The organism is Amycolatopsis sp. NBC_00438, assembly GCF_036026695.1.
Taxonomy (GTDB): domain Bacteria; phylum Actinomycetota; class Actinomycetes; order Mycobacteriales; family Pseudonocardiaceae; genus Amycolatopsis.
Map to the genome: position 1 here is coordinate 8,599,562 of NZ_CP107923.1, position 55,615 is coordinate 8,655,176.

Genomic DNA, 55,615 nt, shown 5'->3' on the forward strand with positions numbered 1-55,615 from the left:
CGGTCTTCCTGGGCGGCCGGGTCGTGGTGCTCGCCTCCGACCCGGGGCGGATCGCCGCCGACGTCGAGGTGGCGCTGCCGGCGGAACGGGACCTGGCGGTGAAGCGGGAGCCGCAGTTCCTCGCGCTGCGCGCCCGGATCGAGGACCTGGTCCGGGAGCAGCACCGCGGCCACGTCAGCCGGGTGGCCGCGGCCGAGTGAGAACGTGTTACGGGAAGGTGGCGGGATGAGGCACGGCAGGTCGACCGCGGAACGGGCGAGCGGCGGGGGTTTCCTCGCGCGGCTCGGCATTCGCGGCAAGCTGAACCTGCTGCTCCTGCCGCCGTTGGCCGCGGTGGTCCTGGTTTCGGTGCCGTTCGCGCTGACGCAGGCGAACAGCGCGACGGCGGCGTCCCAGTCGGCGACCGTGGCGCGGCACACCCAGCAGCTGGGTGGCCTGGTCTGGCAGCTGCAGCGGGAACGGCTGCTGACCGGCGCGTTCGTCGCGACGCCGTCGATGTCGCCGGACGAGATGACGACGCAGCACCGGGTGGTCGACACCGCCGTCGAGGACGTGCGGTCCTCGCTCGGCACCGACGCACCCGACGAGCTGTCGGCGGCGCTGACCCGGATCGGCTCGCTGAACGAGCTGCGGCAGAACGCCGAACGGCGCGGGGTCGCGCTCGACAGCGTGGCCCGCACCTACCACGCCGTGATCGGCGCGGTCATCGACTCGCTGCGGCTGGTGCCGCAGCTGACCAGTGACGCCGAGGGCACCCGAGAGCTGACCGCCCTCGAAGCGCTGCTGCGCGCGAACGAGGAGAACTCGTTGCGCGGCATGGCGTTGATCGTGACGGCGGTCGCGCCCGACGCCGGCAAGTCCATCCTGGACGACGCCACCCAGCAGGCGCCGATCTTCACCGACCGGTTCGTCCAGCAGGCCGACGACGCGTCCGACAGCGAGCAGGCCGCGCTGGTCGTCAACGTCGAGCAGAGCGAGGCCGGCCGCCGCATCGAGGACCTCGCCGCCCAGATCGACAACCCGCGTGACGCGGCCGCCACCGGCAAGTACGTCACCGATGTCCTCAGTGCGGCGGAAACCCAGGCGGGACAACGCAAGCTCGTACAGGAGAAGGTCACCGGCGAGATCGCCGACGCGGCGACCGGGCGTGCCGACTCGGCGACGCGGCTGGCCTGGACGGTCGGCCTCGGCGCGGGCGGGCTGTTCCTGCTGGTCGCGTTCCTCGCCGTCGCGGTGTCCCGCTCGATCGCCCGGCCGCTGCGGCGGCTGACCACCGCGGCGACGTCGGTCGCCGACCTGGCCGGCACCGAGCTCGTCCGCGTGACCGACACCGAGGAGGCCGAGGAGCAGGTCCCGCGGCTGGCCACGATCGACGTCACCTCCGACGACGAGCTGGGCAAGCTCGCCGCCGCGTTCAACCGGGTCCAGACGACCGCCGCCGAGCTGGTCGAACGGCAGGCCCTCACCCGGCGCAACACCAGCCTGATGTTCGCGAACGTCGCGAAGCGCACGCAGAACCTCGTCGGCCGCCAGCTCGCGCTGATCGACGAGGTCGAGCGCAACGAGCAGGACACCCGCCTGCTGGCCAGCCTCTACCGGCTCGACCACCTCTCCACCCGCCTGCGCCGCAACGCCGACAACCTGCTCGTGGTGTCCGGCACCCGCGACGAGACCCGCATCGCCGGCCCGATCGAGCTGTCGACGGCCCTGCGCTCGGCGCTCGCCGAGATCGAGGACTACCAGCGCGTCAAGCTCGGTGTCGTCGCGGAGATCCTGCTGTCCTCGGCCCTCGGTGCCGACCTGGTGCTGGTGTTCGCCGAGCTGCTGGAGAACGCGACGTCGTTCTCGCCGCCGGGCTCGACGGTCGAGGTGGACACGATGTTCCTCGCCGACGGCTCGTGCCTGGTGAGCATCGTCGACCACGGCATCGGCATGACCGAGGAGAAGATCTCCGCGGAGAACAACCGGCTCGTCGAGCGCGAACGCCTGGAGCTCGCGCCGACCAGCGTGCTCGGCCTGTTCGTGGTCGGCCGCCTCGCGCGGCGCCACGAACTGGGCGTCGAACTGCTCGCGACGCCGACGACCGGCGGCGTGACCGCGCGGCTGACGATCCCGCCGCCGCTGTTCAGCTACCGCACCGGACTGCTCCCGAAGGCCGAACCCGCGCCGGCGATCCCGGCGCCGGCGGCACCCCCGGTGGCCAAGCCGAAACCGCGGCACGCCGCCCCGGCGCCGGCCCGGCGCAAGTCGTCCACTTTGGACATGTTCCGGCCCGTCGAGCCGGAGCGCCAGAAGGAACTGCCGTCGCCGGCGATCCCGGCGCTGCTCGGCGCCGGGCACGCCAACGGGTTCGGCTGGTTCAACCAGCCGGCCCCGGTGTGGCCGGACGGCGAACCCGCCGTCGCCGCCCCCGCCATCGCCACGCCGGCCGCCGAAGAAGAACCCGGGGCCGAGTCCCGTGGCGGCCTGCGCCGGCGCGTCCGCGGCGCGCAACTGCCCAGCCCGGGCACGACCGCCGCGGTGGCCGGCGACACCAAGCCGCGGCACGACCCGGAGGCGACCAAGGCCGCGATGGACGGCTTCCAGGAGGCGTTCGCCAAAGCCGCCGAGTTCGCCAAAGCCGCCGAGTTCGCCAAGGGCGTCGAGGGCGGCGCCGCGGTCACCGCGCCGCCGACGGTCGTCACCGCGCCTGTGTCGGCGAACCCGGCGCCGCCGACCGTGGTCACCGCGCCGGTGCCGGCGACCCCGGCGCTTCCGGTGCGCGTCCCCGGTCCCGACCGGATCGCGCTCTCGGCCGCTGTCGCCCCGCCGCCGGTCACCGCCCCGATCTCGCGGGACGGCCTGACCCGGCGGGTGCCCGGCGCCCAGCTCGCCCCGGGCCTGCGCAAGCAGGAAGCCGCGGGCCGGCCGGCCGCCCGGCCCGTCGTCAACCGCACCAAGCGGGACCCGGCGGCCGAGCGCGCGGCGTTCGACTCGTTCGCCGCCGGCCTGGCCAAGGCGGACGTGCTTACGGCAGACACCCCGCCGCCAGGTGTGGTCGCCGGTCGTGTGATGGAACGAGAAGAAGAGAGCAGGAAATGAGCATCCCCGCAGCAGGTGTCAGCGTCGAAGCCCAGAACTTCAACTGGCTGGTGAGCCGCTTCGCGCAGCACACCGCGGGCGCGATCGCCGCCATCGCGGTCTCGGCCGACGGCTTGCTGATCGCGGTGTCCTCGGAGCTCGAGCGCTCCAACGCCGACCGCCTGGCCGCGATCTCGTCCGCCATGCTCGGCCTCGCCCACGGCGTCTCCGACAGCCACCCGCTCGGCGCGCCCGACAAGGTGATCATCGAGCTGGAGCACGGTTACCTGCTGGTCTGCACCATCAGCATCGGCTGCTCGCTCGGCGTCCTCGCCAACAAGCAGGCCAGCCTCGGCACGATCGCCTACGAGATGGCGATGTTCGCCAACCGCGCCACCGAGGTCCTCACGCCCGGGCTCATCGAGGAGCTGAAGAACAGCGTCGGTTCGTGATGGCCGAAGACCCCGACACCTCGCTGCTGCGGCCGTACCTGATGACCTCGGGGCGGGCGCAGCCGGTCGACCAGAGCCTCGAGATCGAGGCGCAGGTCATGACGTCCCGTCTCGGTGCGGCGTCGCACCCGAAGCTCACCTTCGAACGCCAGGAAATCGTCTCCCTCTGCCGCAGCACCATGTCGGTCGCCGAAGTGGCCGCCATGCTCGGCCTGCACATCGGCGTCGCGCGCGTGCTGGTGGCCGACCTCGCCGAGCTGGGCTACGTCGTCGTCCGCCGGCCGGGGAACCACAACTCGCACGACCTCGGCATGATCGAAAGGGTCATTCGTGGACTCGAAGCCATTCACTGAACCGGCCGCCCGCCCACCCGCCCCGGTCAAGATCGTCATCGCGGGCGGCTTCGGCGTCGGCAAGACGACGGCCGTGTCGTCGATCTCCGAGATCAAGCCCCTGACGACCGAAGCGGCGATCACGTCGGTGGCCGCGAACGTCGACCGCACGGGCCACGTCCCGGCCAAGACCACGACGACGGTCGCCCTCGACTTCGGCTGCATCACGATCGACGACGAGGTGAAGCTCTACCTGTTCGGCACACCCGGCCAGGACCGCTTCGGCTTCATGTGGCAGGACCTGGTCCAAGGCGCGCTGGGCGCGCTGGTGATCGTGGACACCCGCCGCATGGACGACTGCTACCCGGCAGTCGACTACTTCGAGAACGCCGGCCTCCCGTTCGTGGTCGCGGTCAACATGTTCGACGGCGCGCTCGGCCACAACCTGGAAGACATCCGCTGGGCGCTCGCCGTCAGCGAGGACGTCCCCCTGATCACGTTCGACGCCCGGCAGAAGCTCTCGGTGCGCGACGCCCTGCTGGCGGTCCTGCACAACACGTTCAAACGAGCCCGAGCCCAGGCTGGTGCGGGAGCCTGAGCACCTACCGCTACACTGATCCACGGACCCCGCGCGGCGTCCACCCTGTGAACTTCCCCAGGGCCGGAAGGCAGCAAGGATAAGCAGGCTCTGACGGGTGCGCGGGGTCCCCTTCTTTTCGGCCTCCTTGCTTCGGGGCTTCGCCCCTTCGCCGGGGCCTTCACTTCGTTCTTTCTCCCGGGGGCCGAGCCCCCGGACCCCCACGGTGCCTCACTCATGGCCTGACAGCGCTGCCGTGGCCGTGGCCGTGGCCGTCCTCGCGGCCTGATTGCGCTGCCGTGGCCTTCGTCGCGGCCTGCGTGCGCTGCCGTGGCCGGTCCTCGTGGCTGAGCGTGTTGCCGGGCCGTCCTCATGGCTTCCGGCGCTGCCGTGGTCTTCCTCAGAACACGCCCAGGATGTCTTTGGGGGGTTTTGGGGGTGGGGGTTTGTCCTCGTCTGTGATCGGCTTGGCTTTTCCGGCCAGTTTGGCCAGCTCGGGGCCCTCTACGCACCTTGCCGGGAAGGCCGCTGACGCTGTTCGGGAGGCCAGTGCTGCTGTGGGGACGCCTGTTGCCGATGCTGCGAACACCAGGTTTCCGAACCGGCGTCCTCGGAGTACTCCCGGGTCGGCCAGCAGTGCTATCTGCGGGAACACCTCTCGCAGCGTGGCCAGGAAGCGGCGGGCGAACGGGAGGCCCGCGCCGTCCGTGATGTTCGCCAGGTAGGTGCCCGTGGGGCGGAGGATTTCCGCTATCGCCCGCACCGACTCCAGGGTGGCCAGGCCGCCGGCCAGGGTCGCTTGCTCGAACGCGTCCACCACCACCAGGTCCGCGGTGTTCTCGCGGCGGGTCGCCAGGCCCTCGCGGCCGTCCGTGATGCGGACTCGCAGGCCTGGAACCTTCAGGCCCAGCTGGCTGCGGACCAGGTCCACCAGCTCGGCGTCCGCGTCGAAGACCAGCTGGCGGGAGCCCGGGCGCTTGGCCGCCACGTAGCGCGGGAGGGTGCAGGCCGCGCCGCCGATGTGGAGCGCTTCCACCGGGCCTGGTGGGAGGAGGTCGACGACGTCGCCGAAGCGGCGGACGTAGTCGAACTCCAGGTGGCTCGGGTCGTCGAGGTCGACGTACGACTGGGCGACCCCGCCCACCGACAGCAGCCACGCGTTGCCGCGGTCGGCGAAGCGCTGGAGTTCCGCCGTCCCGAACCGCACCGGGTACTGGCCCGGAATCGGTGCCGGCTTGCCTGTTCGACTCACGAAACCGAAGCGTAGTCGCGGTCGGAAACATTCTTGCCGGGCCGGCGATAAGGGAGCGGAAGATCAACGATCCGAGGGGGATCACCTTGCGTGTGAACGCAGTTCTCGTCGCCGCGGCCCTGGCCGTCGGCGTACTCGCGACGCCTGCTTCGGCGGACGTCCTGCCCGACCGGGTCCAGGCCGTCTCGCTGCTGGAGACCGGCGGCCCCGGCGTGGCCCGGGCCGCCGAAACGGCGTTGCTCGGCTCGCCGGCCGACCTGCAGGCCTTCCTGGCCACCGGCCGGTACCAGGCGAAGGACGACGACGACCGGGTCCTGGTCACCCAGGTCCTGTCGACCGGCGGCCCGGTCGCCAAGCGCGCCGCCCAGCAGGCGCTCAGCGGCACCATCGAAGACATCCGCGCGTTCCTGGCCACCGGCCTGCCCCGGGCCCGGGTGGCCGACGACCGGATCGCCGTCGGCCAGGCCATGAGCACCGGCGGCCCGACCGTGAACGCGCGTGCCCAGCAGGCGCTCGACGGCACGGCCGAGGACGTCCGGGCGTTCCTCGACCACGGTCTCCAGGCGGCGAAGGACGTCGACGACCGCGTCCTGACCGCCCAGGCCATGGCCGCGGGCGGGCCCGAGGTGAAGGCCGCCGCGCAGACGGCCCTCGACGGCGACCCGGCCGACGTCCGGTACTTCCTGGCCCTCTGGAAGCAGGTCGCCGCGGCCGGCGACGCCGAGCTCACCGCGGTCCAGGGCCAGGTCGACGGCGCGAAGGCGGCCAAGGCGCGGCACAACGGCGTCGCGGTCCAGATCGCGGCGAACCAGGCCGCGAAGCTCGCGTCGGACGCGCGGAAGGCGAACGCCGACCGGCTCGCCGCCCAGCAGGCGAAGAACCAGCAGGACGGTCAGGCCGCGGCGGGCGCCGAGGCCACCGCGCAGCAGCAGGCCAAGGAGGCCGCGGCCCGCGCCGCGCGGGCCAAGGCCGACAACGACAAGCTGCTGGCCGACGCCGCCGACCCGGCGCTGACGGTGCCCAACGGCCGTCGCGCGTCGGTCTACCTGCTGCGCAACGGCGGTGCCGCGGTCAAGGACGCCGCCCGCGCCGCGCTCAGCGGTACGGACGACGACGTCGTCACCTTCGTGCACAGCGGGCTCGCCGCTGCGCAGGAGATCGACGACCGTGCCGCCGTCGCGGCGATCGCGGCGGACCCGAAGGCCCGTCCGGGCCTGCGCCAGGCCGCTCGGGACGCGCTCGCGGGCCCGTACGCCGGCGTCGCCGCGCTGCTGCGCACCGGCGACTACCCGGGCCGCGACACCGACGACCGCGTCGAGGTCAACCAGATCCTGGCGGCCGGTGGCCCGTCGACGAAGCCGGCCGCCCAGAAGGCCCTCGACGGCACCGTCGCCGACGTCCGCGAGTTCCTGGCGCACGGCCAGTACGTCACGCACCTGATCGACCTGTCGGTGTACGCCACCCGGACGCTGTCGGAAGGGCCCGAGGTCGTCGCCGTCGCGCAGGGTGTGCTCGACGGTCCCGACTCGGCCCTGCAGGCGTACCTGGACGGCGAACTGCTCAAGGCACGGGCGCGTGACGCGTTCACGGCGCAGCACGTCGCCAAGGTGAACGCCCTGGTCGCCGAGGCCGCTGCCCTGGCCTGACCCGCACGGCGAAGGTTGTCGGACGGTCCCGGTAGTCTCGCGGCGTGGCTCTCGCGCTGTACCGCAAGTACCGTCCGGCAACCTTCGCCGAGGTCGTCGGGCAGGAGCATGTGACCGAACCCCTCCGCACGGCGTTGTCCGCCGGGCGGATCAACCACGCCTACCTCTTCTCCGGCCCGCGCGGCTGCGGGAAGACGTCGAGCGCGCGGATCATGGCGCGCTCGCTGAACTGCGTGAAGGGGCCGACACCGGACCCGTGCGGCGAGTGCAACTCCTGCAAGGCGCTCGCGCCGGAGGGTTCGGGCAGCGTCGACGTCACGGAGCTCGACGCCGCCAGCCACGGTGGTGTCGACGACGCCCGTGAGCTGCGGGACAAGGCGTTCTACGCCCCCGCCGAGTCGCGCTACCGCGTGTTCATCATCGACGAGGCGCACATGGTCACCACGCAGGGCTTCAACGCCCTGCTGAAGATCGTGGAAGAGCCGCCCGAGCACGTCATCTTCATCTTCGCGACCACCGAGCCGGACAAGGTGCTCACCACCATCCGCTCGCGGACGCACCACTACCCGTTCCGGCTGATCCCGCCCGGCGCGATGCGCACGCTGCTGGAAAGCAACGTCGCCGCCGAAGGCGTCGAGGTCGAGCCCGCGGTGTACCCGCTGGTCATCCGGGCCGGCGGCGGTTCGGCGCGCGACACGCAGTCGGTGCTCGACCAGCTGCTCGCCGGCGCTGGGCCCGACGGCGTGAGCTACAGCCGCGCGGTGTCGCTGCTGGGCGTCACCGACGTGGCGCTGATCGACGACATGGTCGACGCGCTCTCGACCGACGACGCCGGCACAGTGTTCGGCACCGTCGAGAAGGTCGCCGAAGCCGGGCACGACCCGCGCCGGTTCGCGACCGACCTGCTCGACCGGCTGCGCGACCTGGTGCTGCTGCGCGCGGTCCCGGAGTCCGCGGGTGGCCTGGTGTCGGCGCCCGAAGAGGAACTGGCGCGGATGGTCGGCCAGTCCGAACGTCTTGGCCTCGGCACGCTTTCGCGGTACGCCGACATCGTCCACAATGGACTCTTGGAGATGCGGGGCGCGACGTCCGCCCGGCTCGTGCTCGAGCTGCTGTGCGCGCGGATGCTGCTGCCGTCGGTCACCGAGGCGGAAAAGGCGCTGCTGGCGCGGATCGAGCGGCTGGAACGCCGCGCGACCGTCGCCGCCGGCGGTGGCGCGCCCGCCGAAGGTGGCGTCGAGCCGCCGATGCGGGCCGCGCCGGAGAAGGAGTTCTCGAGGCCGTCGCAGCGCCCGGCGTCGGCCGGCCCGGCACCGGTGGCGATCCCGGAGCCGCCCGCGGACGGACCGAATCCGCCGGCCCGGCCCGCTCCCGTGACGGCCGCTCCGGCTCAGCCCGCTGCCGCCCCGCCGGCTCATCCCGCGCAGCCTGCTGCCGCCCCGGCACCGGCCGCCGAACCGGCGTCCGCGAACGGCGGCTGGAGCACACCGCGCACGCCGGGTGGCGGGATCCCCGCGCAGCCGGCCGCGGCACCCGCCGCCGCGCCGAGCGACGCCAGCGGCTGGGGCGCGACCCGGACGCCGGGTGGGGACGCCCCCGCCCCGGCGGCCGAGCCCGAACCGGCGGCCGCCGCCGCACCCGCGGCGTCCGGTGCGCTGGACGCGGCCGGGCTCCGGAACATCTGGCCGCAGCTGATGACGGCGCTGCGCAAGTTCACCGGCGGCCGCAGCCTCGAGGCGATGCTCACGCAGGCCACAGTGGCGACCGTCGAGGGCAACGCCGTCACGCTGACCCACAAGTCCGAGCCGCTGGCCCGCAGGCTGTCCGACCAGGACAACGCCCGCAAGATCGCCGGCGCGCTGACCGACGTCCTCGGCGGCGACTGGCAGGTCCGCTGCGTCCACGGCAACGCCCCGGCCGCCGCGCCCGCGGCCCGCGCCCAGCAGGCGGCGCCCGCGCCGAAGCAGTCGTTCACCCGCCAGTCGGCGGCCGCCCCCGCGGCGCCCCCGGCCGAGCAGCCCGCCCGCCCGGCGGCCCCGGCCACCCCGCCCCCGCCGGCGCGGCCCAAGGTCACGACGGCCGAGCCGGACATCCCGCTGCCCCCGGAACCCTCCGACGAGGACGACGAGGACCTCTACAACGAGGACGCCAGCCCGGCCCCGCCGCCACCCCCGCCCCCGCCGGACCAGGACCCGGACGAGCTGGCCCGCCAGCTGATCTCGGATCACCTCGGCGCCCGCCCCCTGGACTGACCAAGGTCCGTGAAGGCCTCCTTACCGGCCGTAAGAGCCGGTAAGGAGGCCTTCACGGCTTTTCGGCCTGCGCCCCGCCCGCAGAGCCTGCCGACTCTCTGGGTCGGGGTCAGGAGGCCCAGGGGCCGATGCCGGTGACCCGGTCCGCCCTGACGCGGACGATCACCGCGGTCGGCGAGCCCTGGTTGCCCAGCAGGTACTTCTCGACGCCGAGGTAGCGCTGCGCCTGGCGGTCCATCAGCGCCGTGAACTCGTCGGCGATGTCCGGGCCGACGATCGACGCCGTGCCGCGGACCAGCAGGTACTGCGGCAACCCGCGGGCGTCGTGGCCGTCGTGGTCCTCGATCAGGACCGTCACGCGCGGGTCGTTGCGGATGTTGCGCACCTTGGGCCGGCGGCCCTCCATGCCCATCACGATCTCGTCGCCCTCGCGGCTGGCCCAGACCATCGACGTCTGCGGGGAGCCGTCCGGGTTGATCGTGGTCAGCACCGCGTTGAAAGGCCGTTCGAACAGCCGGTGGCTGCTTTCGGGGAGTTCCATGTCCCCGAGACTAGGAAGCCGGCAGGTACTCCTCGGTACCTTGGTGCCCATGGGTGACTTCCCGGGTGACGTCTTCCTCGTGGACTGCCCGGCCCGGCCGGCGATCGAGATCATCGCCGACAAGTGGGCTGTCGTCGTGGTGTTCGCGCTCAGCGGCGGCACGGCGAGCTCGTCGACTACAGCCTGACCGACCTCGGGCAGACGCTCGTCGAGCCGATCGGCGTCCTCACGAAGTGGGCGACCCGGCACGGCGAGGCCGTCGTCGAGGCTCAGGAGGCCAGGTAGGCCTCGATCGCCGCGGCGATGGCGGACGCGAACTGCTGCCGCCCTTCGGCGCTCGACATCCGGGCCGCCTCGGCCGCGTTGCGCATGTTCCCGCACTCGACGAGCGCGATCGGCCGCGTCGAGAGGTTCAGGCCGCCGAGGTCCGAGCGCGCCGAAAGGCCGTTGCCGCCGATGTAGTTCGACGCGCTGAAGCCGCTGGTGCGCATCGTGTCGCGCAACGTCTGGGCCAGCCGCGTCGACGGCGGGCCTTGCGCCGCGTTCAGCGGCGGCGACGAGTAGGCGACGTGGAAGCCGTTCGCCCCGGGCGAGTTCGAGCCGTCGGCGTGGATCGAGACGACGGCGTCGGCGTTCGCGTCGTTGCCGGCCGCCGCCCGCTTGTCGACGCACGGGCCGACGCCGGTGTCGTTCTGTCGCGTGTAGACGACGCGGATCCCCTTGGCCGACAACGCTTCTCCGACCCGCTGGGAGACGTCCCAGGTGAACGCGTGCTCGGGGTAACCGGCGTTGGTCGACGTCCCGGTGGTGTTGCACGGCTTGGTCTGCCCGCGTCCCGCGGGCACGAGCCGGTTGATCTCGGAGGGGTGCGAGCCGTTGCCGCCGTTGTGCCCGGGATCGAGCACGACGACCTTCCCGGAAACCACCGGCGGCGCGCTGGAAGGCGGCGCGGGTGGTGCGACCGACGACGGCGAAGGCGTGACGGTCGCCGGCGTGGGTGTGACGGTCCGGGTGACGACGGGAGCGGGCGCGGGAGCCGCCGGGGTGTCTTCTTCGCAGCCGGTGAGCAGCAGGGCACCGGCCAGCAGGAGGGGAGCAATCGCGCGTCGCACGGCGACCACGGTGCCACAACCCGGGCCCGCCCGTGGCGCGACTACCCTGGTGGTGACACAGGCGTGCAGAGAGGACCGAGTGCGATCATGGTGCAACCCGGCGGCGGCTTCGACATTTCCCAGCTGATGCAGCAGGCCCAGCAGATGCAGCAGAAGCTCGTCGAGGCGCAGGAGGAACTCGCCAACACCGAGGTCACCGGCACGGCCGGCGGCGGGCTGGTCACCGCGACCGTCTCCGGTGACAGCCAGCTCAAAAACCTCCAGATCGACCCGAAGGTCGTCGACCCGGACGACGTCGAGACCCTGTCCGACCTGATCGTGGCGGCGGTCCGCGACGCGTCGGCGAGCGCCCAGAAGCTCACCGAGCAGAAGCTCGGCCCGCTGGCCGGCGGCCTCGGCGGCGGTGGCGGCATGCCGGACCTCGGCGCCCTCGGCTTCGGCGGCTGACGAACTTGTACGAAGGTGTCGTCCAGGACCTGATCGACGAGCTCGGGCGGTTGCCCGGGGTCGGGCCGAAGAGCGCCCAGCGGATCGCGTTCCACCTGCTGGCCGCGGACCCGGTGGACATCTCCCGGCTGCAGGACGTCCTCGGCAAGGTCAAGGAGGGCGTGCAGTTCTGCGAGGTCTGCGGCAACGTCTCCGAGCAGCAGCGGTGCCGCATCTGTCGCGACGAGCGCCGCGACCTCACGGTCATCTGCGTGGTCGAGGAGCCGAAGGACGTCCTGGCGGTCGAGCGCACCCGCGAGTTCAAGGGCCGCTACCACGTTCTGGGCGGCGCCCTGGACCCGTTGTCGGGCATCGGCCCGGAGCAGCTGCGGATGCGCGAACTGCTCAAGCGCATCGGCGAGGCGGACATCACCGAGATCATCATCGCGACGGACCCCAACACCGAAGGCGAAGCGACGGCGACGTACCTGGTGCGCATGCTGCGCGACTTCCCGGGGTTGAGCGTGACGAGGCTGGCATCGGGGCTGCCGATGGGCGGTGACCTGGAGTTCGCGGACGAGCTGACCCTGGGCCGCGCGCTCTCGGGCCGCCGTGTCCTTTGACGGCCGCCCGGTCGAACCGATCCGGACGTTCATGGTCACCGTGCGGGGCCGGGAAGCGGGTTACGTCGACATCAGCGACTGCGCCGAGCTGCCCCGGTCGCGGCGGGTCGACCCCATGACCGGTGTGATCGAGCTGACCATCGGTGAGGTCGCGGTCTTGGACCGGAACTTCCACGCGGACGTCGAGCGACTGTGGCGCACCATCGCCGACCTCGTGGCGCAGTACCGCCGGGAGGGGCGGGCGGAGACCGGGCTGTGGGACGAGTTCGGTGTGCTCCGGCTCGAACCGGTCCCGGGCGGGCTGGTGCGGTTCACCCTGGCGTTCGACAGCGGCCTGAGCCGGACCGCCGTCGCCGTCGAGGAAGATCTGCTCGCTGCCCTCGCCTTCGGCGGTGTCGAGTTCTTCGAAAAGCTGGGGCAGCTGGCCGGCGGCTTCCACGACCAGGACATCGAGAAGCTCACTGGTCGAAGCGGCGCAGGCCGTAGAGGTCCATCAGCCTGATCACCTTGTTCGCGTACTCCGGGTCGGTGGCGTACTTCCGCGCCACCGCCCGGATGAACGCGTCCGGGTCTTCGCGCGCCGGCAGCGCCGCCGCGTAGTTCGAGGAAGTCGTCAGCAAGCGCCCGTAATCACGGAATGAGTCGTCCACCGACGCGTACGAGCGGAAAAACGCGTCGACGGGATGGCACGGCGCCGGAACGCATTCGGACGTCTGGTAGCGCGCGCACCGCAACGCGATGGGGCCCGGGCTCGTCGGCCGGACGCACTTGAAGCCGAAGTAGTTCAGCTCGGCCGTCGAGAGTTTGCTGCGGCCCCAGTTCGACTCCAGGATCGACTGCGCCACCGTGACCGACGCCGGGATGTCGTACGCGGCGCGGATCCGCAGGGCGATCGGGGCCGCCGTGCCGACGTACGCCTGTTGGTAGCCCGCGTCCAGCGCGGCCGCGCGAACCGAGCCCTGGTCGATCGGCGGGACGACCAGGAGGACGGCCGCCAGCCCGAAGTGGATCATGGGGGCAAAACTGCCCGATCCGCGCCCGGCCGGCGACCGGCGTCACTCCAAAGAGGCGTCAGCAGTAGCCGAGCTGCGCCAGCGTGTCCACGATGATCTCGGACGGGTGGTACTTGTCCATCCAGGACTCACCGCGGCGGTTCTGGTAGGTGTCGAGGAAGTTCTGCAGCTTGTCGCCGCGCATTTCGGTGAGCACGACGGTCTCGCCGAGGTGCTGCGGCGTCTCGGTGCGCTCGCGGTGCACCGCGCACGGCAGGCCGAGGTAGTAGCACTCCGCCGAGAGACCACCCGAGTCGGTGACGACGTACTCGGCGCGCGCGACCAGCGGCAGGAACTTCAGGTACCGCATCTTCGGCTGCGCGATGAACTTGTCGTCGAACAGGTTGTCCAGGCCCAGCGAGCGGATCTTCTCGCGCTCGGGCGCGCCGGCCATGTACAGGATCGGCATCTGGCGGCTCTGCTCGCGCAGGATCTCCAGCACCTCGCGGTACTTGTCCGCGCGCGAGACCAGCTCGAAGCGGTGCAGCGTGGCCAGGCCGAACTTCTCCGGCAGGTTCGGCACGTCCAGCGGCTGGTTGATGGCCAGGCGCATCGCGTCGATCGCGGTGTTCGCCTCGGTGTCGACGACGACGCCGCGGGCGTTGCGCAGGTTGTTCACCTCGCGGATGCTCGGTGCGAAGTGCATGTCGACGATCTTCGCCGCGATCTTGCGGTTGAGCTCCTCGGGTAGCGGCGACAGGATGCTGCCCGAGCGCGCGCCGGCCTCGACGTGCCCGACGCGGGACTTCAGGATGCGCTTCCCGATCAGCGAGCCGTACGGCGTGGTGAACGTGTCGCCGTGCACCAGCACCAGCGGCGGCCGGCCGTCTTCGGTCAGGGCGGCGCGCAGCTCGTGGCGGCGGCTCCAGGCGGTGCGCATGACCTGCGCGGCCCAGCCCGGGACCTGCGACGGCGACTCGAGGTTGTGCGCCTTCTCCTCCGGCACCAGCCAGACGTCGGGTGCCGGCATGTCCAGGTCGGCCAGGACGTCGGCCACCTCGTCGACGTGCTGCGCGGTGAACCAGATCTTCGGCCGCATCCCTCGCTCGCGGATCCCGTGGTAGACGGGCGCGATCTTGATCAGTTCCGCGGTGGTGCCGAGAATGAAGGAAATCACCGTGAAGGCCCATTTCTGGTCGGGTGCGGTGGCGCAAGGATACTGGCCGACCCGCCGCGGAGGCCGCCGGGTAGCCTCGGCCCGGTGAGTGCGAACCCGCTCCTCCCCTCGCTCAGCGTCGTGATCCCGGTCTACAACGAGCAGGACTGGATCGAACGCAGTGTCGGCGCGCTGCTCGCCTCGGCCGAGGCGGCGAACTGGCCGATCGAGGTCGTCGTGGTCGACGACGGCAGCACCGACGCCACGCCGTCCCGGCTCGACGAGCTGCGCGAACGCCACGGCATCACGGTGCTCGGCCAGGCCAACAGCGGCCGGTTCGAGGCCCGGCGGGCGGGGATCGCCAAGGCGTCCGGGGAGCGGATCCTGCTGCTCGACAGCCGTGTGGTCGTCGACGAAGGCGCGCTGACGTTCCTGCGTGACCAGGTGGTCGACCACCCGGAGCGCGCGGTCTGGAACGGCCACGTCAACGTGGCGTCGGAAACCAACCCGTACGCCGGGTTCATGGCCGGGCTGGTGAAGATTCCCTGGCGCCGCTACTGCGCGGATCCGCGCCTGATGTCCTTCGGCATCGACGAGTTCGACCTGTTCCCCAAGGGCACCGGTTTCTTTTCCGCACCGCGCGAGGTCCTTGAGGCCGCTTCGGACGCGTTCGTCTCGCTCTTCGACGACGTGCGCTTCGCCAGTGACGACACCGGTGTGCTGCGCTGGATCGCCGAGCGCCACCGCATCTTCCTCGCACCGGAGTTCTCGGCCACCTACCACGGGCGCGACAGCTTCAAGAAGTTCGTCGCCCAGTCGTACTTCCGCGGGACGACCTTCGTGGACTCCTACCTCGGCTCGCCCGGGCCCGCGCGCAACGGCCTGTTCGCCGCGTTCGGCGTCGGCCTGCTCGGCCTCGGCGTGGCGCTGCGGCGCCCGAAGACGGCCGTCGCGCTGGCCGCCGCCGGGTCGGCCGCGGCCGGGGTGGCCGTGACCCGCTTCGGGGCGACGACCGCCGAGGCCAAGGCCGTGGCCCGGCTCGCGCCGGTGTTCGGCGCCGGGTTCGGCGCGGGCGCCGTCCGCGGCCTCGTGATGGCGTTGCGGGCCCGCCGCAACCGGCGATGAGCAGCCCGGTGACCGGCGATCGCGAGCTCGCCAAGGAGACCGGCCGCTCGGCCGGGAAGATCGGCGTCTCGCTGCTCGTCGCGATCGGGCTCGGGTACGTCCTGACGCTGCTCGCGACCCGCTGGCTCGGGCCGGAGAACAGCAAGGTCTTCCTCTCGTTCTGGGGCATCCTGATGGGCCTCGGCAGCGCGCTGTCGCCGCTCGAGCAGGAGCTGTCCCGCCAGTCCGCGGTGGCCGCGCTCGACGGCGGCCGCGCCGGCCGCCCCGCGCTGCGGGCGCTGACCATCGGCGCGGTGACGGTCGCCGTCGTCGCCGTCGTGACGCTCGTCGTGCCCGTGCTTTCGGACCGTCTCTACGCCGGCAACACCGCCCTCGGCGTCATCGTGCTGTGCGGGGCGATCTCCTTCGCCTGCCAGTTCGCCGCCCGCGGCCTGCTCGTCGGGCAGCAGCGGATCCGCCCGTACTCCTGGCTGGTCATCGCCGAGGCCGCGGTCCGCGTCGTCGTGCTGTTCGGGATCGTCGCCGCCGGGCTCACCGGCCTGACGTCGTTCGCGATCGCCGCGGCGGCCGGGTCGTTCGCCTGGCTGCTGTTCGTCCGGCCGGTGACCGGGCTCGTCGACCCGCACGCCGAGGGTGAGGGCTGGGGGCCGGTCACCGCGCGGATCCTGATCCTGATGGCCGGCGCGGGCCTGACCGCCAGCGTCATCACCGGCTACCCGGCGATGGTGAGCCTGCTCGCGCCGGGCGGGTCCGACGCCGACGTCGGCGTGCTCTTCGCGACGCTCACCGTGTCCCGGGTGCCGCTCCTGCTGCTCTCGCCGCTGCAGGCGCTCGCCGTCCCGACGGTCGTCCGGCTGTCCGGCACGGCCGAGGGCATGCACCGCCTCCGCCGCCTGCTGGCGCTGGGCGCGGTCGGCACGGTCGTCCTCGGCGTCGTCGGCGCCCTGGTCGGCTTGCTCATCGGGCCGTGGCTGGTCGAGCTGCTCTACGGCGCCAAGTTCGTCGCGCAGGGCTGGTGGGTCGCCTGGATGGTCTGGGGTGCGGTGGTGCTCACGGCGCTGCAGCTGATGACGGCCGTGCTCGTGGCCCGCAAGCAGGCGAACAAGGTGCTGGTCACCTGGGCGGTGGTCGCGGTCGCGACCGCCGTGACGCTGCTGGTGGTGCCGGGTGACCCGATTCTCAAGGCCGTCGCCGGCCTGGCCGCCGGTCCCACGCTGGGATTGGCCGTCGTTCTGGTGTTCGTCTTGCGGCGCCCGGGCAACTTGCCGGCCGGTTCGAACGTCACAGTAGGGTGACCCGGGGCCGGACCACCGGGACTGGATCGGCGTGAAGCGCCGGTGAGGTTGGACAGCGTAAAACCATGAACGTATTACTGGTCGTGCTCGCCTTCTGGCTGCCGGGCCTCGTCCTGGGTGCGGCCATCCGGCTGCGCGGGTGGCTGCTGGCCGCGGCCGCGCCGCTGCTGACCTTCGGCGTCGTCAGCCTGGGGGTGCCGGTCCTCGGTGGCCTCGGCATCCGCTGGAACATGCTCGACGTCGCGCTGTGGACGCTGCTGCTGTCCGCGGCCGGCTTCGGCCTCGCTTTCGCCGTGCAGCGCCTCACCGCGCGCCGGCACCCGGACTGGGCCGGGCTGGACGCCGACACGGCGCGCCCGCGCCGGACCCCGCGTGAGCACCTGCTGATGGGCGCCGGCGTCTTCGTCGGCTCCGCGGTCGGCATCGTGACGTTCCTGCGCGGCGCCCGCGGCCTGAACCAGGTCCAGCAGGGCTGGGACGCGCCGTTCCACGCGAATCTGGTGCGCTGGATCGCCGAGCACGGCGACGCCCGGCCGTCGACGGTCGGCACCATCGCGAACCTGCCGAACCAGACCGACTACTTCTACCCGGACACCTACCACGCCCTGCTCGCGCTGGTCTTCGACAAGGCCGGGCTGGCGATGATGCCGACGCTGAACATGGCGGCGCTCACGGTGATCCTGTGCGTGCCGATCGGCGTCGCCGCGATGTGCCACGTGTGGCGGATGCCGCCGCTGGGTGTCGCCGCGGCCGCCGCCGTTTCGGTGTCGTTCACGAACTTCCCCTACGACTCGCTGTGGCGCGGTCCGCTGTGGCCCTACGTCGCGGGCGTGGCCTTGATCCCGGCGGCCCTCGCACTGGGCCGGCTGCTGCTGGAGCCGCGGGGGATCGCCGGTCCGGTCGCGATCGGCATCGGCGTCGCCGGGCTGATCGGGCTGCACACCAGCGTCGCGTTCGTGGTCGTCGTGTACTTCCTGCTGGTCCTGCTCGCCGTGCTGTTCCGGTTCGAGCGGATCGACTGGCGCCGCTCGGCGCCCTCGCTGATCGCCACCGTCGGCCTCGCCGTCGTCTGCGGCCTGCCACTGGCGTTGCCTTCGCTGTACAACGCGGGTGGCGTGACGAGCGCGTTCTGGGCGTCGGAGGCGACCGTCAGCGGCGGTCTCGGCGAGACCATCACGTTCTCGCCGATGGCCCCGTTCCCGCAGTGGTGGATCGGCGTGCCCGCGTTCATCGGGATCTGCCTGATGGTCAAGCACCGCCGGATGCTGTGGATGGTCGCGGCCTACGTCGTGTTCGGCGGGCTCTTCGCGGCCACGGTGTCGATGGAGACGCCGCTCATCCACACCCTCACCGGGGTCTTCTACAACGACCACTGGCGGATCGGGGCCCTGGTCCCGCTGGCCGGCGCGGTCGCCTTCGGCGAGTTCGCCGAGACCGCGGCCCGCTGGATCGCGCGCAAGGCCGGCGGCCGGCTGCCCAACCTCGGCCCGGCGACGCTCACCACGCTCGGCGTGGTGCTGCTGGCCCTGGTCATCGGCGGGCTCAGCCGCGGCGGCTACATCGGCCGCAACGCGGCCCGGCTGCAGCTCAACTACAGCGGCGGGCCGACCGTGAGCAACGACGAGCGCGAGGCCTTCACGTGGCTCGCCGCGCGCGTCGCCCCCGGCGAGCACGTGATGAACGACAAGTCCGACGGCTCGGTGTGGATGTACGCGCTCAACGGCATCCAGCCGGTCGAGTGGACCTTCTACGGTGCCGAGCCGCTCACCCCGGCGGGGTACCTCAGCGTCTACCTGAACGACATCGACAAGTACCCGGCGGTGCGCAAGACCCTCACCGACCTCAAGGTCCGCTACGTCTTCGTCGGCAAGGGCAAGGTCTCGGCGACGACCCCGAGCGCGGTCGGCCTCGAGCACCTGGACGCCGGTACCGGTTTCAAGCTGGTCTTCCACAATCCCGGCGCTTCGGTGTACGAGATCGAGGGCCAGCAAGGCGTCGTCGCGGCCGGGGCCACCCCCGGGTCCGCCGCCGGCAACGGGAACTGAAGGGCTAAAGTGATCGCGTGTCCGCGTCTCCGTTGACCTCCGTGACCAGCCGCCGGGTGCTGATCGTGATGCCCGCGCTGAACGAGCAGGCGAGCGTCGCGTCGGTTATCGAGCACGTGAAACGGGCTCGGCCGGACGCCGACCTGCTGGTCGTCGACGACGGCTCGGTCGACGACACCGCCCGCCTGGCCCGCGCGGCCGGGGCCGAGGTGGCCCGCCTCGCGGTGAACCTCGGTGTCGGCGGCGCCATGCGCACCGGCTTCCGCTACGCCGCCGCCCGCGGGTACGACGTCGTCGTGCAGGTGGACGCGGACGGCCAGCACGACCCGGACGAGCTCGAGGCGTTGCTGCGCGGCCTGGACGACGCGGACATCGTGATCGGCTCGCGGTTCGCCGGCAAGGGCTCCTACAAGGCCAGCGGGCCGCGCAAGTACGCCATGGTGGCGCTCTCGCTGGTGTTCTCGCGGCTCGCGAAGAGCAAGCTCACCGACGTCACGTCCGGGTTCAAGGCGATGGGGCCGCGCGCGATCCGGCTGTTCGCCGGCTACTACCCGGCCGAATACCTCGGCGATACCGTCGAGTCCCTGGTCATGGCCATCCGGGCGAACCTGACCATCAAGGAGATCCCGGTCATCATGCGCGAGCGCGCGGGCGGCACGCCCAGCCACTCGCCCGTCAAGTCGGCCGTCTACCTGGGCCGCGCGGGTCTCGCGCTGCTGCTGGCCCTGGTGCGCCGCCGGCCCGCGGTCGACTCCTCGGATTCGGCGTAAGGGGAACTGGAAATGGCCGGTTGGCGCATCCTCAGCATCATCGTCGCCTGCGTCGTGCTGTTCGTGGTCATCGAAATGATGCGGCGGCGCAAGCTGCGGGAGAAGTACGCGGGCGTGTGGCTGGTCGTCGCCGTCGGCGTCGTCGTCCTCGCGGTGCTGCCGCAGGCGGCCGAGTTCCTCGCCAAGCACACCGGCGTCCAGACGCCGTCGAACTTCGTCTTCCTGCTCGCCGGGGTCGTGCTGGCGCTAGTGTCGCTGCACCTGTCGACCGAGGTCGGGCACCTGGAGGAAGAAGTGCGCACGTCGGTCGAGGAGACCGCGTTGCTGCGCTGCGAGCTCGAAGACACCAAGCGCGAGCTCGAACGCCGGATCGGCGAGCTGGAAGCCCGGATGTCGGCGCCGGACGACGTCAAAGGACTTCCCGAGGTCGAGCGCGTCAGCAAGTGACGCCCTGATCGAGGCGCTGCTTTCCGCGCCCGCGCGGCTCGGCGGGGTTCGGGTGCTGGCCGTCGACGGGCCGTCGGGTGCCGGGAAGTCCACGCTGGCAGGCGAAGTCGTCGATGGGCTGCGAGCCCTGGGTTGCCGCACGGCCCTCGTGAGCACCGACGCCTTCGCGACGTGGGACGACCCGGTCGGGTGGTGGCCGCGGCTCGTCGAAGGTGTGCTGAAGCCCCTTGCGGACGGCGTGGACGGCGCTTACCGGCGGACGGACTGGTCGTCCGGGGTCCCACGGCCGGGGGATCTCGTCCGGGTGACAGTTCCGGACGTCCTGGTGGTGGAAGGCGTTTCGAGCGGCCGGGCTTCGGTAAGACCCCTGCTTTCCCACCTCTGCTGGATCTCCGGCGGCACGGAGGCCGAGCGGCTGACCCGGTCCGTGGCGCGCGACGGCGAGGCGTCGAGGGCGGAACTGGGCCGCTGGCAACGGTTCGAGCGCGGCTGGTTCGCCGTCGACGGCACCCCCGAGGCGGCCGGAACCCGACTTTCGTAGGGAACGGATTGCTCACGCTCCGTGCCCGCGCCGCTCCGGATCGATCAAGCGAGACCGGACCGTGAACACTGCTGGTCTAACGGCGGTACCGCCATCTGAGTCAGGGTTCGGGCACTCGGCGCAGCCGTGGACCACAAATGGTCACATTCTGTCGTGATTTACGGACACATTGCGGTCAAATCGACGCCCACGTAGCGCGATCGTAACCTCACGTGCTTAAGTGCGAGCCGAGTTCCCGCTAGTGTCGGCGAGCACACCGATCGTCCGGGGTGTTCCTGACCGACCGGACGGTGACTTAAAAACCCGAACATCTCCCAAGGGGTGCCAGATGCAGCAATTGCGGCTGACCCGAACACGCCGCGTGGCCCTGATCGGGCTCACCGGCGCGCTCGCGGTTTCGCTGTCCGCCTGTGCGGATTCGAAGCGTGACGAGGGCGCCGGAGGTGGTACCGGAGGCACGATGATCTTCGGCGCCGCCGGAAACCCGAAGATGTTCGACCCGGCGTTCAACGACGAGGGCGAGACCTTCCGGATCACCCGTCAGATCTACGACACGCTGATCCAGAACAAGCCGGGCACCGCCGACCTCGAGCCGTCTCTCGCCGAGAAGTGGGAGCCGAGCAACGACGGCAAGACCTGGACGTTCACCCTGAAGTCGGGCGTCAAGTTCTCCGACGGCACCCCGATGGACGCCGCCTCGGTCTGCTTCAACTTCGACCGCTGGTTCAACATGAAGGGCGCTGCCGCCCAGAGCCAGATGATCTACTACGGCGACGTCTTCGAGGGCTTCGCCAAGAACGAGGGCGACGCGACGGGTGACCCCGTCTACAAGAGCTGCGAGGCGAAGGACCCGGCGACCGCGGTCCTGAACCTGAACAAGCCCAAGGGCGCGTTCCCGTCGGCGTTCACGCTGCCGTCGTTCGCGATCCAGAGCCCGACCGCGCTCAAGGCGCACAACGCCGACACGGTCACCCAGAGCGGCGACTCGTTCACCTACAGCGAGTACGCGAACAAGTTCCCGGTCGGCACCGGCCCGTTCAAGTTCGAGAGCTGGGACCAGGCCAAGGGTGAGATCACGCTGGTCAAGAACGACAGCAGCCCGACGCCGCCGAAGCTCGACAAGCTGATCTTCAAGGTGATCCCGGACGAGAACGCCCGCAAGCAGGCGCTCAAGGCCGGCGACATCAACGGCTACGACTACCCGAACCCGGCGGACTACGGCCTGCTGCGCAACGACGGTGAGCAGGTCCTCATCCGCCCGTCGTTCAACGTGCTGTACCTGGGCATCAACCAGGCCAACAACCCGAAGCTCAAGGACGTCAAGGTCCGCCAGGCGTTGGCCTACGGCGTCAACCGCGAGCAGTTCGTGAAGTCGAAGCTGGCCGAGGGTTCCGAGGTCGCGACCGAGTTCGTCCCGAAGGTCATCTCGGGTTACACCGACGACGTCACCAAGTACCCGTACGACCCGGAGAAGGCCAAGCAGCTGCTGCAGGAGGCCGGGGCGACGGATCTGACGCTGAAGTTCTACTACCCGACCGAGGTCACCCGGCCGTACATGCCGAACCCGGCGGACACCTTCACGGCGATCTCCGAGGACCTGAAGAAGATCGGCATCAAGATCGAGACCCACGCCGAGCCGTGGAACGGTGGTTACAAGGACGACGTCCAGAAGGCCGGTAAGCAGGACCTCCACCTGCTCGGCTGGACCGGTGACTACAACGACGCCGGCAACTTCGTGGGCACGTTCTTCGGCCGCGAGAAGAAGGAGTTCGGGTTCAACAACCCGCAGCTCTTCTCGGCTCTGAGCGCGGCGGACGCTTCGGCGGCCGGTGACGCCCACGCCAAGGCGTACCAGGAAGTCAACAAGCAGATCATGGACTTCCTGCCGGCGATCCCGATCGCGTACCCGACTCCGGCCATCGTGGTCGGCCCGAAGGTCAAGGGTCTGGTGGCGAGCCCGCTCACCGACGAGCGCTTCAACACCGTGACTGTCAGCTGATCTGAATTTCGGCCAGGCAAGGGGTGGGCGCTACCGCGCCCACCCCTTGCGCCTAATCCCGGGCTGGCTACGAAGGACTGCACGTGCTCCGTTTTCTCGTGCGTCGGTTGCTACAAGCGATTCCGACGCTCTTCATCCTGTCCATCCTGATCTTCGCCTGGCTCCGGTCCCTGCCCGGCGGCCCCGCCGCCGCGCTGCTGGGTGACAAGGCGACGCCGGAGAAGATCGCCAACCTCAACCACGTACTCGGGCTCGATCAGCCGATCATCCTGCAGTACTTCGGGTTCCTCGGCCGGGCGTTCACCGGCGACTTCGGCAACTCCCTGGTGTCGACCCAGCCCGTGATGGGCGAGATCGTCACCTTCCTGCCGGCGACCATCGAGCTCGGTCTCTCCGCGATGATCATCGCGATCGTCGTCGGCATCCCCGCCGGTTACCTGTCGGCGCGGTTCCGCGGCGGGCCGGTCGACAACCTGGTCATCGTGCTCAGCCTCATCGGCGTCGCGGTGCCGGTGTTCTTCCTCGGCTACATGATGCAGGACCTGCTGGCCTCCCCGCTCGGCTTGCCGTCGCAGGGTCGCCAGGCCGCGGGTCTCGACGCCACCGCCATCACGAACTTCGCCATCCTCGACGGCATCATGACCGGCGAGTGGGACGCCGTGTGGGACGCGATCAAGCACCTGATCCTGCCCGCGTTCGCGCTCGCCACCATCCCGCTCGCGGTGATCACCCGGATCACCCGCGCGTCGGTGCTGGACGTCCTCAACGAGGACTTCGTCCGCACGGCCAACTCCAAGGGCCTGACGCAGCAGGTGGTGCGCACCCGGCACGTCCTGCGCAACGGCCTGCTGCCGGTGGTCACGACGATCGGCCTCCAGACCGGCGCCCTGCTGGGCGGCGCGGTGCTGACCGAGCGGGTGTTCAACTTCCGCGGCCTCGGGTTCCTGCTGGCCGAGGGCATCGAACGGCGTGACTACCCCCGGCTGCAGGCGCTCCTGCTGTTCGGAGCGGTGGTGTACGTGCTGGTGAACATGCTGGTCGACGTCTCTTACGGGATCATCGACCCGAGGGTGCGTGTGCGATGAACACTCTGCTGAACAAGAAGAAGGAACCGATCGACAAGCTCGCCGCGGCGAGCGGGCGCAGCCTCGGCGGCGAAGCCCTCCGCCGGATGCTGCGCAGCCCGGTCGCGATCACCGGCGGTGCCATCACCGGTCTGTTCCTGCTCCTGGCGATCTTCGCGCCGCTGCTGGCCCCCAAGGACCCGCTCGACCGCTCGTTGCAGGACCAGGTCCAGCTGGGCCGGGGCATCATCCCCGGTTCGATGCCGGGTTACCCGCTCGGCGTGGACGACTTCGGCCGCGACTTCCTGTCCCGGCTCATCGTCGGCGCCCAGCAGACGCTGCTCGTCGGCGTGCTGGCCACCGTGATCGGCGTCCTCATCGGCGTGATCATCGGCGGGATCGCGGGCGCGTTCGGCGGCTGGGTCGACACCGTCCTCATGCGGCTCGTCGACGTCATGCTGTCGTTCCCCTCGCTGCTGCTGGCCATCTCGATCGCGGCGCTGTTCGCGAACCCGAGCCAGTGGACGGTCATCCTGGCCGTGTCGATGGTCGGCGTGCCGATCTTCGCCCGGCTGCTGCGCGGTTCCATGCTGGTGCAGCGCGACGCCGACCACGTGCTGGCGGCGACGTCCCTGGGCGTGAAGCGCGGGGCGATCGTGTTCCGGCACATGCTGCCGAACTCGCTCGGCCCGGTCATCGTGCAGGCGACGCTCACGTTGGCCACTTCGATCCTCGAGGCCGCGGCGCTGTCGTTCCTCGGCCTGGGCGATCCGGACCCGTCGCGCGCGGAGTGGGGGCTGATGCTGGGCAAGGCCTCGCGCCAGTTCCTCGACATCCGCCCGGAGCTCGCGTACTACCCGGCGATCGCGATCATCATCGTCGCGCTCGGGTTCACGCTGCTCGGCGAGTCCCTCCGCGAAGCCCTCGACCCGAAGAACAGGCGGTGAGAACCCATGGCACTCCTTGAAGTCCGTGACCTGACGGTCGACTTCGTCCGCCGTGGCGAGCGGCCGTTCACCGCGGTGGACAGCGTCAGTTTCGACGTCGAGCCGGGCCAGACCGTCGGCCTGGTCGGCGAATCCGGCTGCGGCAAGTCCGTGACGTCGCTGGCGATCATGCGGCTGCTGGCCCGGCGCGGCAACAAGGTCAGCGGTTCGGTGCGCTACGAGGGCACCGATCTGCTGAAGCTGTCGGACCGCGAAATGCGCGACCGGCGCGGCCGTGACCTCGGCATGGTGTTCCAGGACCCGCTGTCCTCGCTGAACCCGGTCATCCCGATCGGGCTGCAGATCACCGAAGTCCTGGAGCGCCACCGCGGGATGTCGCGCAAGGCGGCGTCCGTCGAAGCGACGGACCTGCTCGACAAGGTCGGCATCCCGGACCCGGCGCGCCGGCTTTCCGAGTACCCGCACCAGCTTTCCGGCGGGATGCGGCAGCGCGCGCTGATCGCGATCGCGCTGGCGTGCCGGCCGCGGCTGCTCATCGCCGACGAGCCGACCACCGCCCTGGACGTCACCATCCAGGCGCAGATCCTGGCGCTGCTGCGGGAACTGGTGCAGGACACCGGAACCGCGCTGATCATGATCACGCACGACCTCGGCGTCGTCGCCGGGCTCTGCGACGAGGTCAACGTGCTCTACGGCGGCCGGATCGTCGAGCGGGCGAAGCGGCACCAGCTGTTCGCCGAGCCGCGCCACCCGTACACCCACGGCCTGCTGGCCTCGATCCCGCGCCTGGACGCGGGACGCGGCGAGAAACTGGTCCCCATCAAGGGATCCGTGGCCGACAACATCCCGTGGGAGGGCGGCTGCGCGTTCGCGCCCCGCTGTCCGAACGCGCTGCCGGTCTGCCGCGAGGTTTCGCCGCAGCTGGTGCCCGACCACGGCGGGCTGCTGCGCTGTCACAACCCCGTGCGGCCGGCGGTCGTGGCGGGAGGAGGGGCCCGATGAACCAGCCTGCTGGTGACGTGCTGCTCGAGGTCGACGACCTCAAGGTGCACTTCCCGATCAAGAGCGGCGTCGTGTTCGACCGGACGGTCGGCCACGTCTACGCGGTCGACGGCGTCGACCTGGCCATCCGCCGCGGCGAGACCTACGGCCTGGTGGGCGAGTCCGGCTGCGGCAAGTCCACGCTGGGCCGGGCGATCCTGCGGCTCAACGAGCCGACGTCGGGTTCGGTGAAGTTCGACGGCACCGACGTCGCCAAGCTCAAGGGAGAGGAACTGCGGAAGGCCCGGCGCCGGATGCAGATGATCTTCCAGGACCCGATGTCCAGCCTGGACCCGCGGCAGTCGGTCGAATCGATCCTCGTCGAGGGCATGCACGCGCACGGCCTCGACAAGGACAAGGAAGCCACCCAGCGGCGGCTGCGTCAGCTGCTGTCGGCCGTCGGTCTCCCGGAGTCGTCGCTGCGGAAGTACCCGCACGAGTTCTCGGGCGGGCAGCGCCAGCGCATCGGCATCGCGCGGGCGCTGGCGGTGGAGCCGGACCTGATCGTCGCGGACGAGCCGGTCTCGGCGCTGGACGTCTCGGTGCAGGCCCAGGTGGTGAACCTGCTGGAGGACCTGCAGGACCAGCTCGGCCTGACGTACGTGGTGATCGCGCACGACCTCGCGGTGGTGCGCCACATCTCCGACCGCATCGGCGTGATGTACCTGGGCGCGCTGGTGGAGGAGACGGACGCGGACTCGCTCTACCGCGACCCGCTGCACCCGTACACCCGGGCGCTGCTGTCGGCGATCCCGGTGCCGGACCCGCAGGTGGAGGACACGCGCGAGCAGATCCTGCTCGCGGGCGACCTCCCGTCACCGGCCAACCCGCCGTCGGGCTGCCGCTTCCACACGCGTTGCCCGTGGAAGCAGGCGAGCCTGTGCGACACGGACCGCCCGCAGCTGCGGGAGATCGGCGTCGGTCACCGGGTGGCGTGCCACTACGCGGAGGACATCCGCGACGGTCGCATCCAGCCGCACGAGGTGGAGCCGGAACTGGTGGAACTGACCGGGGCGTTGAACCCGGACCTGGGCCCGCCGGACGTGGGGACCTCAGCGGAGATCCTGTGAACCGATGATCTCGTGAGCTTGTGATCCGAAGACCGGCCGGGCAGTCGCTGCCCGGCCGGTCTTGTGTCCGGGGTCCGGTTTCCCTTTGCCCGAGGGAAGTTCCGGAACGTCCGCCGTCCACCCGGCCTCGGTAGGAGATAGCGGTCTTGTCGAACCGAGTGGCGGTGGCACGGAACTGTTTGAGGCGGTTGCAACTGCGTTCGACGATGTTGCGGCGTCGGTAGGCGGTGCGGTGGTCGGCCGCCGACCTGAGCTCGGCGCGGCCGGTTGGCTTGCTGATCACGGGGTTCGGGAATGGTCGCTGGGATGTGGTCGGCGTAGGTAGGAGCGGATGGCCCGGCTGGAATGGCCCTTGTCCGCCGGTACTCGGCTTGGCCGGGTCGGCGGACGGTCTGGACCCTGCCGGCGGAACTTGATCCCGGCCGTGGCCTGGGTGAACATTGTGCAGTCGTTGACGTTGCTGCCGGTCGACACGATCGACAAGGGCCGTCTGTGACCGTCGCAGGCGGGGTGGATCTTGGTGGTGGGTCGTCTCGGCGACCACCCGTACCTGTGTCACCAGGACGGATGGGGTGCTGGTGCGTGATCAGCGCCAGAACCGAGGGCGGGGGGCGCTGTCACTGGATCCCGCGGCATACGCTGCCGAGCGGGGGCGACGACGTGGAAGCCCGTTCGGGAGGCGCTCGTGAAATATGTGGTCCTGATCTACGGCAACCCCGAATCCCGCCAGGCGTGGGAGGGGATGAGCGACGAGCAGCGGGCCGCCGGGCTCGCCTACTACCAGCAGCTCAACGACGATCTCGACGCGTCCGGTGAACGGCTCGTCTCCGAGCGGCTCGCCTTTCCCGAACTGACCAAGCGGGTCAGCGTCGGCGACAGCGGGCCGCAGACGACCGACGGGCCGTTCGCCGAGGCCAAGGAGTTCCTCGCCGGCTTCTACCTGCTCGACTGCGAAAGTGAAGAACGCGCGCTCGAGATCGCCGGGCGGATTCCGGAGGCGGCGTTCGGGGTGGTGGAAGTGCGGCCGGTGATGGGGCTGCACGGGACCGAGCTGTGATCGAAGGTCTCCTTCGCGAACTCGCTCCGCAGGTCCTCGCCGCGCTGGTCCGGCGGTACGGCGGGTTCGACACCTGCGAGGACGCCGTCCAGGAGGCGCTGCTCGCGGCGTCGCTGCAGTGGCCTGTCGAGGGCTTACCCGATCACCCGAAGGGGTGGCTGATCACGACGGCGTCCCGGCGCCGGATCGAGCAGTGGCGCAGTGAGACGGCGCGGCAGCGGCGCGAGGAGACCGTCGTGCTCGCCGAGCCGCCGGAGCCGGAGCCGGCCGTCGGCGTCGACGACACGCTGACGTTGCTGCTGCTCTGCTGTCACCCGTCGCTCACCCGGCCGTCGCAGGTGGCGTTGACGCTCCGGGCGGTCGGCGGCCTGACGACGGCGGAGATCGCGCGCGCGTTCCTCGTCCCGGAGGCGACGATCGGCCAGCGCATCAGCCGCGCGAAGCAGAAACTGCGCGGTGAGCGGCTCACGCGGTCCGAGAACCCCGAGCGTCTGGCCGCCGTGCTGCAGGTGCTGTACCTGATCTTCACCGAGGGCCACACGGCCAGCTCGGGGGACGCGCTCAACCGCGTCGAGCTGACGACCGAAGCGATCCGCCTGACCCGGCAGCTCCCGCCCGGCGGCGAGGTCACGGGCCTGCTGGCCCTGATGCTCCTGACCGAAGCCCGCCGCCCGGCCCGGGTCGACGCGACCGGCGCGCTGGTCCCGCTGGCGTCGCAGGACCGGACGCGCTGGAACGCGGAGTTCATCACCGAGGGCGTCGCGCTGATCACGAGCGCGTTGTCGACGTCCCCGGTCGGCCCGTACCAGCTCCAGGCGGCGATCGCGGCGGTCCACGACGAGGCCCCGACCGCGGCTGACACGGACTGGGCCGAGATCCTCACGCTCTACGACCTGCTGCGCGTGGTCGCGCCGGGGCCGATGGTGACGCTCAACCGCGTCGTGGCGTTCACTCAGGTCCACGGGCCGGAGGCGGGCTTGGCGGAGCTGGCCGGCGCCGACCCGGAGGCCCACCACCGGGTGGACGCGGTCCGGGCGCACCTGCTGGAGCTCGCGGGAGACGTCACCGGGGCGCGGGAGGCGTACCTGGCGGCGTCGCGGCGGACGTTGAGCCTGCCGGAGCAGGCCTACCTGCAGTCCCGGGCGTCCCGGCTGGCGTGAGTTGTCCACATGGGGGCACGCCTGTGGACAACCTGGGGAAGGATGAGCGCGGACGCCGTTCGTGCGGGAGGATCGGGTCATGCAGGTCACCGTGCTGGGCGCGTCGGGGCGGACCGGGTTCCACATCGCACGGCTTCTCGCGGCCAGAGGGCACACCGTCCGGGCCGGGTTGCGCAGCCGCCGCCGGGCCGAAGTCCTCCGGGAACTCGACGTCGAACCCGTCGTCGCCGACGTCACCGCGGATCCCGACGACCTCGTCGAGGCCTTCCGCGGCTCGGACGTCGTCATCACCGCCATCGGGGCGCCGGATCCGGAACCGGCGTCGGTGAACCTCGTGGACCGGGACGGCTCCGTCACGGCCATCCACGCGGCCGAGAAGGCCGGTGTCGCGCGGTACATCCAGGTCTCCGCGCAGTTCGCCGACTCCCCGGACCAGGGTGATCGGCTCGTGCGGTCGATCCTGCTCGCCAAGCAGCTGTCCGACCTCGCCCTGCAGAAGTCCGCGCTGACCTGGACCATCGTCCGGCCCGGCACGCTCACCGACGGGCCCGCTACCGGGCGCGTCAAGGTCGCCGGGCACCTCGAACCCGGACGGGTGACGCGGCTGGACGTCGCCGCCGTGGTCGTCGGGGTGCTCGGGGAGCCGCTCACCGAAAACCGCGGGTTCGACGTCGTTTCCGGCGAGTTCCCGGTCGGGCCGGCGCTCGCCGCTCTCGGGTGAAAAACGCTACCTAAGGTGTACCCGGAGGGATACCTGAGTGGGGCTCCCGGCGCGGACCGGCCCCGGTACCCTGCGGTGACGGACAAGGCGATATCCAGGGGGTACGGGCAGTGCACATCGACCAATGGCTGGAGGCGATCCCGCCGCTTTCGGTGTACCTGATCGTCGGCGCGGTGATCATGATCGAGAGCCTCGGCATCCCGTTGCCGGGCGAGATCGTGCTGGTCAGCGCCGCGTTGCTGGCGTCGTCGCACAGCAACCTGAGTCCCCTGTGGATCGGGATCCTGGCCAGCGCGGGCGCCATCATCGGCGACAGCATCGGTTATCTGATCGGGAAAACCGGTGGCCAACGGCTGTTCGCCTGGGCGGGCCGGAAATTCCCGAAGCATTTCGGGCCGACGCACATCGCCAACGCCGAACGCATCTTCAACAAACGCGGCATGTGGGCCGTGTTCCTCGGCCGGTTCATCGCGTTCCTGCGGATCCTGGCCGGCCCGCTCGCCGGGTCGCTGAGGATGCACTACCCGAAGTTCCTGATCGCCAACGCGCTCGGCGGCATCGTCTGGGCGGGCGGCACCACCGCGCTCGTCTACTACCTCGGCGTGGTCGCCGAGAAGTGGCTCGGCAACTTCTCCAAGTACGGCCTGATCGCCGCGATCGTCATCGGCGTCGTCGTCTTCTTCGTCATGAAGAAGCGTCTCGGCCAGAAGCACGAGGGTGGAGAAGAGACGCCGCAGGAGAAGCAGGAAGCGGCCTCCTAAACCGGCACTTCCTCCGGCAGCAGCTCGGGATCGGGCTTGCGCGCGGACTTGAGCGAGCCGAGGAGAACGCCGCCGATCACCACCACGGCGGCGGCGATCTCCAGGCCGCTCGGCCGCTCGCCCAGGATCAGGAACGACGCCGTCAGCCCGACCACCGGCACCAGCAGCGAGAACGGCGAGACGACGCTCGCCGGGTTGCGGCGCATCAGGGTCGTCCAGATCCCGGACCCGACGATCGTGCCGAACAGCACGACGTAGGCCAGCCCGCCGAGCGCGGTCAGGCCGGCCGGTGTGCCCAGCGTCGCCAGCGAGTGCCACTGCGCCGCCGGGCCCTCCATGACCAGGGACAACGCGAACATCGGCAGCGGCGGCACCACGGACATCCACAGCGTGAAGTGCAGCGGGTTGTCCGGCTCCGCCCGCCGCGTGCTCAGGTTGCCGAACGCCCAGCTCAGCGCGGCCAGCACGGTGAGGATCATCGGCAGCAGCGCCGCGTGCCCGGACTGCTGCCACGCGATCGCGGTCATCCCCGCGACGGCCAGCAGGATCCCGGCCAGCTGCCGGCCCGTGACGCGTTCCCGCAGGAAAACGGCCCCGAGCAGCACCGTGAACGGCGCCGACGCCTGCAGCACCAGTGACGCGAGCCCGGTCGGCATCCCGGTGTCCATCGCGATGAACAGGAACGCGAACTGGCCGGTGCCGAAGCCGAGCCCGTACCCGAGCAGGTACCGCACCTTCACCTTCGGCCACGGCACGAACAGGATCGTCGGCACGGCGATCACGGCGAACCGCAGCGCGCCCGCGAACACCGGCGGGAACTGCCCGAGCGTGGCGTGGATGGCCAGGAAGTTCAGGCCCCACAGGACGGCGACGAACATGGCCAGCAGACGGTCACGGGTGGGCATGCCTCCACTCTGACAACCTCGACCGTGAAGGACCAGCGAGAATATCTGCAGGAATCGTGTAGCTGTCCTTCACGTACGCTGACGTCGTGGATCTGGGTCGCCTGCGCACGCTGCGGGAGTTCGCCGACCGCGGGAGCGTGACGGCCGCCGCGCGGGCGCTGCACTGCACGCCGTCCGCGGTGTCGCAGCAACTGCGTGCCCTGCAAGGCGAAGTCGGCCTGCCGCTCACCGAACCGGCGGGCCGCGGCCTGCGGCTGACCGACGCCGGTCGCGCGCTGGTCGCCCGGGCCGACGAGGTGCTGGCCGCGCTGGAGCGCGCCGAGTCCGAACTGGACACCTACCGCAGCGCGCCGCGCGGACGGGTGCGGGTCGCGATCTTCCAGTCGGCCGGGCTGATGCTGCTGCCGGGCCTGCTGACCCGCATCGCCGGTCACGACGGCCTGGAGATCGACGTCCGGGACGTCGACATGACGCCACCGGAGGTGCCGGGCCTGGTCGCGGACTACGACGTCGTCGTGGCGCACCGCGACGAGCACGCGCCGGAGTTCGACTCCGGCCGGCTCGACGTCGTGCCGCTGCTGCGCGAACCCCTCGACGTCGCGCTCCCGGCCGGGCACCGGCTGGCGAACCGGCGCCGCGTCGAGCTGCCGGAGCTGGCGGACGAACGCTGGATCAGCGTCGACTTCGGCTTCCCGGTGGACGACGTGCTGCGCTCGCTGACCGTCCGCACCGGCGTCCGGCCGGTGGTGGTGCAGCGGATCAACGACTTCCGGATCACCGAACGGCTGGTCGCGGCCGGCCACGGCATCGCGCTGCTGCCGCGGTACACGATGGACACCCGCCGCGGCAGCGGTCTGGTCGGCCGCCCGCTGGCCGGCATCCGCGCGGCCCGCCTGGTGGAGGCGGTCTGCCGCACCGGCGCCCTGCAGCGCCCGGCCGTGGCCCAGGTGATCGAAGAGCTGCGCGCGGAGGTCGCCCAGCTCACCGGCTCGTGAGTGGTCAGGGCGGTTAGAACCGCCCTAACCACTCACGACGTGCGGTGGGTGCGGAGGTGGGCGACGGCGATGTGCAGCGCGTCTTCCAGAGCCGTCAGGTCGCCGCGGATGTGGGCCAGCAGCAGGCCGCCCTGGACACACGCCATCGCGGCCTGGGCCAGCCGCGCCGGGTCGGCGTCGGCCGCGAGTTCGCCCTGGTCACGTAGCTGTTCGAGGCCGCGCGTCAGGTGGGACTCCCAGGTCCGGTAGGCCTGGTCGAGCAGCGGCCTCACCTTCGGGTCGTCGCCGAGTTCGCCGGCGAGGTTGCCGAGCGGGCACGGGATCGGCGCCGCGGCGCGGCGCTGGACGTCGAGGAGCTGCTCGGTCCACGTGTCGAAATCGGCCCACGACGCCAGCGTGAAGATCGCCGGCTGGTTGTCGAGGATCTCCGTCAGATAGCGGTCGATCACGGCCTCGACCAGCTGATCCTTGTTCTTGAAGTAGTGGTACATCTGCGATTTCCCGGCCCCGCTCGCGGCGAGCACCTTGTCGAGGCTCGTGCCCGCGACGCCGTGGACGTACATCAGCTGCGCCGCGGCGTCGACGATCGCGTCGCGGGTCCGCTTGCCCCGTGCGGTCGTGGCCGCCGCTTGCGTCTCCATGTACCGGATAGTACAGTCCGTTGTACTGTACCGATCAGTACAACGAATGGGGATCAAGGTGGGGAACGATCTGAAGAGCGGGCTGGAAGCCGCCAAGGACCACGGCCGGAGTGTGCTGCCGCCCGAGGTGTTCACGGTTTTCGAGGCTGACATGGCGCGCGCGGCCGACGAGACGAAGTTCGCCGAAGCCGGGGTCACGGTCGAGGACTTCGCGCTGCCGGGGGCGGACGGTGAGACCGTCAGCCTAGGGCAGCTGGTCGCGGACGGGCCCGTGGTGCTCGTGTTCTACCGCGGCCAGTGGTGCCCGTTCTGCAACCTGACGCTGCGGACGTACCAGCAGGAAGTCGTCCCCGAGCTGGCGAAGCTCGGCGCGACGCTGGCCGCGATCAGCCCGCAGACCGCGGACGGCTCGCTGACCACACAGGAGAAGAACGAGCTCGACTTCACCGTGCTGTCGGACGTCGGGAACGTCGTCTCGCGGCAGCTCGGGCTGACGTTCCGGGTGTCGGACGTCGTGCGGGAGGCGATGAGCTCGATCGGCACAGACCTGGGTCAGGTCAACGGCACCGGCGAATGGGAGCTGGTGTACCCGGCGGTCGTCGTGGTCGACCGGGACCGGACGATCCGGTACGTCGACGTCCACTCGGACTACACGACGCGCACGGAGCCCGCGGCGATCATCGAAGCCGTCAAATCGCTCTAGCGCCGCGCTTCACGCTGTAAGTGATCACCGAACCCAGGACCAGGGCGACGCCGAGGGAGAGCAGCATGCTGATCCCGGGTTCGGTGATGAGCTGGCCGCCCGCGTAGCCGAGGAAGGCCACGTAGGACGTCCAGAGCGTGACGCCGATAGCGGAGGCCGTGAAGAACTCCGCCATCGGCCAGCGGAGCGAGCCGGCGAGGAGGGCGCCGACCGTTCCGCCCGACGGCAGCCAGCGGGCCACCACCAGCACCGGGCGCGGGTGGCGTTGCAGCCGCCCGTCGAGCCAGCCGATGCCGGCGGCGATCTTCTTCCGCCGGCTCAGCCGGTCCAGCGCCGCCCGGCCACCGAACCGGCCGAGGGCGTAGAGCGCCTGGTCGGAGACCAGGCACCCGGCCGTGGCCACGGCGATCACCAGCGCCAGCGACGTCCCGCCCTGGGCCGCGGCGATGCCCATGCCGAGGAGCGTCACCTCGGTGGGCAGCAAGGGCACCAGCGAGACGACGAACAGCACCAGCAGTCCGGCCGTAGTCGCGTCCACACCTCCATTAACCGCCCGCGGGCTCCGGATGAATCCCGATCAAGGGGGACTCACAGGAAGCCGACAGCTCTTCCACAGATCGGGTGACTGTGGCGGCCGGGATCCGGGGTAACCGTGCGGGTATGGACACTTTGTCGGGAAAGGTCGCCCTGGTCGCGGGCGGGACCCGCGGCGCGAGCCGCGCGATCGCGGTCGAGCTGGGCCGCGCGGGCGCCTTCGTGTACGTGACCGGCCGCAGCAGCGGCACCAAGAAGTCCGAAGTGGACCGTCCGGAGACCATCGACGAGACCGCCGAGCTGATCGAGCAGGCGGGCGGGCGCGCCGAGGCCGTCCGCGTCGACCACCTGGAGCCGGCCGAGGTCGCCGAGCTGGCGAAGCGAGTCGACGCGGCGCACGACGGCCTCGACATCCTGGTCGACGGCATCTGGGGCGGTGACCAGCACCTCGGCTGGGGCAAGCCGGTGTGGGAGCACGACCTCGACGCCGGCCTGCGGATGATCCGCCTCGGCATCGACGCGCACCTGATCACCGGCCACCACCTGCTGCCCCTGCTGATCCGCCGCCCGGGCGGCCTGGTCGTCGAGCTGACCGACGGCACGGCGGAGTACAACGCGAACTACCGCGAGGGGACGTCGCTGCCGTTCTACGTCGCGAAGGCGTCGGCGCACCTGCTGGCGAAGGGTGAGGCCGCGGAGCTGAAGGAGCACGGCTGCACGGCCGTCGCCTACACCGCCGGCTACCTGCGCTCGGAGATGATGCTGGACCTCCACGGCGTCACGGAGGAGAACTGGCGCGACGCGCTGGAGGAGAACCCTCACTTCGCGATCTCGGAGACGCCGACGTTCGGCGCCCGCACGATCGTCGCGCTGGCGAGCGACCCGGACCGGCGGCGGTGGTCGGGGCAGACGGTCAGCAGCGGGCAGCTGGCGAAGGAGTACGCGATCGATGACGTCGACGGCAGCCGCCCGGACGCCTGGCGCTACATGACCGAGGTGATCGCCCCGGGCAAACCGGCGGACACGACCGGCTACCGCTGACCCCAGAATGCCGTGAAGGGCACCTTCAGGGCTTAGAAGTCCCAGAAGGTGCCCTTCACGGCAGTTCGCTACCGGTTGGCGCGGTTCACCGCCGAGACGACGGCGCGCAGTGACGCCGTGACGATCGACGGGTCGATCCCGATGCCCCAGAACACCCGGTCCGAGATCGCGCACTCGATGTACGACGCGGCGCGCGCGTCGTCGCCCGGCGAGAGCGTGTGCTCGGAGTAGTCCAGCAGGCGCAGGTCGAAGCCCACGGTCGAGAGCGCGTCGAAGAACGCCGCGATCGGCCCGTTGCCGCGGCCGGTGACCTCGTGCTCGTCGCCTTCCACGCGCACCGTCGCGGTGATGTCGTACTCGCCGTCCCCGTTGTCGCGGACGTGCTGGCGGACCAGCTCCAGGGGCGTCTTCAGCTCCAGGTACTCGGTCGCGAAGGCGTGGTACATCGTGGCCGGGTCGACCTCGCCGCCCTCGGTGTCGGTGTAGCGCTGGATGACCTTGGAGAACTCGATCTGCAGGCGCCGCGGCAGGTCGAGCTGGTGCTCGGCCTTCATGATGTAGGCGACGCCGCCCTTGCCGGACTGCGAGTTCACCCGGATCACGGCCTCGTACGTGCGGCCGACGTCCTTCGGGTCGATCGGCAGGTACGGGACCTCCCACGGGTACTCGTCGAGCGGTACGCCCTGCTTGCCGGCGGCGTCCTTCAGCGCGTCCAGACCCTTGTTGATCGCGTCCTGGTGCGAGCCCGAGAAGGCCGTGAAGACCAGGTCGCCGCCCCACGGCGAGCGCTCGGGCACCGGCAGCTGGTTGCAGTACTCGACCGTCCGCTTGATCTCGTCCATGTCCGAGAAGTCGATCTGCGGGTCGATGCCCTGGCTGTAGAGGTTCATGCCCAGCGCGACCAGGTCGACGTTGCCGGTGCGCTCGCCGTTGCCGAACAGGCAGCCCTCGATCCGGTCCGCGCCGGCCTGGTAACCCAGCTCGGCGGCGGCGATGCCGGTACCGCGGTCGTTGTGCGGGTGCAGCGACAGGATCACCGAGTCGCGGCGCGCCAGATTGCGGCTCATCCACTCGATCGAGTCGGCGTAGACGTTCGGCGTGGCCATCTCGACGGTCGCCGGCAGGTTCAGGATCACCGGCTTCTCCGGCGTCGGCTGCCAGATTTCGGTGACGGCGTTGCAGACCTCGAGCGCGTACGACAGCTCGGTGCCGGTGTAGGACTCCGGCGAGTACTGGAACCGGAAGTCGGTGTCGGGCTGCTTCGCGGCCAGCTCGACGACCAGTTCCGCGGCCTGCGTCGCGATCTTCTTGATGCCTTCGCGCTCCTCGCGGAAGACCACGCGGCGCTGCAGGATCGACGTCGAGTTGTAGATGTGGACGATCGCGCGCGGCGCGCCTTCGAGGGCCTGGAAGGTCCGCTCGATCAGCTCGTGGCGGCACTGGGTCAGCACCTGGATGCTGACGTCGTCCGGGATGGCGCCCTCTTCGATGATCTCGCGGACGAAGTCGAAGTCGGTCTGCGACGCGGCCGGGAAGCCGACCTCGATCTCCTTGTAGCCCATGCGGACGAGCAGGTCGAAGAACTTGCGCTTGCGCGCGGGCGACATCGGGTCGATCAGGGCCTGGTTGCCGTCCCGCAGGTCGACGGCGCACCACAGCGGCGCGCGGTCGATGCGCTTGTCCGGCCAGGTGCGGTCGGGGACGTCGATGTTCTCGATCAGGTCGTACCAGGGGCGGTAGCGGTGCACCGGCATGGACGTGCCGCGCTGGGTGTTCCAGGCGGGCTGATCAGCGGGCGCGGTGCGAGAGGGTTTGCGGATGCGCGAACTCATGAAAGGGGTGTCTCCAGCTCGACGGGTGCGACCGGCACCACGAAGCCCCGCGACGGGGAGCCGGTCCGGTCAGGCCCCGTCGCGGCAGCGAAGCAGGAGAGCACGCGCCACGTGCCCACCATAACCATCGGGCGAGGCCGGGGGGAAGTGAGGGCGCGATCCAACCGTTACGTGGGACGGCCCATCCGAGTTACCAGCGGGTAGCAATCGGCCCAGTGCCGTGCGAAACTGCGGGCATGGCTGAACACGCAGAGTCGTCGGCGTCTTCGGAGGACACGGAGACGCGCGTCGCCCGCCGAGCACCCGTCGACTGGCGCGGTGCCGGGGGCAAGGTGGCCAACGCGGTGGCGTCGATCGTCCGCTGGGTGGGCTTGGTCTTCGCCGCGATCCTGGTGATCCACGTGATCTTCACGGTCGGCTCGGCCAACCCGGACAACGGCATCGTCTCGTTCGTCCACTCCTGGGCGGACGGCTTGGCGCTGGGCTTCAGCGATCTGTTCACGCCGAGCGACGCGAAGCTGCGGGTCCTGGTGAACTTCGGCATCGCGGCGATCTTCTGGCTCGTGGTGTCGGGCATCCTCGCCAAGGTGATCCGCCGCGTCGGCGGGGCTTCCTGAGCCGGCCTAGCTTTCGGCGAGTTCGTCGTACACGCGGTCGCAGATGTACCGGCGTCCGTAATTCCCTCCGGTGACTTCGCGCAGGAAGCCAGCTTCTTCCAGTTTCCTGATCGCACCGGCGGCGGTCGGATAGGACACGCCGAGGTCGGCCTGCACTTTGGGAATGGTCATCATCGGGTAGCCGATGATGTTCACCGCCAAGTCGTGGACGCTGCCGCGTGCGCCCGCGTTCTTCATCGTTTCGATGACTTCCCGGGAGAACGCCATCAGGCTCCGGATCGTTTCCGCTGCCGCCAGAGCGCGTGCCTTGACCGCTTCGGCGAAGAACCGGACCCAGGGGTCGAAGTTCCCGGTCCTGCTCACGGTGAGCAAGTGGTCGATGTAGTCGTCACGACGGGGTTCCAGCCAAGGGGACAGGTTCAGCACGGCGTGCTTCAGCACGTGCTCTTCGATGAGCTGAAGAGTGATGATCAGCCGGCCGATCCGGCCGTTCCCGTCGCTGAACGGGTGCAGCGTCTCGAACTGGTAATGACCAAGCGCCACCTTCACCAGCGCCGGCATCTCCTGCTCGGCGTTTATCCACTTTTCCCAGTCGCTCACACCGTCGCGCAGCACGTCGCCATCGGGTGGCGGGACGAACCTGGACTGTTCGATTCCTCTGCCGCGGTCCCCGATGCAGACGAGCCGTTCCCGGAGCCGGCCCGCGTCGTAGGCGTCGCCGCGTGTTCCCGTGACGAGAATCTGTTGAAGCCGTGATACCACCTGCAGGCAGATCGGCAGTTTCTTGATGAGGTCGAGACCGGCGAAAGCCGCTTGGACGTAGTTCTGCACTTCGTGCACTTCTGCCGTCGGCCGCTGGCTTTCCGTGTACTGGGCTTCCAGCACGTCGGCGTAGGGGGCAAAGGTTCCTTCGAGCGCCGAGGTGCTGACGGCTTCCCGGGTCAGCGAGGGTCGTACCAGCAGGTCGGGGTTGGGTAGCCGGTCGGTCAGAGCGTCCAGTGAGCCGAGGGCGCGGTCGGCTTCACTGATGAGCTTGTACGTGCCGGGTAGCAGGTCGACTACGCTGGGGAGTGGAGCAGGTACGAAGGCGAAGTGGTTGTAGGCCTGCTTGGTCCGGCCATCTACGCCGCTGATCGGCACCAGTTGACCGACGGGTGACTTGCCAAACGTCTCTACCTGCACTTTTAAAGCTTAGCGCACAAAGCTTTAGTTCTAGCGGCGGCATCTAAGGGTTCTTGCAGTCTCGGCTCGAAATTTCAGGGTTGGGGTCCAAACCTTGAAATCTCTCGTCAGCCGGAGGTCACCGGCCATCGAACGCCGGGGTGCCCCACTTGCCGGTGAACGCGAACTCCTCCAGCGGGATCCGCGCCCGGTCCGCCTTCTCCTTCTCGATCCGCCAGTCCTCCTCCAGAACGGAAGGATCACCCGGCGACCCGACCGCGATGGCGACCCGCGGCTCCGCGTTGTCCGGGAGACCGAACGACGAGCGGACGTCGGCAGGGGAGAAGCCCGCCATCTGGTGGGCGATCAGCCCCAGTTCCACCGCCTGCAGGACCAGGTTCTCCGAAGCCAGCCCGAGCCCGTATTCCGCGTACGGGACGTCTCCCTTCGCGTTCGAAGTCACCATCACCCCGATCAGCAACAGGCCCGCCCGGCGGGCCCACGCCTGGTTGCCCGAGTTGAGGGTCGCCAGGATCGCGTCGAACGCCGAGGTTCCGCGGACGCCCACCAGGTACCGGGCCGGCTGGGTGTTGCCGAACGACGGTGCCCAGCGGGCCGCTTCGAGGAGGGCCCGCACCTGGTCCGGGGTGACGACGGCGGACGCGTCGTAGGCCCGGGGACTCCAGCGCTCGGCCATCAGAGGGGCGATCGGGATGCTCGTCACAGCTGGTTTGCGCACGTTCACCACGGTACCCAGGAGTGCGCTGCATCACTCGAAAGGAAGTGCTCCGCGCATTTCCTTGGTGTTACGGAAGATTTACTTCCGTAACTGCCCCGGACCGGTGGCCGCCGCCACTCAATAGTGTGGCGGGCTGCTGAAGCCCCGGTAGGCTCCTTCTCAACTATGGGACGCGGGGGCTCTCCGGTGCCCACCAGGGAGCAGACCCGGCCCGTCGAGGAGGTTCGGGCGTGGCCCTCGTGGTCCAGAAGTACGGCGGATCGTCGCTGGAAAGTGCCGACCGGATCAAGCGCGTCGCGGAACGGATCGTCGCCACCAAGAAGGCCGGCAACGACGTCGTCGTGGTCTGCTCGGCGATGGGTGACACCACCGACGAGCTGCTCGACCTGGCGCAGCAGGTCAATCCGGCGCCGCCGGAGCGGGAGATGGACATGCTGCTCACCGCCGGTGAGCGCATCTCGAACTCGCTGGTCGCCATGGCCATCGCGGCCCAGGGCGCCGAGGCGTGGTCGTTCACCGGCTCACAGGCCGGCGTCGTCACGACGTCCGTGCACGGCAACGCGCGCATCATCGACGTCACCCCGAGCCGGGTCACGGAGGCCCTCGAGCAGGGCTACGTCGCGCTGGTGGCGGGCTTCCAGGGCGTCGCGCAGGACACCAAGGACATCACCACGCTGGGCCGCGGCGGTTCGGACACCACCGCCGTCGCGCTGGCCGCCGCGCTCAACGCCGACGTCTGCGAGATCTACTCCGATGTGGACGGTGTGTACTCCGCCGACCCGCGGATCGTGCCGGACGCGAAGAAGCTCGACGTCATCCCCTACGAGGAGATGCTGGAGCTGGCCGCGAGCGGGTCGAAGATCCTGCACCTGCGGTCGGTTGAGTACGCGCGCCGCTACGGCGTCCCGATCCGAGTCCGTTCTTCCTACAGTGACAAGCCGGGCACCACGGTGACCGGTTCTATCGAGGAGATCCCCGTGGAACAAGCGCTGATCACCGGTGTCGCGCACGACCGCTCCGAAGCCAAGATCACGGTCACCGGCGTACCGGACCACGCCGGTGCCGCGGCCCGGATCTTCCGCGTGATCGCCGACGCCGAGATCGACATCGACATGGTGCTGCAGAACGTGTCGAGCACCGTCTCCGGCCGCACCGACATCACGTTCACGCTCTCGAAGGCCAACGGCGCCAAGGCCGTCAAGGAGCTGGAGAAGGTCAAGGCCGAAATCGGCTTCGAGTCCGTGCTCTACGACGACCACGTCGGCAAGGTCTCCCTGGTCGGCGCCGGGATGCGCTCGCACCCGGGTGTCACGGCGACGTTCTGCGAGGCGCTGGCCTCCTCCGGCGTCAACATCGAAATCATCAACACCTCCGAGATCCGCATTTCGGTGCTGATCCGGGACGCCCAGCTCGACGACGCCGTGCGCGCGATCCACGCCGCGTTCGAGCTCGGCGGCGACGAAGAAGCTGTGGTCTACGCGGGGAGTGGTCGCTGATGGCGGACGGGCTGCGGGTCGGGGTGGTCGGCGCGACCGGCCAGGTCGGCGCGGTGATGCGCAAGCTGCTGGCGGAGCGGGAGTTCCCGATCGCCGAGCTCCGGTACTTCGCCTCGTCGCGTTCGGCGGGGTCGAAGCTTCCTTGGCGTGACACGGAAATCACGATCGAAAACGCGTCGACGGCGGATCCGTCCGGTTTGGACATCGCGCTGTTCTCCGCGGGCGGCACGACGTCCAAGGCGCAGGCGCCGCGGTTCGCCGACGCCGGCGTCACGGTGATCGACAACTCCTCGGCGTTCCGGATGGACCCGGACGTGCCGCTGGTCGTCAGCGAGGTCAACCCGGAAGCCATCAAGGAAGCGCGGAAGGGGATCATCGCGAACCCCAACTGCACGACGATGGCCGCGATGCCGGTGCTCAAGCCGCTGCACGACGAAGCGGGCTTGGTCCGGCTGGTCGCGTCGACCTACCAGGCGGTGTCCGGCAGCGGGCTGGCCGGCGTCGACGAGCTGGCCGGTCAGGTTCGCGCAGGAGCGGAGCACGCCTCGCTGCTGACGCACGACGGCGCGGCGATCGACTTCCCCGCGCCGAACAAGTACGTCCGCCCGATCGCGTTCAACGTCCTGCCGATGGCGGGGTCCATTGTGGACGACGGCGAGCTCGAAACGGACGAAGAGAAGAAGTTCCGCAACGAGAGCCGCAAGATCCTGAGCATCCCGGGGCTGGGCGTGTCCTGCACCTGCGTGCGGGTCCCGGTGTTCTCGGGGCACTCTATCTCGGTGAACGCGGAGTTCGCACAGCCGCTGACGGTCGAGCGCGCGACGCAGCTGCTGAGCCACGCGCCGGGCGTCGAGCTGTCCGACGTCCCGACGCCCCTGCAGGCGGCGGGCAACGACCCGAGCTACGTCGGCCGCATCCGCGTCGACCAGGGAGTCGGGGGCGGCCGCGGGCTCGCGTTGTTCATCGCCAACGACAACCTCCGCAAGGGCGCGGCGCTCAACGCCGTGCAGATCGCGGAGCTGATCGCGCAGCAGTAGCTCGGACGACGTCGAAGGCCCCCTCAGTCGTCGAGGGGGCCTTCACGCGTCTCGGGTCGTGTTTCGGCAAGCCTGCGAACTGCTTGACGGGGTTCGCGGATCGCTTGACGTCGGTGTCGAAGTTCCGCACGTGGCCGCCGGAATTGGGCGACGGCTTCGTCGTGGCGACCGTCGCGGTGCAGCGCGTAAATGGCGTAACCGCGGTCTTCCCGGGCGCCTTCGCCGTCGAGCCGGGGCAACGCCAGGTCGAGGGCGTCCCGGACGTAGCGGCTTCGCCAGATCGGATTGCCCGCCATGGCCATCTCGAAAGCTCGCAGGAGCAACGGCGTCAGGGCCGCGGCCCCGTCGCGAAGTCGAGCAGCCGCTCTTCGGTGCCGTGCCATTTCGGGCTCCGGTAGCGCAGGGCGCGCTCGTGTCCGGGCCGGTGGGCGGGCGCGCGGACCAGATCCCCGTCGAAGGGCTGGTCACGGACGTTGAGCCCGATGGCGACGGAGACCAGGGACGCCCACGGTGTCGGATCCGTCTCGGCGAGTTCGGCCGCCCGCCAGGCGGCGGCCTCGGCGTGCTCCAGCAGCTGCACGAACGGCTGACGGCTGGTGTGCGCGGCGGCGGCGCTGCCTCGCCAGGGCTACGAGTCTGCGCCTGCACGACGGGCGGCGTCGGGATCGTCTTCCCGCTCGGCGAGCCAGTCCCGCAGCCGTTGGCGTTCGGTGATGGCCGTGAGCGGTTGATCCGGCACGGTCCCGAGCAGTGCGGGCGATAAGACCTGCGGTGGTTTCCGGCGCGACCAGGACAACACCAGTTTGTCCACAAGCGAAAGCCGCTGTGGACAACTCGGCGCCTGAAGCTCCGGTCGGCAGTTTTCGTCGGTAGCCGCCGATAGACTGGACAAGGGCACGCCCCCCAGGGAGGGCGGGGAGCTGCCCGGGGCGCGTTCCTCCACAGTGGACATCTGGAAATCACCTTGCTCGAATCCGCGCCACGGGGGACTCTGAGCCTCGCAAGCACTTCCAGGGGAGGAAATCATGTACACCGCCGTCGACGGCGCCCGCGTGCCGATCCGGATGTGGGCCGATCCCGCGTCCGTCGAAGACCAGGCCATGCGGCAGCTGCACAACGTCGCGAACCTGCCGTGGGTGCACGGGCTCGCGGTGATGCCCGACGTGCACTACGGCAAGGGCGCGACCGTCGGCAGCGTCATCGCCATGCGCGACGCCGTTTCGCCGGCCGCGGTCGGTGTCGACATCGGGTGCGGGATGAGCGCGGTGCGGACTTCGCTGACCGCGGCCGACCTGCCCGACGATCTCGGGAAGCTGCGCCGGCGCATCGAAAACGCCGTGCCGGTCGGGTTCGGGCTGCACAAGACGCCGGTGAACCCGGCGAAGGTGCACGGCGTCGGCGGCTGGGACGAGTTCTGGAAGGGCTTCGGCGAGCTGCACACCGGCGTCCAGGAGCTGCACGACCGGGCCGCGCGCCAGATCGGGAGCCTCGGCGGCGGGAACCACTTCATCGAGGTCTGCCTCGAGCAGGGTGGCGCCGACGAAGGCCGCGTGTGGCTGATGCTGCATTCGGGCTCGCGCAACATCGGCAAGGAGCTCGCGGAGCGGCACATGGCCGTCGCGCGGAAGCTGCCGCACAACGCCGACCTGCCCGACCGGGACCTCGCCGTGTTCGTCGCGGGGACGCCGGAGATGCAGGCCTACCGGCGCGACCTGTTCTGGGCGCAGGACTACGCGGCGCGCAACCGCGCCACGATGGTCGCGCTGGTGAAGCTGGCGCTGGCGGAGGTCGTGCCCGGCACGACCTTCGACGACGCGATCTCGTGCCACCACAACTACGTCGCCGAAGAGACCTACGACGGCGTCGAGCTGCTCGTCACCCGCAAGGGCGCGATCCGCGCCGGCTCGGGTGACCTGGGGATCATCCCGGGCAGCATGGGGACCGGTTCGTACATCGTGCGCGGGCTCGGCAACGAGTCGTCGTTCCAGTCGGCGTCGCACGGCGCCGGCCGCCGGATGTCGCGGACCAAGGCGAAGAAGCTGTACACCGCCGAGGACCTCGCGGCGCAGACGGCGGGCGTCGAATGCCGCAAGGACACCGGCGTCGTCGACGAGATCCCGGCGGCCTACAAGGACATCGACTCGGTCATCAAGGCCCAGACCGACCTGGTCGAGGTCGTCGCCCACCTCAAGCAGGTGGTCTGCGTCAAGGGCTGAGCGGTACCTTGGGTGATATGACCAGTTGGGGGAGGACGGCCGCGTCGCTGGCCGCGGCCGCACTGCTGTTGAGCGGGTGCGACCAGGTCGGTGACGCGGTCGACCAGGGCAGCAGGACGGCGGACAAGGTCGGCGCCTGCGCCGAGGCGCTCGGGCTGGCGGACCTGAATCCGCTGGTCGACCCGCAGAAGCTCAAGGAGCGGGCCGAGGACAAGGAACAGCGGCTGCGCGCCCTGGCCGGGAACGTCGCCGACCAGGACGTCAAGAACGCGCTGCTCGGCATGGCCGACTCCTACGTCGAGGTGCAGAAGGAACGCATCGAAGACGCCGGCGTCGTGGCCAGGTGGGCAAAGCGCAACGTCGCCAAGCTCGACGCGCTGCGCACCGCCTGCAGCTGACGCCCGCCGCGCTTCTGCGCACCTGCCTCCGAAGTCCGTGAAGGCCTCCTTGAGGGACTCAGAGTCCCTCAAGGAGGCCTTCACGGACTTGCGAGTGGGGCGGGGCGGCGGCGCTAGCAGGGGGTTTCGGCGAGCGCGGGTACCGGGGCCGGTTCGGGTGTGCGGCGCCGCCGCCACCGGATCAGGCCACCCGACGCGACCACCAGGCCGCCGAGGCCCGCCGCCGCGAAGCCCCAGGCCGGGCTCGAGTGGTCGATCGCGAAGCCGACCACCGGGCTGCCCACCGCGAGGCCGAGCCGGGTGAACGAGTCCTGCAGGCCCATCGCCTCGCCGCGCACCCGCGGCGGCGCGATCCGGCTGACCGTCTCGGTGGTCGCCGCCAGCGTCGGCGCGCAAAGCAGGTTCGTCGGGATCAGCACGAGCATCAGCAGCCACCACGGCTGTTCGGCTAGCCCGACCGGCACCACCAGCAGCGCGAGCAGCAGCATCAGCACGCCTTGGGGCAACGACCGCTTCACCGAGCCGTGCACGATGCCGCCGGCGATCGACGCGGCGCACATCACCGCGATGACCAGCCCGGTCACGCCGATGTCGCCGTGCTCGCGCAGGGTCGCGAGCGTCGCCAGCTCGGTGCCGACGAGCACGAACAACGCCCCCGCGGCGACCAAGAGCGTGCCCACCAGCCGGCCGGTCAGCCAGCTGCGCAGCGGCGGCCGGACCTCGGAAACCCCCGGCTCGACGGCGTCGCGGATCGGCGGGTTCACCAGCCAGATCAGGAACGCCGTGCCGCCGAACAGCACACCGAGGGCGCTGAGCGTCCACGTCGGCGAAAACGCGGTGATCGCCGCGATCCCGGCCGCGGGGCCGATCATGAACGTCGCCTCGATCGAGATGGTGTCGAGCGAGTACGCCGCCCGGCGCTCCTCGGCCGGGACGAGCGTGGCCAGGACCTGCCGGGCCAGTGAGCCCGCGGGCACCGAGAGCATCCCGGCCGGGACGGCGACCGCGGCGAGCGCCTCGAACGGCAGGTGCGGCGCGATGATCCAGAAGACCGTCGTGCCGATGCCGCAGACGGCGACGACCGGGCGCAGCCCGTACTTGTCGAAGGCGCGGCCGATTACCGGCGCGCCGAGGGCCATCCCGAGGGTGACGCCGGCGCCGACCAGCCCGGCGGCGCCGTACCCGCGGCCGAGCCCGGTGACGACGTACAGCGTCATTAGGACGCCGTTCATGGTCATCGGCAGCCGAGCCAGGAACATCAGGGCCATCGTCGAGGGGACGCGGGGGACGGAGAGCACCCGGCGGTAGGGCTGCAGAGGCACGCCTCGATGAGAACCCAAGGTGGTACGCGCGTGCAACTTATTTCTCGAGCCGGCCACCCCTGGCGCCCGAATATTTCGAGAGCTACTCTCATTTGGTAGTCACTACCAAATGGGGGTTGCTATGAATCAGCTGTATCCACGCAGGTGGTGGGCGCTCGGAGCGCTCGCGGTCAGCCTGTTGACCGTCGGTCTCGACCTGACCGTGCTGAACGTGGCCGTGCCGACACTGGCCGTCGACCTCGGCGCCACGACCACGCAACTGCAGTGGTTCGGCAACGCGTACACGCTGGCGCTGGCCGCGCTGCTGCTGCCGGCGGGCCTGCTCGGCGACCGGTTCGGGCCGAAGAAGCTGCTGCTCGGCGCGCTCGCGGTGTTCGGGCTGGCGTCGTTGTGGTGCGCCTACGCGGGTTCGCCCGGGGAGCTGATCGCCGCCCGGGTCGTGCTCGGCGCCGGCGCCGCGTTCCTGATCCCGCTGTCGCTCTCGCTGCTGAACATCCTGTTCCCGCCGGAGGAGCGGGCGAAAGCACTGACGACGTGGGTGCTGGCGACGTTCGTCGGCATCCCGCTCGGCCCGCTGCTCGGCGGCTGGCTGCTCGACCACTTCGCCTGGGGCTCGGTGTTCCTGATCAACGTCCCGCTGACCGCCGTCGGGGTGGTCGCGGTGCTGTTCCTGGTGCCGCTCACCCGCGGCTCCGGCCGGGGCGGGATCGACTACCCCGGCATCGCGCTGTCGGCGGCCGGGCTCGTCGCGCTCACCTACGGCTTCGTCCACGCGGGCGAGCACGGCTGGACCGACCCGGTCACCTATGGGCTGGTCGCGCTCGGCGCCGTGCTGCTCGCGGTGTTCTGCTGGACGCAGACGCGCGTGGCCGCGCCGCTCACCGATCTCGCGTTGTTCCGGGAGCCGCGGTTCGTCTGGGGCGCGGTGCTCGCGACCGTCGCGTCGTTCGCGTTGATGGGCCTGCTGTTCGTGCTGCCGCAGCTGTTCCAGGCGGTGCAGGGCGCCGACGCGCTGCAGACCGGCGTGCGGCTGCTGCCGCTGATCGGCGGCATGCTGATCTCGGCGAAGATCGCCGAACGGCTCGTCACCGCGTTCGGCGTCCGGGTGGTCGTCACGGGCGGGTTCGTGCTGCTCGCGGCCGGTCTGGGCTGGGGCTCGACGACGTCGGCCGCGTCCGGGTACGGCCTGACGATCGGCTGGGAGACCGTCATCGGCCTCGGCACCGGGTGCACGCTGCCGCCGCTGATGTCGATGGCGATGGGCGCCCTCACCGAGGGCCGCTCGGGGGCCGGTTCGGCGCTCATCCAGGTGCTGCGCCAGGTCGGCGGCACGATCGGCGTCGCGGTGCTCGGCACGGTCCTCAACGGCGTCTACCGCGACGGCGTGGACGTCCAGGGGCTGCCCGCACCGGTGGCCGCCGCGGCCCGCGGCAGCGCGTCCGCCGCGGTGGCCGTCGCCGGGAAGCTCCACCTGCCCGGGCTGGCCGACTCGGCGCGGGCCGCGTTCACCGACGGCATGGCGGCGACGCTGTGGGTCTGCGCCGGGCTCGGCGTGGCCGGCGCGCTGCTGGCGGTGGTTGTCCTGCCCGGGCGTGCGGTGGCCGCGGCCCAGCCGCGAGAATCGGAGCATGACGTCGTCGCCGGCTGAGCCCACGGGGTTGCGAGAGCGGAAGAAGGCCAAGACGCGGGCCGCGATCCAGCGGCACGCGTTGCGGCTGTTCCGGGAGCGGGGTTACGCGGCCACGACGGTCGACCAGATCGCGGCCGCCGCGGAGATCTCGCCGAGCACCTTCTTCCGGTACTTCCCGACGAAGGAGGCGACGGTCCTCTACGACGCCCTCGACCCGCTGATGGTCGAGGCCGCGCTGGCCCAGCCGCCCGAGCTGAGCGTGATCGGCGCGCTGCGGGCGACGTTGCGCGACGTCTACGAGGCGCTCCCGGAAGACGCCTGGCAGGACGAACGCGAACGGCAGCTGCTGGTCTTCAACGAGCCGGAGCTGCGTGCCCCGATGCTGGAGCAGTACGGCGCCGGCATCGACCTGCTCGCCGACCTCGCGGCCCGCCGCGTCGGCCGGTCCGCGACCGACTTCGAGGTGCGCAACTGGGCGGGCGCCGTGGTCGGCGTCGTGCTCGCGGCGTTCTACACCGCCGGCGGCGACCCGGACCTGCTCCTGAACTCACTCGACGAGGCTTTTGCGCACCTGGAGGCGGGCCTCCCGCTCTGAAGCATTTTCCGGTTCGTGCTCCCACCACGGGGAACGGCGTTTTCCGGCGCACCTTGTGGGTGGCGGTGCCGGCGTGAGGGACGCCCTTCTGGAGCAGTTGCGACACGCGGTCCCACGGAGTGATGAGGCCAGAAGATCACCGTTTACACCTGGATGAGTGGCCGAACTGTTCCATAGTGGACGGTCGTAACCCCTGGTGACAAACGGGATCGGTCCGGATGATCTTCAGGGGTATTGGCAAGGTTTCGGCGTTAATCAATTGCGGGCGAGTTCGCCGCTTCCGCATCCGGCACGTAAGGGTTGGAAAACGTCACCAACCGGTGAGAGGGTGGCTTATCTCCGATACGGCGGGTATCGCTTTAACCCGTCAGGTCTCCCGAGGCCAGGAGGTAAAAGGTATGAAAGGCAAGTTCGGGCGGTCCATCGCCCTGGTAGCCGCCGGCAGTCTGCTGGCAGTCGCGACGGCCGGTGTCGCCGCGGCGAGCCCGGACGGGGGCAAGGGTTCCTCCAGCACCCAGGCCCTCGCCGCACAGGTGCTGCAGATGCGTGACGACCTGACCAAGGTGGCTTACGCGGGCAACGTCGGCGCGACCCGGTCCGACCTGGGCCGGATGAGCCCGGTGATGTCGGACATCGCCGCCGGAAAGCGCTACACGATCCAGACCGACACCCAGCAGCTCGCCGGGCTGGCCAAGGGCCGCGCGGACGAGTCCGTCCGGCTCCTGACCGACCCGACGGCCAAGGCGCGCCAGCTGCCACCGCTGCCATTGCCGATCCCTTCGCTGCCGGACCTGCCGGGCCCGCTGAAGATCGTCAGCGACCTGGTGAAGGCCCTGCTGGGCGCGGTGACCGGCATTCTGGGCGGCCTGCTCGGCGGGCTCCCGGTGCCGCCGCTGCCGCTTCCGGTCCCGCCACTGCCCGCGGGCTGAGCAGGGCTATCGGAGAAACAGGGGGGCCCGGAGCCCGGCCGCGGACATTCCTCCGCGCCGGGCTCCGGGTCGTTTCCCGGTTCGCGCCGCCGTTCGGTTCGTTCCGGCGTCCTGGCGCGGTCTATCCCGCAGCGAATGCCTGCGCCGGGCGCAGAAGTGCCACTCGGTCGGCGGATGGCACGGCGCGGGCTATTCCGCGGCGGACGTGTGCGCCGCCAGAGGGAACGCCGCCGGTCGGCACCGCGTGGCAGGGTCAGGCCGACTCCAGCGCTTTGGCACGCGCTAGTTCGCGGCGGACGTTTGCGCCGGTCGTAGAAACGCTGCCGGGAGGCGCCGCGCGGGCGGGGCAGGTCGGTCCCAAGTGGACAGGCCCGGGCCGGGGTCAGTCGCGAATGGACAGACCTTGCCGCAACGCTCCCGCTGTCTCGGCGAGGGCCTCGCGGAAGCGGGTGCCCACGCCCGTGAAGTTGATGAAACCGTGGATCAGGTCCTCGTGTCGGCGCAGCGCGACCTCGACGCCGGCTTCGGCGAGCTTCTTCGCGTACGCCTCGCCTTCGTCGCGTAGCGGGTCGAACCCGGCCGTCACGACGAGGGCCGGGGGGAGGCCGCTCAGGTCTTCCGCGCGTAGCGGGGAGAGCCTGGGGTCGGTCAGGTCGCTGCCCTTCGGCACGTAATGGCCCTCGAACCACTTCATGTGCACGTCGGTGAGGAACAGGTTCTCGGCGAACAGGTCCTGCGAGCGGTAGCGCTGCGCGAAGTCCGTCGCCGGGTAGATCAGCAGCTGGAACGCCGGTGCCGGGCCGCCTCGCCGGACCGCCTGCTGGGCCGTCACCGCGGCCAGGTTGCCGCCCGCGCTGTCGCCGCCGACCGCGATGCGGGACGGGTCGGCGCCGAGGTCGTCCGCCTTGGCGTGGGCGAAGTCGAACGCCGCCAGGGCGTCGCCGGTGGCCGCCGGGAACGGGAACTCCGGGGCCAGCCGGTACTCGATCGACAGCACCCGCACCCCGGCGTGCTTGGCCAGGAAGCGGACGGCGTTGTCGTGGCTGGCGCGGGTGCCGACGACCCAGCCGCCGCCGTGGAAGAACACCAGGAGCGGCGACTTCTCGGGCAGCCCGACCGGCGTGTAGAGCGTCGCCGGCAAGTCGCCGTCGGGGGTCGGGACGGCGATCTCGCGCACCGAGACGGGTTCGATCGGCTTGCCGCTCACCAGGTGCCGGCCCACGTCGAGCAGGGCGCGGGAGCTGTCGACCGAGCCGCGGACCAGCTCCGCGCCGGCGAGCTTCTGCAGTCGCAGCAGCAGCTGGGCGTCGAGGGCGAGGTCTTGGCCGTCGATGCGCACCGGTCGGCCGGCCACCGCCCGCCGTACCGGCTCGGGCAGCCAGAACGCGAGCTGGGACGCGGCGGCCTGGACGCGGACCGGGAACGGGATCGCCATCGTTGCCTCCTGTGCATCGGTGCCGACCAGACGTTACTTGTCAGTAGGTAACAGGTCCAGTGGGACTTCGGGTGTGACCGGGACCTCCGTCCCAAACTCTGGTCCTCCAGTTAAGTGGAGGGGTTAGCCTGGAAGGCGTGACTCCAGCCAGGACGGTCAATGTGCTCGGGATCGGCGGCTCTCTGCGCGAGGGCTCGCAGTCCGAACGCGCGCTGCAGATCGCGCTCGACGCCGCGGCGGAAACCGGCGTCCGGACCAGGCTGCTCTCCGGCCCGGACCTGGTGCTGCCCTTCTACGACGCGGGCGAGCTGGAGCGCGACGAACGCGCGAAGACGCTCGTCGACGCCGTCCGCCACGCCGACGGGCTCATCGTCGTCTCGCCGGGCTACCACGGCGCGCTGTCCGGCCTGGTCAAGAACGCCCTGGACTACGTCGAGGACCTCCGCGACGACACCCGTCCCTACCTCGACGGCCGCGCGGTCGGCCTCGCCGCCGTCGCGTACGGCTGGCAGGCCGCGGTCACCACGCTCGAGCAGCTGCGCACGATCACGCACGCGTTGCGCGGCTGGGCCACCCCGCTGGGCGGTTCGATCAACTCGGCCGAGACCAAGTTCGACGACGGCGGTTGCGCGTCCGACGAGAAGAGCCTCCGCACGCTGCGGTTGATCGGCCGCCAGGTCGCCGAGTTCGCTGTGTCGCGCCACTCCTGACGTTTCGCCCGGGCGCCGCCGGGTAGCCGAAGCACGTGATGCCTGCCATGTAGGGGCACTGTTCCGCGGATGCGGGATGTTGTACCCGATGAGACGCTCGACGCCGAGCGTCCCCGAAAGAAGGCAGGCGAAGCATGGGTCAGGCGATCTACACCGCGGTGGCGACGGCGCGCGGAGACGGCCGCAACGGCGAGGTCACCTCGTCCGACGGCGTCATCGACGAGTCGCTGGCCATCCCGAAGGAGATGGGTGGCCCCGGCGGGGACAAGACGAACCCCGAACAGCTTTTCGCCGCCGGCTACTCGGCGTGCTTCCACAGCGCGCTGCAGTTGGTCGCGCGTCAGGCCAAGGTGCCGCTGCACGACACGACCGTCACCGCCGAGGTCAGCGTGCTCAAGCAGGACGTCGGGTTCGGTCTCGGCGTCGCGCTGAAGGTCTCGCTGCCGGGCGTCGACCAGGCCCAGGCCGACCAGCTGGTCGACCAGGCCCACCAGGTCTGCCCCTACTCCAACGCCACCCGCGGGAACATCGAGGTCGCGCTCTCCGCGACCGTCTGATCCCCGCCTCCGTCCGAGGAAAGGATCACCGCACATGACCACCTCTCCGATCAAGAGCCCGCTGTCCGACGCCGACAAGGAGATCACCGGCAACGCCCTCCAGGCGACGCTGGTCGACCTGGTCGACCTCTCCCTGATCGCCAAGCAGGCGCACTGGAACGTCGTCGGCGCGAACTTCCGCAGCGCGCACCTGCAGCTCGACGAGCTCGTGACCGCCGCGCGCGAGTACGTCGACCAGGTCGCCGAGCGGGCGAACGCCATCGGCGTCTCGCCGAACGGCAAGGCCAAGACCGTCGTCGAGAGCTCCGGCGTCCCCGACTACCCGGACAACTGGCAGTCGGTCGAGTCGACCGTCGCCGCGATCGTCGACATCCTCTCGGCCCTCGTCGAGCGGCTGCGCAAGCGCATCGACGAGACCGACAAGAGCGACCTCGTGACGCAGGACCTGCTGATCGAGATCACCCGTGCCCTCGAAGAGGCGCACTGGATGTGGCAGGCCCAGCAGGCCTGATCCTCGTCCCCGCGTACGGCCGGTTCCTCCGGGAGCCGGCCGTTTCGCGCGCTCAGTGGTGGAACGCCGTCGCCTTGGCCGGGTCCTTGGGCCGCCCTCCTTCCTTCGCCAGTTCCGCGACGACCCGGGCCACGTCGGCCAGCAGCAGGTCCGCCAGGTCGTGCGTGAAGCCGTTGCGGACCACGATCCGGAGCACCGCCAGGTCCGTGCGGTTGTCCGGGAACGTGTACGCCGGCACCAGCCAGCCGCGCTCGCGCAGACGGCGGGACACGTCGAAGACGTCGAAGTTCACGCCGGGCCCGGTGGTGACCGCGAACACCGGCAGCTGGTCGCCGCGGGTCAGCAGCTCGAACGGGCCGAGATCGGCGATGCCGGCCGACAAGTGCGTCGCCACGTCACGCGAGGCCTGTTGCACCGCGCGGAATCCGTCCCGGCCGAGTCGCACGAACGTGTAGTACTGCGCCGCGACTTCGGCGCCGGGGCGGGAGAAGTTCAACGCGAACGTCGGCATGTCGCCGCCCAGGTAGTTGACGTTGAACACCAGCTCCGACGGCAGCGCCTCCTTGTTCCGCCAGATCACCCAGCCCACCCCCGGGTACACCAGCCCGTACTTGTGGCCGGACGTGTTGATCGACGCCACCCGCGGCAGCCGGAAGTCCCACTCCAGCTCCGGGTCGAGGAACGGCGCGATCATCGCGCCGGACGCGCCGTCGACGTGCACCGGGATGTCCCAGCCCGTGCGCTTCTGCAGCGCGTCGAGCGCCGCCGCGATCTCCGCCACCGGCTCGTAGCTGCCGTCGAACGTCGAGCCGAGGATCGCCACGACGCCGATCGTGTTCTCGTCGCAGCGCGCGACCGCTTCCTCGGCGGAGAGGTGGTACCGGTCACCCTCCATCGGCACCAGCCGCGGCTCGACCTCCCAGTACTCGCAGAACTTCTCCCAGCACACCTGGACGTTCACGCCCATCACGAGGTTCGGCTTCCCGGTGCGGCCGAGCTTGGACCAGCGCCGTTTCAACGCCATCCCGGCGAGCATGCAGGCCTCGGACGACCCGGTCGTCGAGCAGCCCATGATGTCGGTGAGGTCGGGCGCGTGCCACAGGTCGGCGAGGATGTTCACGCAGCGCCGCTCCAGCTCGGCGGTCTGCGGGTACTCGTCCTTGTCGATCATGTTCTTGTCGACGCACTCGGCCATCAGCTCACGCGCCTGCGGCTCCATCCACGTCGTGACGAACGTGGCGAGGTTCAGCCGCGCGTTGCCGTCGAGCATCAGCTCGTCCCGCACTAGCTGCAGCGCCGTGTCCGGTGGCAGGGACGTGTCGAGCAGCTTGTCGTGCGGCATGACGAAGCCCGCCGCGAGCGCCGGGTTCGCTCCGGCGTACATCGGATTCGTGCCGCCGACGCGGTCCGGGCGGTCGGTTTTTCCCTGGTGCAGAACCATGAAACCGACGGTAGCGCCATCTGCCGACAGCCGCGTGTGCGAACGGTCGGTCCCGGTCCGAAAGAGACCGGAACCGACCTTTCGCGGCAAAAGTCAGGCCCGGAAACCGCGTGATCGGACCCGGGACTCGCGTGAGTTACGGGGTCAATGCCAGGACTTGGCCCGGGCGTACTGGTTCGGCCACGGCACGTCGGCGTCGAGGACGTTCGCCGCGCGCAGCGGCCAGTGCGGGTCGCGCAGCAGGGCGCGGGCCAGGAACACCGCGTCCGCCGAACCCGACGCCACGATCTCCTCCGCCTGCTCCGGGTCCGTGATCATGCCCACCGCGCCGGTCGGCAGGCCCGCCTCGGTGCGGATCCGGGCGGCGAACGGGACCTGGTAACCCGGGCCGACCGGGATGTCCGGGTTCGGGGTGTTGCCACCCGAGGACGCGTCGATCAGGTCGACGCCCCGCTCGGCCAGGAGCTTCGTGAGACGCACCGAGTCCTCGATCGTCCAGCCGCCCTCGGTCCAGTCCGACGACGACAGCCGCGCGAACAGCGGCACGGACGAACCCACCTCGGCGCGGACCGCGTCGGTGATCTCCAGCGCCAGCCGGGTGCGGCCCTCGAAGTCGCCGCCGTAGCGGTCCGTGCGGGAGTTGGACAGCGGGGACAGGAACTGGTGCACCAGGTAGCCGTGCGCGAAGTGCAGCTCGAGCAGGTCGAAGCCGGCGTCCAGGGCACGGCGGGCACCTGCGGCGAACGCCTGCGGGAGCGCGCTCACCTCGTCCGTCGCGAGCGGCCGCGCCGGGGCGTACGGGCCGAACGACTGCCGGTCGGCGCCGACGCTCTGCCAGCCCCCGTCCGCGGAGGCGACGCTGCCCGAGCCCTCCCACGGGCGCTTCGTGGAACCCTTGCGGCCCGCGTGGGCCAGCTGCATGCCGATCGCCGTGCCCTGGGCGTGCACGAAGCCGACGATCCGGCGCCACGCGTCGGCATGGGCTTCGCTCCAGATGCCGGTGTCCTGCGGGCTGATCCGGCCCTCCGGGGTGACGGCGGTCGCCTCGGTCAGCACCAGGCCGGCGCCGCCGGTGGCGAACTGGCCCAGGTGGACGAGGTGCCAGTCGCCTGGCAGGCCGTCGGTCGCGGAGTACTGGCACATCGGGGACACCCACGCGCGGTTCGGCAGCGTCAGGCTGCGGACCGTGATCGGGCTGAAGAGTCGGCTCACCTCTCGATCAACGACACGTGCCCGCGGTCTCTTCCCGTCGCCGACGCGGGTACCGGCGAGTAGCGTCACACCCATGGGTGTCGCTGCAGACGAACGCCAGGCGTTGAGCTCGCTCTTCGAAGACCTCGGGCCCGACGCGCCGACTTTGTGCGAAGGGTGGACGACGCGGGATCTCGCCGCGCACCTCGTCGTGCGCGAGCACCGGATCGACGCCGCGCCGGGCATCGCCGTGCCCGCGCTCGCCGGGTACACGAAAAAGGTCCAGGACCGCTACGCCGCGAAGCCGTGGGCGAGCCTCGTCGACCAGGTGCGCCAGGGGCCGTCGAAGTTCTGGCCCACCTCGATCGGCCCGCTCGACGAGCTGACCAACGGCGCCGAGTTCCTCGTACACCACGAGGACGTCCGCCGCGCGCAGCCGGACTGGAAGCCGCGGCCCGCCGATCCGGCCCGGGACGCCACCGCGTGGCGCTCGGCGAAGGGCGCCGCGAAGCTCA

The 55,615-nt window shown here is 70.5% G+C and carries 58 protein-coding genes, 1 other RNA gene and 1 pseudogene (2 of these 60 cut by a window edge); 42 read left to right on the forward strand and 18 right to left on the reverse strand.

Annotated features, from left to right (window positions below):
- From OG494_RS39430 to ffs, 6 genes are all read left to right on the forward strand, one after another.
- Positions 1-200, forward strand: the final stretch of a protein-coding gene (locus OG494_RS39430) for an ABC transporter ATP-binding protein (protein WP_328447534.1). It extends 589 nt beyond the left edge of the window; the window shows 200 of its 789 coding nt (coding positions 590-789); its start codon lies off the left edge, out of view; the stop codon is at positions 198-200.
- A gap of 25 nt (positions 201-225) precedes the next feature.
- A complete protein-coding gene (locus OG494_RS39435; RefSeq protein WP_328447536.1) occupies positions 226-3,081 on the forward strand; it encodes a sensor histidine kinase in 2,856 nt (951 codons plus the stop codon).
- Complete coding sequence (locus OG494_RS39440) at positions 3,078-3,512, forward strand: roadblock/LC7 domain-containing protein (protein ID WP_328447538.1); 435 nt, start codon at positions 3,078-3,080, stop codon at positions 3,510-3,512. The genes OG494_RS39435 and OG494_RS39440 overlap by 4 nt, the downstream gene beginning before the upstream one ends.
- The gene (locus tag OG494_RS39445; RefSeq protein ID WP_328459163.1) at positions 3,512-3,865 is read left to right on the forward strand and encodes a DUF742 domain-containing protein; all 354 of its coding nucleotides are present in this window, start codon (positions 3,512-3,514) and stop codon (positions 3,863-3,865) included. Before OG494_RS39440 ends, OG494_RS39445 begins: the two co-directional genes overlap by 1 nt.
- Positions 3,843-4,442: a GTP-binding protein gene (locus OG494_RS39450; protein WP_328447540.1), complete on the forward strand. Its 600-nt coding sequence runs from the start codon at positions 3,843-3,845 to the stop codon at positions 4,440-4,442. Before OG494_RS39445 ends, OG494_RS39450 begins: the two co-directional genes overlap by 23 nt.
- A gap of 21 nt (positions 4,443-4,463) precedes the next feature.
- Positions 4,464-4,558: signal recognition particle sRNA small type (gene ffs, locus OG494_RS39455), an RNA gene on the forward strand.
- A gap of 263 nt (positions 4,559-4,821) precedes the next feature.
- Here ffs and OG494_RS39460 read toward each other — a convergent pair.
- Positions 4,822-5,673: a spermidine synthase gene (locus OG494_RS39460; RefSeq protein WP_328447542.1), complete on the reverse strand. Its 852-nt coding sequence runs from the start codon at positions 5,671-5,673 to the stop codon at positions 4,822-4,824.
- A gap of 92 nt (positions 5,674-5,765) precedes the next feature.
- On the opposite strand from OG494_RS39460, the gene OG494_RS39465 reads away from it, so the two are divergent.
- Positions 5,766-7,319 (forward strand): ALF repeat-containing protein, encoded by a 1,554-nt coding sequence (locus OG494_RS39465; RefSeq protein ID WP_328447544.1) that lies wholly within the window; start codon positions 5,766-5,768, stop codon positions 7,317-7,319.
- 44 nt (positions 7,320-7,363) lie between these two features.
- A complete protein-coding gene (locus OG494_RS39470; RefSeq protein WP_328447546.1) occupies positions 7,364-9,571 on the forward strand; it encodes a DNA polymerase III subunit gamma and tau in 2,208 nt (735 codons plus the stop codon).
- A gap of 109 nt (positions 9,572-9,680) precedes the next feature.
- On the opposite strand, the gene OG494_RS39475 is transcribed toward OG494_RS39470, so the two are convergent.
- A complete protein-coding gene (locus OG494_RS39475) occupies positions 9,681-10,112 on the reverse strand; it encodes a TIGR03618 family F420-dependent PPOX class oxidoreductase (protein ID WP_328447547.1) in 432 nt (143 codons plus the stop codon).
- Positions 10,113-10,161: 49 nt separating this feature from the next.
- On the opposite strand from OG494_RS39475, the gene OG494_RS48510 reads away from it, so the two are divergent.
- Positions 10,162-10,299, forward strand: coding sequence for a hypothetical protein (locus OG494_RS48510; protein ID WP_442874338.1), 138 nt, complete (start codon positions 10,162-10,164; stop codon positions 10,297-10,299).
- A gap of 82 nt (positions 10,300-10,381) precedes the next feature.
- On the opposite strand, the gene OG494_RS39485 is transcribed toward OG494_RS48510, so the two are convergent.
- Positions 10,382-11,233, reverse strand: a complete 852-nt coding sequence (locus OG494_RS39485; RefSeq protein ID WP_328447549.1) for an N-acetylmuramoyl-L-alanine amidase — start codon at positions 11,231-11,233, stop codon at positions 10,382-10,384.
- Between the two features lie 78 nt (positions 11,234-11,311).
- On the opposite strand from OG494_RS39485, the gene OG494_RS39490 reads away from it, so the two are divergent.
- From OG494_RS39490 to OG494_RS39500, 3 genes are read left to right on the forward strand one after another with little or no spacing between them, the layout of a single operon-like run.
- Entirely contained in the window at positions 11,312-11,671 is a 360-nt protein-coding gene (locus OG494_RS39490; RefSeq protein ID WP_247017138.1) for a YbaB/EbfC family nucleoid-associated protein, read from the forward strand.
- A gap of 5 nt (positions 11,672-11,676) precedes the next feature.
- Positions 11,677-12,273: a recombination mediator RecR gene (gene recR, locus OG494_RS39495; RefSeq protein ID WP_247058945.1), complete on the forward strand. Its 597-nt coding sequence runs from the start codon at positions 11,677-11,679 to the stop codon at positions 12,271-12,273.
- A gap of 31 nt (positions 12,274-12,304) precedes the next feature.
- Complete coding sequence (locus tag OG494_RS39500; RefSeq protein ID WP_328447555.1) at positions 12,305-12,775, forward strand: hypothetical protein; 471 nt, start codon at positions 12,305-12,307, stop codon at positions 12,773-12,775.
- On the opposite strand, the gene OG494_RS39505 is transcribed toward OG494_RS39500, so the two are convergent.
- Positions 12,732-13,286, reverse strand: coding sequence for a glucosaminidase domain-containing protein (locus OG494_RS39505; protein WP_328447557.1), 555 nt, complete (start codon positions 13,284-13,286; stop codon positions 12,732-12,734). The two genes, OG494_RS39500 and OG494_RS39505, sit on opposite strands and share 44 nt — an antisense overlap.
- Before the next feature lie 58 nt (positions 13,287-13,344).
- Complete coding sequence (locus OG494_RS39510; RefSeq protein ID WP_328447559.1) at positions 13,345-14,442, reverse strand: UDP-N-acetyl glucosamine 2-epimerase; 1,098 nt, start codon at positions 14,440-14,442, stop codon at positions 13,345-13,347.
- Positions 14,443-14,526: 84 nt separating this feature from the next.
- On the opposite strand from OG494_RS39510, the gene OG494_RS39515 reads away from it, so the two are divergent.
- The 11 genes from OG494_RS39515 to OG494_RS39565 all read left to right on the forward strand — a co-directional run bounded on the left by OG494_RS39515 (position 14,527) and on the right by OG494_RS39565 (position 26,765).
- The gene (locus tag OG494_RS39515) at positions 14,527-15,546 is read left to right on the forward strand and encodes a glycosyltransferase family 2 protein (RefSeq protein WP_328447561.1); all 1,020 of its coding nucleotides are present in this window, start codon (positions 14,527-14,529) and stop codon (positions 15,544-15,546) included.
- Positions 15,547-15,554: 8 nt separating this feature from the next.
- Complete coding sequence (locus OG494_RS39520) at positions 15,555-16,841, forward strand: hypothetical protein (protein WP_442874339.1); 1,287 nt, start codon at positions 15,555-15,557, stop codon at positions 16,839-16,841.
- 65 nt (positions 16,842-16,906) lie between these two features.
- Complete coding sequence (locus tag OG494_RS39525) at positions 16,907-18,886, forward strand: DUF6541 family protein (protein WP_328447565.1); 1,980 nt, start codon at positions 16,907-16,909, stop codon at positions 18,884-18,886.
- 68 nt (positions 18,887-18,954) lie between these two features.
- Entirely contained in the window at positions 18,955-19,656 is a 702-nt protein-coding gene (locus tag OG494_RS39530) for a glycosyltransferase family 2 protein (RefSeq protein ID WP_328459164.1), read from the forward strand.
- 12 nt (positions 19,657-19,668) lie between these two features.
- Positions 19,669-20,103, forward strand: coding sequence for a DUF2304 domain-containing protein (locus OG494_RS39535; protein WP_328447567.1), 435 nt, complete (start codon positions 19,669-19,671; stop codon positions 20,101-20,103).
- Positions 20,104-20,155: 52 nt separating this feature from the next.
- Complete coding sequence (locus OG494_RS39540) at positions 20,156-20,644, forward strand: uridine kinase family protein (RefSeq protein WP_328447569.1); 489 nt, start codon at positions 20,156-20,158, stop codon at positions 20,642-20,644.
- Between the two features lie 328 nt (positions 20,645-20,972).
- A complete protein-coding gene (locus OG494_RS39545; protein ID WP_328447571.1) occupies positions 20,973-22,643 on the forward strand; it encodes an ABC transporter substrate-binding protein in 1,671 nt (556 codons plus the stop codon).
- A gap of 83 nt (positions 22,644-22,726) precedes the next feature.
- Positions 22,727-23,728, forward strand: coding sequence for an ABC transporter permease (locus tag OG494_RS39550; RefSeq protein ID WP_328447573.1), 1,002 nt, complete (start codon positions 22,727-22,729; stop codon positions 23,726-23,728).
- Positions 23,725-24,654: an ABC transporter permease gene (locus OG494_RS39555; protein WP_328447575.1), complete on the forward strand. Its 930-nt coding sequence runs from the start codon at positions 23,725-23,727 to the stop codon at positions 24,652-24,654. Before OG494_RS39550 ends, OG494_RS39555 begins: the two co-directional genes overlap by 4 nt.
- A gap of 6 nt (positions 24,655-24,660) precedes the next feature.
- Positions 24,661-25,656: an ABC transporter ATP-binding protein gene (locus tag OG494_RS39560; RefSeq protein WP_328447577.1), complete on the forward strand. Its 996-nt coding sequence runs from the start codon at positions 24,661-24,663 to the stop codon at positions 25,654-25,656.
- Entirely contained in the window at positions 25,653-26,765 is a 1,113-nt protein-coding gene (locus tag OG494_RS39565) for an ABC transporter ATP-binding protein (protein WP_328447579.1), read from the forward strand. The genes OG494_RS39560 and OG494_RS39565 overlap by 4 nt, the downstream gene beginning before the upstream one ends.
- Positions 26,766-27,044: 279 nt before the next feature.
- Here OG494_RS39565 and OG494_RS48515 read toward each other — a convergent pair.
- A pseudogene (locus tag OG494_RS48515) lies at positions 27,045-27,287 on the reverse strand (transposase); the annotation flags it as partial.
- Positions 27,288-27,450: 163 nt separating this feature from the next.
- On the opposite strand from OG494_RS48515, the gene OG494_RS39570 reads away from it, so the two are divergent.
- From OG494_RS39570 to OG494_RS39585, 4 genes are all read left to right on the forward strand, one after another.
- Positions 27,451-27,822 carry a YciI family protein gene (locus OG494_RS39570; RefSeq protein WP_328447581.1) on the forward strand — a complete coding sequence of 124 codons (372 nt, stop codon included), beginning with the start codon at positions 27,451-27,453 and terminating at the stop codon, positions 27,820-27,822.
- The gene (locus tag OG494_RS39575; RefSeq protein WP_328447583.1) at positions 27,819-28,982 is read left to right on the forward strand and encodes an RNA polymerase sigma factor; all 1,164 of its coding nucleotides are present in this window, start codon (positions 27,819-27,821) and stop codon (positions 28,980-28,982) included. Before OG494_RS39570 ends, OG494_RS39575 begins: the two co-directional genes overlap by 4 nt.
- A 79-nt stretch (positions 28,983-29,061) precedes the next feature.
- Positions 29,062-29,703 (forward strand): SDR family oxidoreductase, encoded by a 642-nt coding sequence (locus tag OG494_RS39580; RefSeq protein ID WP_328447585.1) that lies wholly within the window; start codon positions 29,062-29,064, stop codon positions 29,701-29,703.
- Between the two features lie 110 nt (positions 29,704-29,813).
- Positions 29,814-30,464: a DedA family protein gene (locus OG494_RS39585; protein WP_328447587.1), complete on the forward strand. Its 651-nt coding sequence runs from the start codon at positions 29,814-29,816 to the stop codon at positions 30,462-30,464.
- Here the strand turns inward: OG494_RS39585 and OG494_RS39590 are convergent.
- Complete coding sequence (locus OG494_RS39590) at positions 30,461-31,369, reverse strand: EamA family transporter (protein ID WP_328447589.1); 909 nt, start codon at positions 31,367-31,369, stop codon at positions 30,461-30,463. The genes OG494_RS39585 and OG494_RS39590 overlap by 4 nt on opposite strands.
- Positions 31,370-31,455: 86 nt before the next feature.
- Between OG494_RS39590 and OG494_RS39595 the strand changes: the two genes are divergently transcribed.
- Positions 31,456-32,364, forward strand: coding sequence for a LysR family transcriptional regulator (locus tag OG494_RS39595; RefSeq protein ID WP_328447591.1), 909 nt, complete (start codon positions 31,456-31,458; stop codon positions 32,362-32,364).
- Between the two features lie 32 nt (positions 32,365-32,396).
- Here OG494_RS39595 and OG494_RS39600 read toward each other — a convergent pair whose 3' ends face one another.
- Positions 32,397-33,005 (reverse strand): TetR/AcrR family transcriptional regulator, encoded by a 609-nt coding sequence (locus OG494_RS39600; RefSeq protein WP_328447593.1) that lies wholly within the window; start codon positions 33,003-33,005, stop codon positions 32,397-32,399.
- Positions 33,006-33,063: 58 nt separating this feature from the next.
- Between OG494_RS39600 and OG494_RS39605 the strand changes: the two genes are divergently transcribed.
- On the forward strand, positions 33,064-33,708 hold the full coding sequence (locus tag OG494_RS39605) for a peroxiredoxin-like family protein (protein WP_328447595.1): 645 nt from the start codon (positions 33,064-33,066) through the stop codon (positions 33,706-33,708).
- Here OG494_RS39605 and OG494_RS39610 read toward each other — a convergent pair.
- Positions 33,695-34,246: a DedA family protein gene (locus OG494_RS39610; RefSeq protein WP_328447597.1), complete on the reverse strand. Its 552-nt coding sequence runs from the start codon at positions 34,244-34,246 to the stop codon at positions 33,695-33,697. The two genes, OG494_RS39605 and OG494_RS39610, sit on opposite strands and share 14 nt — an antisense overlap.
- A gap of 122 nt (positions 34,247-34,368) precedes the next feature.
- Here OG494_RS39610 and OG494_RS39615 point away from each other — a divergent pair, with 122 nt between their 5' ends.
- Positions 34,369-35,283, forward strand: coding sequence for an SDR family oxidoreductase (locus OG494_RS39615; protein ID WP_328447599.1), 915 nt, complete (start codon positions 34,369-34,371; stop codon positions 35,281-35,283).
- Between the two features lie 68 nt (positions 35,284-35,351).
- Here the strand turns inward: OG494_RS39615 and leuA are convergent, their stop codons facing one another.
- Positions 35,352-37,115 (reverse strand): 2-isopropylmalate synthase, encoded by a 1,764-nt coding sequence (gene leuA, locus OG494_RS39620; protein ID WP_328447601.1) that lies wholly within the window; start codon positions 37,113-37,115, stop codon positions 35,352-35,354.
- A 236-nt stretch (positions 37,116-37,351) separates the two neighbouring features.
- On the opposite strand from leuA, the gene OG494_RS39625 reads away from it, so the two are divergent.
- On the forward strand, positions 37,352-37,732 hold the full coding sequence (locus tag OG494_RS39625) for a hypothetical protein (protein WP_328447603.1): 381 nt from the start codon (positions 37,352-37,354) through the stop codon (positions 37,730-37,732).
- A gap of 6 nt (positions 37,733-37,738) precedes the next feature.
- Here the strand turns inward: OG494_RS39625 and OG494_RS39630 are convergent, their stop codons facing one another.
- Positions 37,739-38,914 (reverse strand): Fic family protein, encoded by a 1,176-nt coding sequence (locus OG494_RS39630; protein WP_328447605.1) that lies wholly within the window; start codon positions 38,912-38,914, stop codon positions 37,739-37,741.
- Positions 38,915-39,032: 118 nt separating this feature from the next.
- On the reverse strand, positions 39,033-39,632 hold the full coding sequence (locus tag OG494_RS39635) for a nitroreductase family protein (protein ID WP_328447607.1): 600 nt from the start codon (positions 39,630-39,632) through the stop codon (positions 39,033-39,035).
- A 230-nt stretch (positions 39,633-39,862) separates the two neighbouring features.
- Here OG494_RS39635 and OG494_RS39640 point away from each other — a divergent pair, with 230 nt between their 5' ends.
- Together OG494_RS39640 and OG494_RS39645 are read left to right on the forward strand one after the other, a co-directional pair.
- Positions 39,863-41,128, forward strand: coding sequence for an aspartate kinase (locus tag OG494_RS39640; RefSeq protein WP_326945025.1), 1,266 nt, complete (start codon positions 39,863-39,865; stop codon positions 41,126-41,128).
- A complete protein-coding gene (locus tag OG494_RS39645; protein ID WP_328447611.1) occupies positions 41,128-42,165 on the forward strand; it encodes an aspartate-semialdehyde dehydrogenase in 1,038 nt (345 codons plus the stop codon). The genes OG494_RS39640 and OG494_RS39645 overlap by 1 nt, the downstream gene beginning before the upstream one ends.
- A gap of 23 nt (positions 42,166-42,188) precedes the next feature.
- On the opposite strand, the gene OG494_RS39650 is transcribed toward OG494_RS39645, so the two are convergent.
- Positions 42,189-42,467, reverse strand: coding sequence for a hypothetical protein (locus tag OG494_RS39650; RefSeq protein WP_328447613.1), 279 nt, complete (start codon positions 42,465-42,467; stop codon positions 42,189-42,191).
- A gap of 26 nt (positions 42,468-42,493) precedes the next feature.
- Positions 42,494-42,745 carry a hypothetical protein gene (locus tag OG494_RS39655; RefSeq protein WP_328447615.1) on the reverse strand — a complete coding sequence of 84 codons (252 nt, stop codon included), beginning with the start codon at positions 42,743-42,745 and terminating at the stop codon, positions 42,494-42,496.
- Positions 42,746-43,190: 445 nt separating this feature from the next.
- Between OG494_RS39655 and OG494_RS39660 the strand changes: the two genes are divergently transcribed.
- Positions 43,191-44,381 (forward strand): RtcB family protein, encoded by a 1,191-nt coding sequence (locus OG494_RS39660; protein ID WP_328447617.1) that lies wholly within the window; start codon positions 43,191-43,193, stop codon positions 44,379-44,381.
- A gap of 17 nt (positions 44,382-44,398) precedes the next feature.
- Positions 44,399-44,779 carry a hypothetical protein gene (locus tag OG494_RS39665; RefSeq protein WP_328447619.1) on the forward strand — a complete coding sequence of 127 codons (381 nt, stop codon included), beginning with the start codon at positions 44,399-44,401 and terminating at the stop codon, positions 44,777-44,779.
- A 113-nt stretch (positions 44,780-44,892) separates the two neighbouring features.
- Here the strand turns inward: OG494_RS39665 and OG494_RS39670 are convergent, their stop codons facing one another.
- Entirely contained in the window at positions 44,893-46,038 is a 1,146-nt protein-coding gene (locus tag OG494_RS39670) for an MFS transporter (RefSeq protein WP_328459165.1), read from the reverse strand.
- 184 nt (positions 46,039-46,222) lie between these two features.
- Between OG494_RS39670 and OG494_RS39675 the strand changes: the two genes are divergently transcribed.
- From OG494_RS39675 to OG494_RS39685, 3 genes are all read left to right on the forward strand, one after another.
- The gene (locus OG494_RS39675) at positions 46,223-47,749 is read left to right on the forward strand and encodes a DHA2 family efflux MFS transporter permease subunit (RefSeq protein ID WP_328447621.1); all 1,527 of its coding nucleotides are present in this window, start codon (positions 46,223-46,225) and stop codon (positions 47,747-47,749) included.
- Positions 47,730-48,326 (forward strand): acyl-CoA-like ligand-binding transcription factor, encoded by a 597-nt coding sequence (locus tag OG494_RS39680; protein ID WP_328447623.1) that lies wholly within the window; start codon positions 47,730-47,732, stop codon positions 48,324-48,326. The genes OG494_RS39675 and OG494_RS39680 overlap by 20 nt, the downstream gene beginning before the upstream one ends.
- 398 nt (positions 48,327-48,724) lie before the next feature.
- A complete protein-coding gene (locus tag OG494_RS39685) occupies positions 48,725-49,255 on the forward strand; it encodes a hypothetical protein (RefSeq protein ID WP_328447625.1) in 531 nt (176 codons plus the stop codon).
- A 382-nt stretch (positions 49,256-49,637) separates the two neighbouring features.
- Here OG494_RS39685 and OG494_RS39690 read toward each other — a convergent pair whose 3' ends face one another.
- A complete protein-coding gene (locus OG494_RS39690; RefSeq protein WP_328447626.1) occupies positions 49,638-50,690 on the reverse strand; it encodes an alpha/beta hydrolase in 1,053 nt (350 codons plus the stop codon).
- A 161-nt stretch (positions 50,691-50,851) separates the two neighbouring features.
- Between OG494_RS39690 and OG494_RS39695 the strand changes: the two genes are divergently transcribed.
- From OG494_RS39695 to OG494_RS39705, 3 genes are all read left to right on the forward strand, one after another.
- Entirely contained in the window at positions 50,852-51,400 is a 549-nt protein-coding gene (locus OG494_RS39695; RefSeq protein WP_442874524.1) for an NADPH-dependent FMN reductase, read from the forward strand.
- 134 nt (positions 51,401-51,534) lie between these two features.
- A complete protein-coding gene (locus tag OG494_RS39700; protein WP_328447628.1) occupies positions 51,535-51,957 on the forward strand; it encodes an organic hydroperoxide resistance protein in 423 nt (140 codons plus the stop codon).
- Positions 51,958-51,991: 34 nt separating this feature from the next.
- The gene (locus tag OG494_RS39705; RefSeq protein WP_328447630.1) at positions 51,992-52,468 is read left to right on the forward strand and encodes a Dps family protein; all 477 of its coding nucleotides are present in this window, start codon (positions 51,992-51,994) and stop codon (positions 52,466-52,468) included.
- A gap of 52 nt (positions 52,469-52,520) precedes the next feature.
- Here OG494_RS39705 and OG494_RS39710 read toward each other — a convergent pair whose 3' ends face one another.
- A complete protein-coding gene (locus OG494_RS39710) occupies positions 52,521-53,909 on the reverse strand; it encodes a glutamate decarboxylase (RefSeq protein ID WP_328447632.1) in 1,389 nt (462 codons plus the stop codon).
- A 144-nt stretch (positions 53,910-54,053) separates the two neighbouring features.
- Positions 54,054-55,121: an NADH:flavin oxidoreductase/NADH oxidase gene (locus OG494_RS39715; RefSeq protein ID WP_328447633.1), complete on the reverse strand. Its 1,068-nt coding sequence runs from the start codon at positions 55,119-55,121 to the stop codon at positions 54,054-54,056.
- Positions 55,122-55,194: 73 nt separating this feature from the next.
- Here OG494_RS39715 and OG494_RS39720 point away from each other — a divergent pair, with 73 nt between their 5' ends.
- Positions 55,195-55,615 carry the 5' portion of a TIGR03085 family metal-binding protein gene (locus tag OG494_RS39720; protein WP_328447634.1) on the forward strand. It continues 206 nt past the right edge of the window, so 421 of the gene's 627 nt are visible here — the first part of the coding sequence; it begins with the start codon at positions 55,195-55,197; its stop codon lies off the right edge, out of view.

What these genes read in the sequence shown, in the direction of transcription:
- OG494_RS39665 (WP_328447619.1), top strand. Translation starts at nt 44,399, where the DNA reads ATGACCAGTTGGGGGAGGACGGCCGCGTCGCTGGCCGCGGCCGCACTG.
- OG494_RS39505 (WP_328447557.1), bottom strand. Translation starts at nt 13,286, where the DNA reads ATGATCCACTTCGGGCTGGCGGCCGTCCTCCTGGTCGTCCCGCCGATC.
- OG494_RS39705 (WP_328447630.1), top strand. Translation starts at nt 51,992, where the DNA reads ATGACCACCTCTCCGATCAAGAGCCCGCTGTCCGACGCCGACAAGGAG.
- OG494_RS39535 (WP_328447567.1), top strand. Translation starts at nt 19,669, where the DNA reads ATGGCCGGTTGGCGCATCCTCAGCATCATCGTCGCCTGCGTCGTGCTG.
- OG494_RS39435 (WP_328447536.1), top strand. Translation starts at nt 226, where the DNA reads ATGAGGCACGGCAGGTCGACCGCGGAACGGGCGAGCGGCGGGGGTTTC.
- OG494_RS48510 (WP_442874338.1), top strand. Translation starts at nt 10,162, where the DNA reads ATGGGTGACTTCCCGGGTGACGTCTTCCTCGTGGACTGCCCGGCCCGG.
- OG494_RS39530 (WP_328459164.1), top strand. Translation starts at nt 18,955, where the DNA reads ATGCCCGCGCTGAACGAGCAGGCGAGCGTCGCGTCGGTTATCGAGCAC.
- OG494_RS39555 (WP_328447575.1), top strand. Translation starts at nt 23,725, where the DNA reads ATGAACACTCTGCTGAACAAGAAGAAGGAACCGATCGACAAGCTCGCC.
- OG494_RS39700 (WP_328447628.1), top strand. Translation starts at nt 51,535, where the DNA reads ATGGGTCAGGCGATCTACACCGCGGTGGCGACGGCGCGCGGAGACGGC.
- OG494_RS39680 (WP_328447623.1), top strand. Translation starts at nt 47,730, where the DNA reads ATGACGTCGTCGCCGGCTGAGCCCACGGGGTTGCGAGAGCGGAAGAAG.
- OG494_RS39545 (WP_328447571.1), top strand. Translation starts at nt 20,973, where the DNA reads ATGCAGCAATTGCGGCTGACCCGAACACGCCGCGTGGCCCTGATCGGG.
- OG494_RS39445 (WP_328459163.1), top strand. Translation starts at nt 3,512, where the DNA reads ATGGCCGAAGACCCCGACACCTCGCTGCTGCGGCCGTACCTGATGACC.
- OG494_RS39440 (WP_328447538.1), top strand. Translation starts at nt 3,078, where the DNA reads ATGAGCATCCCCGCAGCAGGTGTCAGCGTCGAAGCCCAGAACTTCAAC.
- OG494_RS39675 (WP_328447621.1), top strand. Translation starts at nt 46,223, where the DNA reads ATGAATCAGCTGTATCCACGCAGGTGGTGGGCGCTCGGAGCGCTCGCG.
- OG494_RS39690 (WP_328447626.1), bottom strand. Translation starts at nt 50,690, where the DNA reads ATGGCGATCCCGTTCCCGGTCCGCGTCCAGGCCGCCGCGTCCCAGCTC.
- OG494_RS39685 (WP_328447625.1), top strand. Translation starts at nt 48,725, where the DNA reads ATGAAAGGCAAGTTCGGGCGGTCCATCGCCCTGGTAGCCGCCGGCAGT.
- OG494_RS39615 (WP_328447599.1), top strand. Translation starts at nt 34,369, where the DNA reads ATGGACACTTTGTCGGGAAAGGTCGCCCTGGTCGCGGGCGGGACCCGC.
- leuA (WP_328447601.1), bottom strand. Translation starts at nt 37,115, where the DNA reads ATGAGTTCGCGCATCCGCAAACCCTCTCGCACCGCGCCCGCTGATCAG.
- OG494_RS39580 (WP_328447585.1), top strand. Translation starts at nt 29,062, where the DNA reads ATGCAGGTCACCGTGCTGGGCGCGTCGGGGCGGACCGGGTTCCACATC.
- OG494_RS39710 (WP_328447632.1), bottom strand. Translation starts at nt 53,909, where the DNA reads ATGGTTCTGCACCAGGGAAAAACCGACCGCCCGGACCGCGTCGGCGGC.
- OG494_RS39625 (WP_328447603.1), top strand. Translation starts at nt 37,352, where the DNA reads ATGGCTGAACACGCAGAGTCGTCGGCGTCTTCGGAGGACACGGAGACG.
- OG494_RS39650 (WP_328447613.1), bottom strand. Translation starts at nt 42,467, where the DNA reads ATGGCCATGGCGGGCAATCCGATCTGGCGAAGCCGCTACGTCCGGGAC.
- OG494_RS39500 (WP_328447555.1), top strand. Translation starts at nt 12,305, where the DNA reads ATGGTCACCGTGCGGGGCCGGGAAGCGGGTTACGTCGACATCAGCGAC.
- OG494_RS39560 (WP_328447577.1), top strand. Translation starts at nt 24,661, where the DNA reads ATGGCACTCCTTGAAGTCCGTGACCTGACGGTCGACTTCGTCCGCCGT.
- OG494_RS39525 (WP_328447565.1), top strand. Translation starts at nt 16,907, where the DNA reads ATGAACGTATTACTGGTCGTGCTCGCCTTCTGGCTGCCGGGCCTCGTC.
- OG494_RS39600 (WP_328447593.1), bottom strand. Translation starts at nt 33,005, where the DNA reads ATGGAGACGCAAGCGGCGGCCACGACCGCACGGGGCAAGCGGACCCGC.
- OG494_RS39645 (WP_328447611.1), top strand. Translation starts at nt 41,128, where the DNA reads ATGGCGGACGGGCTGCGGGTCGGGGTGGTCGGCGCGACCGGCCAGGTC.
- OG494_RS39490 (WP_247017138.1), top strand. Translation starts at nt 11,312, where the DNA reads ATGGTGCAACCCGGCGGCGGCTTCGACATTTCCCAGCTGATGCAGCAG.
- OG494_RS39590 (WP_328447589.1), bottom strand. Translation starts at nt 31,369, where the DNA reads ATGCCCACCCGTGACCGTCTGCTGGCCATGTTCGTCGCCGTCCTGTGG.
- OG494_RS39475 (WP_328447547.1), bottom strand. Translation starts at nt 10,112, where the DNA reads ATGGAACTCCCCGAAAGCAGCCACCGGCTGTTCGAACGGCCTTTCAAC.
- OG494_RS39660 (WP_328447617.1), top strand. Translation starts at nt 43,191, where the DNA reads ATGTACACCGCCGTCGACGGCGCCCGCGTGCCGATCCGGATGTGGGCC.
- OG494_RS39670 (WP_328459165.1), bottom strand. Translation starts at nt 46,038, where the DNA reads ATGTTCCTGGCTCGGCTGCCGATGACCATGAACGGCGTCCTAATGACG.
- OG494_RS39565 (WP_328447579.1), top strand. Translation starts at nt 25,653, where the DNA reads ATGAACCAGCCTGCTGGTGACGTGCTGCTCGAGGTCGACGACCTCAAG.